We start from the raw sequence: 57,008 nt of genomic DNA, 5'->3' as shown, positions 1-57,008 counted from the left end.
AACAGGGCTAGAAATTCATAACGTTGAAGATAGTAAAGAGGCTGCAAAAGTACTGCATGAATTAGGTGCGAAATATGTACTTATGAAGGGCGGGCATGCTGAATATCAAGGTAATGAAGTAATTGATTTACTCTTTGATGGAGAAGAGTTTATTGAATTTAGAAGTGAGCGAATTCCTTCGAAACAAACACACGGAAGCGGCTGTACATTTGCATCTGCAGTTACAGCAGGACTTGCGAAGGGCTACTCGATTGAAGAGGCAGTTCAAGAAGCAAAACAATTTATTAGTATAGCAATTGAAGAGCCATTGAATATCGGTAGTGGTCATGGACCGACGAATCATTTTGCATATAAAGTGAATAAAATGCGTTTGTAAGAAAGTGAAAAGTCAGTTTTGTAACTGGCTTTTTTTCTATTTACTTTTTCCAATTACAGGAGTAATATATCAGCCAGAATACATTTTTTGTAATACGCTGAGTCCAATTATATGGAGCGGAGGAACCAATTTGTGAAGTGTCACTAGGGGTGAATCTTTCAATTTTGAAAGTAGGGCTACTCTCAAAGTCCGAATCCGACAGCTAACTTCGTAAGCGTCTTGAGAGAGGGCGGTGCCATGATGGATACATCACTTCATCGATCTGATTAGTATAGGGGAATATCAATCTATATTCGAGTTCTTTTATGCTAAGGAGGATGAGGTACATGGAACTAACACTTATTTGTGTTGGAGAAGAAAGCAAGGTAAATAGTTTAAGAGATTTAGTAGCATTTCAACATGAGTTAATTATTTTTACAGCAAATGAAGAGATAGCAGCTGAAGTTAGGGATTGTGGATTTGATTGGACGTATAGTTGTAGTAAGGAGCAGGATTTTACTAGTATTTGTGAGTGTATTAAGAAGGTAATTTTACTAGGGGATGAGCTTCCAATCGTTAGTTTTTTCACAGAACACATTCGCTTTTCTTTTCAGGCACCTATTACTGTTGTTACAAGGAATAAACGATATCCAGCGAGGCTCTATGAAACAATTGGAGCTACATTTGTCGTGTTTACGAATTGTGATAATATTACTTTTTTATTTTTTGAATAGGGCGGGGGAGAAGAAGATGAAAGTGTTGTTATTAGGAGATATAGCGAATCGTTGGGCGGTATCGGTAGAGCGAGTTCAAGAATTGGTCGTACTTGATCCTATTTTTCCAAGGCCCTATATCATATTGCCATCTAAAGATGCTTTATATTTAAAAACAGATGTTATCGAATATGAGCAGCTACATGCAGAATTGTCACAAGTTTATATTCGTGGGAGAAATTTGCGCGCATTTTTGCGTGGAGAATAAATAGTCGATGAAAAAAGAGCGAATGCTGAGTGCAACAAGCTATGCACTTCATGTCATTCGCTCTTTTTATTTCGTATTTAAAAGGTCATTTCTGTGAAAAAGAAAGAAAAGACGAGAAAACAGATGAAAGAATATTAATAACACTTAATGTAAGCGTTTAAATAGATGTATATTTTCTTATTTTAGGTAATTTGCCTCTTTACAAGTTAAATATAGAGGAGTATATTTACTCTCATAAATCATTCATAAAATTTCCAAAAAAACCTAAAATCGCTGAGTTCCAGAAATGGAGCGGGGGAACCAATTTTGTGCATCGTCACTTGGGGTGAATCTTTCAGTTTTGAAAGTAGGGCTACTCTTTAGGCCCGAATCCGACAGCTAACCTCGTAAGCGTTTAGAGAGGAGGTTTACTTTGTGTTGTTCATTTCGAACACTAAGTAGAGCTTAGTGTTCTTTTTTTGATTATTTAATGGTAATTTTTTACAAAAGAGAGGGATAATTATGTTAGATGTTGTAATGATCGGGATTTTTGTTGTATTAGTCGCATCGATGGCAAGTCTTGCAAGTTGGTCAGATAAAGTTGTGAAAGAAGGGAAGCAATCATGATGATTGCCTTATCAATTATTGTTGCAGCAATTACGGTGTACTTAGTGTATGCATTATTAAATCCGGAAAAGTTTTAATTAGGGGGAGTCATTCATTATGATCTGGGTAGCAGTCGTTATTACAATGCTGTTGTTTGTTCTTGTGGCAAAGCCAACGGGAATTTATTTAGAGAAAGCCTTTCAAGGTAGTAAAAAGCTAGATAAAGTATTCGGGCCTTTTGAAAAAATTATTTTTAAAATTACGGGTGTAAAAGAATACAATCAAACGTGGAAACAGTACGCGTTATCATTAGTTTTATTAAATGGATTTATGATTGTTGTCGTATATTTCATTTTCAGACTGCAAGGAGTATTGCCATTAAATCCAGCACACATTGAAGGAATGGAGCCTACGCTCGCTTTTAATACAGCAGTCAGTTTTATGGCTGATACAAACTTACAGCATTATAGCGGTGAAAATGGTTTATCTTATTTATCACAATTGATCGGAATTACATTTTTAATGTTTGCAGCACCGGCAACGACGTTAGCACTTGTAATGGCGTTTATAAGAGGCCTTGCTGGAAAGGAACTTGGTAACTTTTTCGTTGATTTTACGAGAGCTTTAACGAGAGTATTTCTTCCTATCGCTTTTATTACGGCGTTACTCTTTGTTGCATTTGGCGTACCACAAACATTAGACGGTGCAGTTACAGCACAAACGATTGATGGCGCCAAGCAAAGTATTTTACGTGGGCCAGTTGCATCGTTCGTTTCCATTAAGGAACTTGGAAATAACGGCGGTGGATTTTTCGGAGCAAACTCTACACATCCTTTCGAAAATCCAGGACAAATGAGTAATATTTTGCAAATGATGCTTATGATGTTATTGCCAACAGCACTTCCATTTACGTATGGACGAATGGTAGGAAATAAAAAGCAAGGACGTATTCTTTTTGTATCACTATTCATGGTGTTCTTGCTAGGATTTATCACAATTACGACATCTGAATTACATGGAAATCCAGTATTAAACGACATGGGTATCCAGCATGTACAAGGAAGTACAGAAGGAAAAGAAGTAAGGTTCGGAACAGTATTTTCTTCACTATACGCAACAGTAACGACAGCTGCTGAAACTGGAGCGGTGAATACGATGCATGATACGTTAACACCAATTGGTGGGTTAGTACCACTCGTAAATATGATGTTAAATACAGTATACGGCGGCGTTGGAGCAGGCTTTGTGAACATTATTATGTATGCGATTATCGCAGTCTTTATATCTGGATTGATGGTTGGACGGACACCGGAGTTTTTAGGTAAGAAAATTGAAGGTAAGGAAATGAAATTAATTGCGGTAACGATACTATTTCATCCACTGCTTATTTTAGGATTTTCAGCATTAGCTCTTTCCACAAGTGTAGGAACGGATGCTATTTCTCATTCCGGTTTTCACGGTTTAACGCAAGTGGTATATGAATATACATCGTCAGCTGCGAATAACGGATCTGGATTTGAAGGGTTAGCGGATAATACACCGTTTTGGAATATTACAACTGGTTTAGTTATGTTTTTAGGACGCTATTTCAGTTTAATTACGATGCTAGCTGTGGCAGCTTCTTTGAAAGAAAAGACGGTTGTACCAGAAACAGTCGGAACGTTCCGTACGGATAATAGTTTATTTGGCGGCATTTTCATCGGAACAATTGTAATTGTCGGTGCATTAACATTCTTCCCGATGTTAGTACTCGGTCCAATTGCAGAATTTCTTACATTGAAGTAATGGAGGGTAAATGATGAGACCGGTAGTAGTAAAAGAAAAAAGAGTAAATGAGTCACAAATACATGTTGTAGAAGATGAGGTTAGACAAGCGAAAACGATGGATCGTGATATCGTGACACATGCGATGAAACAGTCCTTTGCGAAATTGAATCCGAAAGTCATGATAAAGAATCCGATCATGTTCGTTGTGGAGATTGGATTTATCATTACGTTCATTTTATCGTTCCTTCCAAGTCGTTCTAGTAGTATACCAGGATGGTTCAATATAACAGTTTCTCTCATTCTATTATTTACAGTTTTATTTGCTAACTTTGCAGAAGCGTTAGCGGAAGGGCGGGGGAAAGCGCAAGCCGATTCTTTAAAACAGTCGAAGAAAGATGTGTTTGCCAATGTTGTAAAAGAAAATGGGAACATTGTTCAAGTTTCAGCAACGGATCTGAGAAAAGGTGATGTTGTTATTGTAAAACAAGGAGAAATGATTCCAAGTGATGGGGAAGTCATAAAAGGATTAGCGTCTGTCGATGAATCTGCGATTACGGGGGAATCAGCTCCTGTAATAAAAGAAGCGGGCGGTGATTTTTGTTCCGTGACAGGCGGTACGATGGTTGTAAGTGATGAGATCACGATTGTCATTACGAGTAATCCTGGTGAATCATTTATTGATAAAATGATTTCGTTAGTAGAGGGAGCTGCTCGTCAAAAAACACCGAATGAAATTGCTTTAAATACAGTATTAACGAGTTTAACGCTTATCTTCTTAATCGTTGTTGTGACGCTGCCGATTTTTACAAATTATTTAGGATTTCAAATTGATACAGCTGTACTTGTCGCTTTGTTAGTTTGTTTAATTCCAACGACAATTGGTGGATTATTATCAGCGATTGGTATTGCCGGGATGGACCGCGTGACAAAGTTTAATGTGTTAGCAATGTCGGGTAAAGCAGTAGAAGCTGCGGGCGATATTAATACAATTATTTTAGATAAAACGGGTACGATTACTTTCGGGAACAGAATGGCTCATACATTATTACCTGTAGGAAATGAAACGATTGAGCAAGTAGGGAAATGGGCTGCGATTAGTTCAGTTTTAGATGAGACACCAGAAGGTCGATCTGTTATCGAGTATGTGCAAGCAAAATCTATATCATATAATAGAGAACTTGCAGAACAAGGTGAGTTTGTTCCATTTAAAGCAGAAACGAGAATGAGTGGTGTTGATTTACAGGACGGAACGAAAGTGAGAAAAGGTGCTGTCGGTAGCGTGATTGAATGGGTTCAGTCACAAGGTGGAACAATTCCGAAAGATGTAAATCAAAAAGCAGATTTCATTTCAAAAGAGGGCGGAACACCACTTGTAGTTGCAGTGAATAATCGTATTTACGGTTTAATCTATTTAAAAGATACAGTAAAACCTGGTATGCGTGAACGTTTTGAACAGTTGCGTCAAATGGGGATTAAAACGGTTATGTGTACAGGGGATAATCCATTAACAGCAGCAACCATTGCAAAAGAAGCAGGAGTAGATGAGTTTGTTGCTGAGTGCAAACCAGAAGATAAAATTGCAGTTATTAAAGCAGAGCAAGATAAAGGAAAACTCGTAGCGATGACAGGTGATGGTACAAATGATGCACCGGCATTAGCGCAGGCTGACGTTGGATTAGCGATGAATAGTGGTACAACAGCTGCGAAAGAAGCAGCGAATATGATTGATTTAGATTCGAATCCAACGAAGATTATTGAGGTAGTAGGAATCGGTAAGCAATTGTTAATGACACGCGGTGCGTTAACGACGTTTAGTATTGCAAACGATATTGCAAAATATTTTGCAATCATTCCAGCAATGTTTACACTTGCGATTCCGCAAATGGAAGCATTAAACATTATGAAATTAACATCACCACTGTCAGCGATTTTATCAGCATTAATATTTAATGCAGTTATTATTCCATTACTCATTCCATTGGCGATGAAAGGTATCGCATATAAACCGATGAGTTCGAATGCACTACTTGGCCGAAACCTACTTATTTATGGGCTTGGCGGAGTGATTGTACCGTTCATTGGAATTAAAGTAATTGATATGATTGTCGGCTTGTTCATATAAGGAAGAGGGGAAAGAGATGGCGAAGAAACAAAGTATACTATCACCAATCATCCGTATTACTTTTACATTTTTAGTGTTGTGCGGACTTGTATATCCACTTATTGTTACTGGTATTGCACAAGCAGTAATGAAGGATAACGCGGATGGAAGTTTAATATATAATGATAAAAATGAAGTGATTGGTTCTAAATTAATCGGTCAAAATTTCACAGATCCACGTTATTTTCATGGGCGCGTTTCTAGTATTGAATATAAAGCAGAAGCGTCTGGTTCAAATAACTATGCACCGTCTGATCCAGATTTAGAGAAACGAGTAGAGAAAAGTATTGAAGAGTGGAAGAAACAAAATCCCACTGTACCACTTACAGAAGTGCCAATCGATTTAGTGACAAATTCAGGTTCAGGGCTAGATCCGGATATTAGTCCGCAAGCGGCTTCGGTGCAGGTGGATCGTATCTCGAAATTAACGAATATTCCGAAAGAGAAACTTAATCAATTGATTAAAGATCAAACAGAAGGTGCGGCACTTGGTTTATTTGGAGAAGATCGCGTGAACGTCTTAAAGTTAAATTTAGAATTACAGAAACTAATGAAATAGTAACAGTGCTACCTCAATCTAATGGATTGAGGTAGCGTTGTTTCGAAAGAAAGGTTGTGAATGTTTTGTATGCAGATGACTATAAGCCGACGTTTCAAAGGCGAACACCAGAGGAATATTTAGAATATATTCGTCAGCAAAATCGGGGACAGTTAAAGCTATATGTAGGAGCAGCTCCAGGAGTAGGAAAAAGTTATAAAATGCTACTTGATGCAAGAGAGATGAAAAAGGACGGTACGGATATTGTAATTGGTTTAATTGAAACGCACGGGAGAAAAGAGACGGAAGACGCAATTGCTGATTTAGAAAAGGTTCCTTTAAAAGAAATAGATTATAAAGGGAAATTATTTTATGAACTTAATGTGGAAGGAATTATAAAACGTGCACCGCAAGTCGTTGTTGTGGATGAACTTGCGCATAGCAATATTCCCGGTTCTAAACATAAGAAACGTTATATGGATGTGCAGGAATTGTTAGAGGCTGGTATATCGGTATTATCAGCTTTTAATATTCAACATTTAGAAAGTGTTCATGATATTGTAGCTCAAATTACGAATGTAAAAGTAAGAGAACGCATTCCAGATTTTATTTTACAAAAAGCAAATGAAATTCAGCTTGTCGATGCAACGCCGGAAGTGTTAAGAAAAAGACTAATAGATGGAAAGATATATAAGGAAGAAAAAATACAGCAAAGCTTACAAAATTTCTTTACGCTTAATAATTTAGGAGCACTAAGAGAATTATCGCTTCGTGAAGTCGCTGATGATATGGACGAAAAGATTAGTCAAGCAGTGATAGAACCAATTGGAGTGAAAGAAAAAATTCTCGTTTGTGTACAATATAGTTCAACAGCAGAGAAATTAATAAGACGGGGATGGCGCATGGCTGATCGGTTGAATGCTGAATTGTATGTATTAAATGTTGAAAGAGAAAATATCGACTCTCTTTCAGCTGGTAAAAAGCAAACGATTGAAGAGTGGAGGTCGCTCACGAATCAATTTGATGCGAGTTTTGTGTTAGAAGAGGCGAAAGGGAGAAAGCCAGCGGATGTTATTATTGAAGTTGCAAAAAGATTACAAGTAACGCAAATTTTACTTGGGCAATCAGCGAGAACGCGATGGGAAGAAATTCGAAAAGGTTCGATTGTGAATGAAATTATGAGACAGACGAAGCATATTGATATTCATATTGTTGCGGATCAAAGAGTTTAAAATAGAGACCATCTGTAGGTCTCTATTTTGCTTTTTGTGTGGCAGGGAATCGTAGCATTTTCATCGCATATAAGATTATGAGTAGAAACATAATTGCACCTATGAAGAAAATCCAAAAGTAATTTTGATTAAATAAAAGAAATCCACCTATAAGTGGCCCTGTGCCCATACCAAGATAGCGGATGAAGTTGTACATACCGATAGCAGTTGCGCGTTCTTGTACAAATTCTTCCGTTAATAAAGTAGTGTGAGTTGGCATAGAAAGTCCCATACTAAAACCGTACAATGATGTAACGATAATGATAAATGGGATATTGATGCTATATGTGAAAGAGAATAAAGTGACACATATAATATTGAAGAAACTAGTAATGAATAAAGTTTGCTTTGTTGTGAGGCGCTTTTGCAAAAACTTGTAGCAATAACTTCCTAACATAATAGAAAGGGACATCGGTACAAACATAAGACCAATTTCACTTGCAGTTAAGTGAAATAAATTTGTTGAAATGCTCGGTAAAAAAACGAGGAAGCAAAAGTAAATACAAAATTGAATAAAGCCAATAAGAGTAATAGAAAATCCAGTTTTATTTTTTAAGATAAACCAGTAATTCTTTTTTGATTGCGGTTGCTTACTTACAGTTGGTTTTGTTTCTGGAAGTAGTGAAATGTTTATCATTAATAAGAGAATGCCAAGTATAGATAAAAAGAGAAATACGGATACATGGCCGTTTATACTGCCGAGATAACCACCAATGAGGGGACCAATCGCAGGTGCAAGAGCAAGTAACATTTGATAAAGGCTCATTGCTTCTCCTCGTTCTTTTCTTTCAAACAAATCACCAATAATCGTTGCTGAAACTACAGGTATAGCCGCTATTCCTATAGCTTGAACAGCTCTAAAAAAGAGAAATAAATAAATGTTTGCCGAAAAAGCACATCCGATTGAACCAATTGTACTAATGACTAAACTAGGGATAAGGACAGATTTTCTCCCTTTTGTATCAATTAAAGGTCCATATACGAGCTGCATAATTGCAAGAATGAATGTGAAAAGTGAAACTGTGACATTTACAAGATGAGGAGAAGTATGAAAAGAACCTTGAATCATGGGCAAGATAGGTGTGTAAATATTTTGAGCGAAGGAACCGAGTAAGGCACTAATACAGACAACATATAAAATGAAATGTAGTTTGGATTTTTTCATTATGTTAACCTCCTTCTTTTTAGTTTCCTTGGAAACTAAATTTATTTTAACATGTTTTTCTAACTTGTAAATATGAAAAAATGATTTTAAAATGGTATATAGTTAAATTGTTTCTTTGGAAACTTAGGGGGCGAATAGATTGGATTATACAACGAAACAAATGGAAATACTTTCGGACATTCGTACACTTTTGCATAAAAGAGAAGAACATTTGAAAGGACAAAATGAGAAGTTTCTTCGTGAGACAGGTGTAAGTGGTATGTCTTTATCTGAGTTACATGTAATCGAGTGTATCGGGAAGAATGGTCTGATGAATGTAACGGCAATTACGATAGAAATGGGAATGACGAAGGGCGCAATCTCTAAAGTTTGTACAAAGTTGTTCCAAAAGAAATTCGTTGAGAAGATGCAAATGTTAGACAATCAAAAAGAAATTTTCTTTCGCTTAACGGAAAGCGGAAATGAAATATATAAAGCTCATGATAAATTGCATAAACAAGCTGAAGAAAAGTGGCTGTTACTCTTAGATAGATATACGAAAGAAGAACAAGATTTTATTCAAAGGTTTATAAAGGATGTCTCCGATCATTTGGAAATATAATTGGAAGAAAAAATTCCGTTTTCTCAAGTCTTTTAAATATAATTTCTGAAAGAACTCATATATAATAGAAAAAGATACTTAACATGGTGAATAATTAAAGAGTCAATATATATAGAGGAGAGAGTAACATGCTTGAAAATACAGGGTTAGTATTAGAAGGCGGCGGTATGCGTGGTGTATATACGGGCGGGATATTAGAATACTTTATGGAACAAGATTTATATTTTCCATATGTAATCGGTGTATCAGCTGGTGCTTGTCATGCAGCGTCGTATCTTTCCAGACAAAGAAATAGAAATAAAACAGTAAATATTGATTATGCATCACATCCGAAATATTTATCGTATAAAAACTTATGGAGAAAACGTCAGCTATTTGATATGGATTTTATTTTTCATGAAATTCCAGAAAAGCATGTGCCGTTTGATTTTGAAACATACTTTAATAGCCCCGAGCGTTTTCTTGTAGGAACGACGGATTGTGAAACAGGACAGTCTGTTTATTTTGAAAAAGAGGGAACGAATGATGATGCACTAAATTTATTACAAGCTTCTAGTTCATTACCTTTCATTGCACCAGTAGTAAATTACCGAGGTAAGCAATTATTAGATGGCGGGATTTCGGATCCGATTCCAGTTCGTAAAGCACAGGAAGATGGATTTAAAAAATCAGTCGTAATTTTAACAAGAAATCACGGTTACGCAAAGAAAAAATCAAGATTTGGGTGGGTTGCTGCGAAAGCTTATAAAAAATATCCGAATCTTGTTAACACGATGTTAAATCGCTATGAAGTGTATAATGAAACACTTCACTACATTGAAAAAGAAGAACAAGCGGGTAATTTATTTGTTATTCGTCCAGAAGTACCGCTTCAAGTAGATCGTATGGAAAAAGATACAGCAAAACTACAACATCTATATGAGCAAGGCTATGAAGATGCAAAGAGACAGTTTGCAGATTTGCAGGCGTTCTTGCAAAAATAATAATTAGGCTGTGGAGGTAGAGTTCTCTGCAGTCTTTTTTATTATTGGTTTCAATGCCGAATGTTGGTTATACACGTTTTTAGGTTATGGTATAATATGGATAAAAGGTATGTGGAGAGGTGATACATATGGAAAATGTATATAAAGGACTTAGACATACTGGATTTACTATGATGCTTATTTTTGGTGGGGTATTTTTACTGCGCTGGTTCATTCATGATGAAATGCTATTGGATCAGCTTATTGGGTTGAGTGTAGGGCTGGTAATGGTTATTTCTTCAGTTTTCATTCAGAAGTATAGTAAAGAATTACAGGTAGAAGAGAAATATTAAAATGTTATAAGCTCCTTCATATTTTGGAGGGACCGTTATAGTTTGAATGATTGTTATAAAAGAAAAGTAGAGCATCGAAATCCGATGCTCTACTTTTTTAGTGTGGTAAGAATATCAATTGATAAGCAAATAAAATTCCAAATACATATACAAGTGGGTGAACAGAACGGAATTTACCTTTTGCCACTTTCATAAGTGGGTATGAAATAAATCCAAGAGCGATACCTGTTGCGATACTTGATGTAAGTGGCATGCTTAAGATTACTAAAAATGCTGGGAATGCTTCATCAAATGCGTCCCAATCGATGTGACGAACTGAGCCCATCATAAGACTACCAACAATAATTAATGACGGTGCAGTAATAGCTGATACACCAGAAACAGCACTTACTAATGGTCCGAAGAATGCTGCTAGAGCGAATAGAACAGCTACTGTAACTGTTGTTAAACCAGTACGACCACCAGCTGCAACACCAGCAGAAGATTCAATGTAAGCTGTTGATGGTGTTGTTCCGAACATAGAACCGATTGTTGCTGAGAATGAATCAGATAGAAGAGCTCGTCCTGCTTTTGGAAGCTTTCCGTCTTTCATAAATCCACCTTGTTGAGCAACGCCAAGTAATGTACCTGTTGTATCGAATAAGGTAACAAGGAAGAATGAAAATACAACGCCATACAATCCGTAGTTAATTACATCAGAAACAGCAGTAATTGGATTTGAAACGATAATGCCTTCTGGTAATCCAGGCATTGATGTAACACCGTTTGAGAATGATAATTGTCCCGTGAAGAAAGCGATAATACCAGTTAATAGCATGCCGATAAATAGCGCACCATTTACATTTAAAGACATAAGGACAATTGTAATTCCAAGTCCAGCTAATGCTAGTAGTACTGGAGCAGAGTGAAGATCACCAAGTCCAACTAAGTTTGCATCGTTTTTTGTAACGATACCCGTTAAGCGTAAACCGATAAAGGCAATGAAAAGACCGATACCAGCAGTAATTGCATGCTTTAAGTTTTCAGGAATTGCTTCCATTAATTTTGTACGGAAAGATGTGAATGATAACAAAATTAAAATCATACCTGCTACGAATACAGCAGAGAAGGCAATTGCGAAAGTCATGCCTTCATGAGCTTTTACAACAGAGTAAGAGAAGTAAGCATTTAATCCCATACCTGGTGCAATTGCGATTGGTAAGTTTGTAAAGATCGCCATAAATAATGTTCCGACAACAGCAGCGATAATTGTTGCTGTAAATGCTTGTTCAAATGGAACACCTGCATCTCCAAGGATAACAGGGTTTACGACAATGATATATGCCATTGTTAAGAAGGTAATAATACCTGCCATAATTTCAGTTTTAATAGAAGTTTTATGTTTTGAAAGGTTAAACATATAAACATCCTTTCTGTTTACGAATAATTTTCACAACAGTTATATATAATATTCGTTTTTTATCTATTTTGCAATAGTTTTGCATAAAAAGTTTACAACAATTCATATTTTGTGTCTTAAATTCGAATATTAATCGTAAACCGATGTGTGAATTTCAGTTTTTATTGTGCACATATTATAAGGAAAAGGAGTTGAAAGAAAATATGCCGCAGCAAAAAAACTTTGTAACAATGCCAGCGCAACATCAAAATAAACAACCCGGTATTGAATCATTAATGAATCCTCTACCACAGTTTGAAGATCCAAATTATAAAGGTAGCGAAAAGTTAAAAGGAAAGAATGTATTAATTACAGGGGGAGATAGTGGAATTGGACGAGCTGTTTCTGTCGCTTTTGCGAAAGAGGGTGCAAATATTGCGATTGCGTATTTAGATGAAGATGGAGATGCAAATGAGACGAAGCAACGTGTGGAACAAGAAGGTGTAAAGTGTGTGTTGTTACCAGGTGATTTAAGTGATGAACAGCATTGTAAAGATATTGTAGAAGAGACCGTTCAGCAGCTGGGTGGTTTACAGGTTTTAGTAAATAATGTCGCGCAGCAATATCCGCAGCAAGGACTAGAGTATATTACAGCAGAACAGCTAGAAAAGACTTTTCGTATTAATATTTTTTCTTATTTTCACGTTGCGAAAGCCGCACTTTCTCATTTAAAGCAAGGGGATGTCATTATAAATACCGCGTCTATCGTTGCATACGAAGGAAATGAAACTTTAATTGATTATTCCGCAACGAAAGGGGCAATCGTAGCTTTTACAAGATCACTTTCTCAATCATTAGTGCAAAAAGGGATTCGTGTAAATGGTGTTGCGCCAGGACCAATTTGGACACCACTTATTCCATCAAGCTTTGATGAGAAAAAGGTATCACAGTTTGGGAGCAATGTTCCGATGCAAAGACCTGGCCAACCATATGAATTAGCACCAGCATACGTATATTTAGCGTCTGGCGATTCATCCTATGTTACCGGGCAAATGATACACGTAAATGGGGGCGTTATTGTAAATGGATAGTTTTCATTTATAAGAGCAAAGTAAAGTTAATTCCACTTATTATAGTGGCGCTAGGGGAGGGATATAGATGAAAAAATTATGTTTTGTCATACTATTATTTTTCATCCTACCGGTTAGTGCCTTTGCTAATACAGATCATCTAATATTAGTGAACCTTACGACAAACCAGTTGTCTTTTTTTGAAAATGGAAATTATACGAAAACATTCTCCGTAACAACTGGAAGAGATCGTACACCTACGCCTGAAGGTAACTTTTGTATTATAACTAAATTTAAAAATAAAGAATATCATCGAAAAAAAATAGCTGGTGGTGCACCGAATAACCCTCTTGGTACGAGATGGCTTGGGCTAGATAAGAATGAATATGCGATTCATGGGACAAATCGAGAATGGACGATTGGAAGTAGGGAATCAAATGGCTGTATTCGCATGCATGACAGGGATATACAGTGGTTATACGACCGAGTCCAGTTACAAACAAAAGTAATTATTTCTCGTTTTCATACGAGCCCCGAATATGAAGCGAATAGGCTTGGTTATCGTGTTGTGAGTTGGAATGGTCGTAAAGTAGAAGAAGAGCAAATTGGTATGCTTACGTTAGTAGACCGCGTGGATATATATTGGCAAGAACCGAATGGGCAGTTAACGAAAGTGAAGACGGTACTGCCAAATGAAAGATATGCAGTGTACTCAAAACGAAAAGATGGAATATATTATATAGGAAACAATTTGTATATAGTAGATGAAACAGGAGAAAAAATTCGTTATGAGCAAATTCCTCTTTCGGCTTTAAGTAATATATATAAACGGAAATATAATGTTCCGTAATAGCTACCGTATGATAGACGGTAGCTTATTTCTACTTCGGGTTTAACTGCAACTATTGTATTTGGCTGAATATAATACAGTACAGATAGGGGGCGGTTATATTATGAAAAGTGAATTTGCTTTTAAAGTTTTCTTAGTAACGACCTGTTTATTTATCGTGTATTTGTATGCGTTTCTCGTCTTTTCGTTTTATGTTCCATATGTTGATTTAATATTGTTCTTCGGATTTATTTGGGCGTTTGTTAAGGCGAGAGAAGGGGAGAAGAGTATATATCGGCGTATTACGTTATGCGGGACAGCCGTTCTCGTTATTTTGTACTTTTTTATTATGCATGATTTTTGGAGGGGAATGTAAAAAAGCATACGATTAGTCGTATGCTTTTTATGTTTAATATTTTGGTTTAAATGTATGACAACAAGTTTCTACACTTGTTGTTACAGAACTTTCTAGCGTCTCGTTTGTTAAAACTGCGCTTGTATACGAATCATTTGTATTCGAACCCGTTTCTTCAGCATCTGGTTGCACAATGATTGCACTTGCTTGACAAAAGTTACCTTGTCCCCAAAATGAGCAATTGGAAACAGAACATTTCACTTCTGGCATAAAACCCCCTCCTTATACATTAGTTTGGAATTTTACGTCCATTTCATGTGTAGAAGGAGTTTCCTTTTCTCGTTATTTTTTCGTTTGTTCAAACCATTCTTTAAATTTTTCTTTTGATTGCTCGCCGCTAATACGGCTTACTTCTTTACCATCTTTAAAATGAATAATTGTCGGTGTTCCTTTAATATCGTACTTATCCCAAGGCTCGTTTAAATTTTCAATATCAATTACTTTCATATCAACATTTAAATCTTTCGCTAAAGGGACAACAGTAGGAGAGACTTTTTGACAATGAACACATGAGGTTTGATAAAAGTAAATCGTTTGTTCTTTTTTATCTTCTATATTTTTATTGAGATCTTCAAGAGAAATTTTATTTGAGTAGTAACCTTTTTCATCTGTCGATGCGTTTTTCTTTTCCATTTGCGTTACAGCAAAGATTGCTGCAAATAAGACGATAATAATACCGCCAAATATAAGCATTTTTTTCATTCTTTCATCTCCTTATTTGTTTTTGATGACAATAAAGCTACAAACAGCGATTGTAATAAAGCCGATAAGTGCTAAAAACGGGATCGTCACAAAGCCGAACCAGTTTATGTATTCTCCCGTACATGGTACGCGGCCGCAAGCTGCCCCTGCAGCCGAAAATGCTGCGACTTTTTGAATTGCATAGTGATATAAAGAAATACAAGCACCAATACTTGCGATTGGTAAAGAATAACTTGCGATACGATAGTCTTTTTTTACTACAGCGATACCGAGCCATAAAACGAATGGATACATGAAAATACGTTGATACCAACAAAGGACACAAGGTTCAAATTTCATGATTTCGGAAAAGTATAGACTTCCTAGTGTAGCGATAAAAGAAGCTCCCCACGCGGTAAATAAAGCATATTCTTGCTTTTTTTCTCGTCCCATATTTTATACCTCACTTATAATAGTTACATACTAAATTATAGTATGAAGTGGCACAGAAAAGAAAGAAAAAATATGTTTATCAATAAAAGTTTTATAAGGGGAAACTTTTATTGATATGAACATTTAAAAAAGCGCTATTCTCCAGAAGAGAATAGCGCTATAGTTTACATTTGAATTTGCTCTACTTCTTCTATATGTGACTTTTGGGATGCGTGGTCAATATATTGAAATAGAAGCTGCAATTGTTTATCAACTTCTGGCAGTTCTTTACTGTATTGATAAGCGTGTAAAAAATGCTCAATACGCTTAGAAAATAATTGATCGTTCGTTTGAACCATGAGAACGAGTAATTTATCCCAATTACAGCAATACGTGTAATAGAGAGCTTTATCATAGTCGTTATATGTTTGCACTGTGTACCCTCCTTACCGAGAGTTATATATAGTGTGTGATAAGTAAGGAGAAATACACTTGAAAGAATTTGTTAAGAAAAAAAGTGAATGAAAAAAACGAGGTGTTTCCTCGTTTTTTAAGCTTTTGGCATTGGCGTAGGTGTTGGTTTGCCATAGCCTTCTTTATATTTATTGTCGATATAGTTACGAATTTCAAGCGTTGATTTTCCTTTTTGTTTCATGGAAGCAGATTCAACTGCGATTTCTAGGCAATTGACGCAAGTCGTTGCATGGGAATCCCAAACAACTTCACCATTCTTTTTAATTTCACGAATAAAACAATTTTTATTATTTTTATGTCCTACACTTTCACCGCAACCGCAATAACATGGAATCCAATCTAATAGTTCTGCATTTTGTCCAGCGACAGTGTAGATATCTTTCATTTGTGGATCAAGCTTGTCTAGGAAGGTAGGAAGTGTGTTGACTCCTTTTGTTTTCTCTTGAATGTCAGCTTGCTGAGTGTGCGATGCGTGGTCATGTTCTTCTTTTTTTGATTCAGAAGATTTTTGGTCATTTGTACCAGTACTTCCGCATCCAGCAAGAATTAAGCTTAGTACTGCAAGTAAAGAAAATACATACTTTTTCATTCGCTTGTCCCCTTTACAAATGTATTAATCAAATTGTATCAGAGATTACGGTGTATCGGTTGAAGATTTTTTTGATTGATTTTTGAAGCGCCATCTTAGCGAATGGAATAGAAATAATACCGGGATGTAAGCATATACAATATATAAACCCGCTTGAGATAATACCGTATTTAAAGTGTTGATACTTTCACGGTTTGTAAAAAATAAGGATGAAATAAATATGGCTGCGATAAACAATGGCAGTGTGATTTTAAACGGTATGTGAAAAGATCTTTTACTAATGCAACAAGAAGACCAAATGGTTAAACAAAGATTAGGTAAAATAATAAGATACCATAGAAAAATAATGATGTACTCAAACCTTTGGATAAAAGGAACTTTAATGATTTTTAGCATCGTTAATGTTGGCCAAATAGTATGGTGTAGTTGTCCTTGGCTGTAGTACATAAGGGAAACGATGGCAAGTATTACGTATAGAATCGTTGTAAAAGCAATGCCGCCATGTGCCCATTTATTTAATGATTTTCCTTTTTTAATAAACGGATAAAAAATAAGAATCGCTTCGAATCCAAGAAATTCTAATGCAGATGCTTTCGCTGCAGTTAGAATATCTAAAGGTGAATGAGTGAGAATTGGGAAAATGTTACGGACATGTGCATATTTCATTGGGAAAACTAAGAAAAATAGGACGAAAATCGGTATAATAACGCCCCAAAAACATATTCCTGTTACAGAACGTAAGCCACCTCTAATTATGTAATAAGCTACAAGTAAAAATAGTAAAGTTAATTTCCACGGTTTAATTGTAGGAAAGACCCAAACTTGAATAACTTCAATATATGTACGAAGAACAGTAAGGCAAAATAATAGAAGGTATGCCGCAAAGCATACGGAAAAAAATGTTCCAATCCATTTTCCGAAACATGTCGTATGGATATTCATTAAATCATTATCTTTTTCTAACATTTTCAGCATGCAAAATAATACGATATGAGTTGCAATACCAGCGACAATAAGAGAAATCCAAGAATCATAACCAGCAAATTTCGCAATAATCCTTTGGTATCCTAGTACACCTACTCCAATTTGAAGAGAGTGTAATAAAAGGAATGTGAAATACGGAGAAACTGTATGTGTTTTATCTTGTCCAGTCATGATAGCACCTCACTATTCTCCGATACCAGATTGTACGACATTAATCTTTACGTTGACAGCAACATCTACGTTAGGATACATGTCCTGAATTTGTTTCATGCTCCATTTTCTTGAGTGACTACGAATTTCTTCACGTATACCAATTGGATCGATTTCATTTTCTTGGAATTGTTTTATTAATTCATTTAAATCCTTCTCAAGCAACCTTTCTACATGTCTTTTTACGTAAGTTACATTTTTACTCTTTGATAAATCCAGCCAACTGGGAGCATTTTTTATGAGTCCATTTAATTTTAAGTGTATGTTAACCCTTGGAATATCACCGTTTTGGGAAAGGGAACATACACTTTTTCCGGATAAGTTTTGAGTAGCAATTAACCCTTTATTTTTACCTTTCCGTATCGGAACTTCGTAACGCCCATTTTTCGTTGGATTAATGAGTAATTTAAATAAAAAAGACCTTTTCTTATCTGTATACATAGCCACTTTATCCTTTTTTAAAAAAGCTAATCCTTTAATGGAAGCAGATTTGTCTTCTGATACTTGAATGTAAGGAAGAAATGGATCGCATCCAGATGAATAGAAGTTATATAAAAAAATATGTAAAGCTGTTCGTGGGATTGTCTCGTTTTTTATGTTTTGTTCCAGTAATTCAGATACATATAGCGATCCGTTTGTTTTCACATGTTTAAGTAATTCTTCTGCCGAACCATCCACAAGTGCTAGTTGCACATCTCGGCCAATGTTAGGATCACGTTGTAAGTTGTTAATAACATCTCCAATTCCACGTTCACCAAATACTTTTCCAAATAGGACGGCACGCATTTGACCTACAGCGATCGTATGTGGCGATTTGGAGTTTAGAAGGGAAGAGATCGTTTCAATGGTACCTGCATGAGTTGATTGAGTTTCAGGTTTAGATTGTACTCCTTTTGTGTAATCGGGATATAAAATTGTCCCTCGAAAATTTTTATCTTTCATTATATCGAAACCACCTACGTGAATCATTCGCTGTGTATCGACTATATTTGCTTCTGTACAACCAGATTGGAAAATTAAAATGATAATAAAAAAGCATAATAAAATATTTTTCATTTTTCCTCACCATCTCGTTTTTCTTTCGCCTTGTTTGGATCATAGCGCCATTTCTTTTTCGGTCTTAGAAAAGAAGCACGTCCTGCAGTTTGACTAAATGGAAGACGAAGGAGTCCTTCAGCTGTACCTAACCCGCGAAATGGGTATAAAGGTAATAAATAAGGTGATCCAAGTGATTTTAAGCGAATTAAATGAGCCAGTATAAATACAAATCCGACGATAAGTCCTACGCCTCCAAATGCTCCAGCTAAAATGATGAGAGGGAAGCGCAATATCCGGATAGTAGAGGACATTTTTACTGTCGGTGTTGTAAAAGAAGCTAGTGCAGACAACGCAACAGCAATTAATAAGATGGTGCTCGTTAAAGCGGCCTCAACAGATGCTTGCCCAATTACAATTCCGCCAACAATACCAATCGTTTGGCCGACTTTAGTCGGTAAACGCGCCCCAGCTTCGCGCAGTAATTCGATTGTAATTTCTAAAAAAAGTGCCTCCAAAACAGGTGGAAATGGTACGTTGGCTCTAGAATAAATAATTGGTCCAAGTAAATCTGCTGGAATCATTTGATAGTGATACGTTAGTACAGCTGTATAAATAGCTGATGAAAATAGAGAGAATGCTGCTCCAAAAAAGCGAACTAATCTAAGAAATGATCCTGCCATCCATGGTAAATAATAGTCTTCTGGGGAGACGAAAAAATCGAGTAATGTTGCTGGTCCGGCTAATGCATATGGTGAACCGTCTGTTAAAATGACGACTCCTCCATTTAGTAATGCATAAACGGAGCGATCTAAACGCTCTGTAGGTAGTAAAACAGGAAATGGAGAGTTACTATTATCACTAATAAACTGTTCAATCATAGTTGCATCAAAAGGGTAATCAAAATCAATATCTTGTAGACGTTGTGTTGCAGTGTTAATATGCTGTTCATTTGTAATTCCTTCGATGTAAGCAACTACGATTTTAGTTTTTGACATAGAACCAACGCTAAGTTCTTTAAAAATTAATTGCTCGGTTACGATATTTCGGCGTAATAAATGTATATTTATATCAACATTTTCAACAAAACCAACTTTAGGACCGATAACGCTATATTCATTTTCCGTGTCATTTACTAAACGAGTTCCTAAAACTGTACTTTCAGCGCGTAGGAGTGCATACGCTGCTTGTTCTGAATCTTTTTTTAGCTGTAATAACACATACCCACCTAATAATTTTTCGCGAATATCATCAATGGAAGGGGAGATGATGATGTCTTCAATAGATACAATATTTAAAATATCATCAATATGTTGAATCTCGTCCAATTTATCTTTTATAGGTGCTAAAATGAATCGTTTAATAATAAGTGATTCTACTGTCGATTTATAATAAAACAAACATAATGTGCCATCTTCTATAATGTTATAAGAAGAAAAGTCACTTGATTCTTTCATAGTATGGATAAACTCTGGAATAGAACAGATGGTTTGTTTTTTCTTTTTAGATAATAAACGAAACATTTTCACACCCCCTGACATATATCATTTACTTGTGTTAGTTTTTGGGAAAGACGGGAATTTATACTTGAAAATTGAAAGTTCATAAAGAAAAGGAAGAGTATTGAAAAACTCTTCCTTTTTGGCGTATTAATTTGTTTTCTTTTCCTTAATAGACTTTACTAATTTAATCATTTCTGCTCGTATATCTTCTTTTTTTACATTTAATTTTTCTGCAATTTGTTTAATATCCATTCCGTCTTTTTTCATTTTTAGCACATCATCAAGGGGAGTATTACTTTTTTGAGAGATGATTGTTAATACCGTGAGCTGACGTAATCCGATATTATATTCTTTCATTTTTTGTTTTAGCCCGTCTGGTGTAGATTTTTGCATATTTGCTAATTCTTGCAGTAGTGCCTTTTTCGTTTCTTTATTCATATGATGCTTTTTCAACTTACTTGGATCTACCCCGAAATGCTGGGCTGTTTTCTCCCAAGATTTATTTTGCTTATAGTAAGCTAAAACGTCTTTTATTTCTGTTTTGCTCATTCTTGCAATGTGGGCAGCTTTCCAAATTTCATGTTTGTTATAGCCGAGTTTTTCGAGCGACTGCATTTCTTCTTCTGAAATTGGCTTATGATGATGCAATGTTACTTCTTTTGGCGTAGCGGCGAAAGTAGGGAAGACGGTTGCACCGAATAATAATGTTGCCATAGACATACTTACTGCGATTTTTTTGTACATATAAACTCCTCCTAGATGGATAATGTGGAAAACTTTACACATATCATTTCCATAAAATGTGAAAAACTTGTGAAGAAGCTAAGTTTTTTTATTCACAGTAGAAAAAGAAGTTTTTACAGGTTTTCCAACATAAAACATTGATTAATAGTAAAAAACTAGGTTATAATCGAAATTGAAAATCAATATCAATAATAAACGTATACATATAGATAAAAAATAAGGGAGAGAAAAATATGACTACATATACTTCCATCGCAAATGTGATTAAAGAAAGACGTTCTGTTCGTACATTTACAGATAAAGCAGTAGAAAAAGAGTTATTAATTGAACTATTAAACGACGCAACATGGGCACCGAATCATAAACACCGTGAGCCATGGAATTGTAAATTATACATTGGAGAAGGTCGCAAGAAATTAGTAGACGCAGTATTAAACTCTTTCACAGAAGAAGAAAGAGCGAAACGTGGGAAAATTTTATCTGATCGTTTCTTAAGCACGCCAGCACAAATCGTTGTATATATAAATGAAGACCCACGTCAAATTCAGCGTGACGAAGATTACGCTGCAACGTGTGCATTTATGCAAAACTTCCAACTTCTCGCTTGGGAACGCGGTTTAGGTTGTGTTTGGAAGTCAGGTGGATTAAACTACAATCCATTATTTATAGAAGGACTTGGTTTAACTAGAGGTCAACGCATCGTTGGAATTCTGCACCTTGGCTATTTCGATAAAGCACCAGAAGGAAAAGCGCGAGCGCCGATTACGGAGAAGATGGAGATTATTGAGGATTAATAGATGAGACATTCTCGTTTTTACGGGGGTGTCTTTTTATTATGCAATCAATCCTCATGAAAGCTTGTTCTCAATCATACACTTTCTTAAGGGAAAGTGTAAGGAGGGAAAATAATGAGAGCAAGTGACGATAAAGCACTGCAATATGCGATTGCGGAAATTACGGAAATTGCGACTGGATTTGGGCTTGATTTTTATCCGATGCGTTATGAAATATGTCCAGCGGAAATTATTTATACATTTGGTGCATATGGGATGCCGACGCGGTTTTCACATTGGAGTTTTGGAAAACAGTTTTTCAGAATGAAATTACAATACGATTTAGGACTTAGTAAAATATACGAACTCGTTATTAACTCTGATCCATGTTATGCCTTTTTATTAGATACGAACTCGTTAATTCAAAATAAATTAATTGTAGCGCACGTGTTAGCACACTGTGATTTCTTTAAAAATAATATTCGTTTTTCAAATACGAAGCGGGATATGGTAGAAAGTATGTCAGCAACAGCTGAACGGGTGAAAGCGTATGAGCATAAGTACGGAAAAGAAGAGGTAGAAACATTTTTAGATGCCGTACTTGCTATTCAAGAGCATATTGATCCGTCGCTTATGCGTCCAAAACTTGCGTGGAGTATTGATGATTTAGAAGAGGAAGAAGTAGAAAAGAAAAAGGTATCGCAATACGATGATTTATGGAATTTAGATAATCGAAATAAAAAACAGGAACGCTCCAATGTGCGTAAAAAGAAGAAAATCCCACCACAACCAGAAAAAGATTTACTTCTCTTTATTGAAGAATATAGCCGTGAGCTAGAAGATTGGCAGCGAGACATATTAACGATGATGCGAGAAGAAATGCTGTATTTCTGGCCGCAGCTTGAAACAAAAATCATGAATGAAGGCTGGGCATCATACTGGCATCAACGCATACTTCGCGAAATGGACTTAACATCTGATGAAGCAATTGAATTTGCGAAATTAAATGCAGGGGTTGTACAGCCATCCAAAACAAGTATTAATCCATACTACCTCGGTATTAAAATGTTTGAAGATATTGAAGAACGTTACAACAACCCGACAGAAGAAATGAAGCGACGAGGCGTCAAACCAGGATCTGGTCGAGACAAAATCTTTGAAGTACGCGAAATCGAATGGGACGTATCGTTCTTAAGAAACTACTTAAATAAAGATCTCGTAATGAGAGAAGATATGTACTTATTCCAGCGCCAAGGAAAAGAATATAAAGTAATAGATAAAGAGTGGGAACATGTGCGTGATCAACTCGTAAATATGCGTACAAATGGTGGTTTCCCGTACTTAGTAGTAGAAGATGGAGACTACTTAAAGAACGGAGAATTATACATTAAACATAGTTACGAAGGAATCGAGCTCGATTTAAAATACTTAGAAAAGGTATTACCATATCTTCATCAGCTGTGGGGAAGAACAGTGCATATGGAGTCAATTGTAGAGAGTAAGGGCGTTGTGTTTTCTTATGATGGGAAGATGGTGCATCGGAAGTATGTGTGAAGGAAGAACGGACATAGAATGCTATGTTCGTTCTTTTTTTATTTGGAACAAAGTCAAATATGCTATTCTTGAAAAAAGGGAGTTACATAGAGAAATGGAGCGATTCAAATGAGCAAAGTAGGGGTATGCAAGGTGGATATTACGCCGCCTGTTGGCATTGATTTTGTTGGATACCATAGAGAGACAGGAATAAATAATGTTGAAGAGCGTATTTATGGGACGGTTTTTGTATTTGAAAAAGATGAAATGAAAACTGTGTTTATAAGTATTGATAATATTGGAATGTTAGTAGAAGATACGAATATGATTCGTGAGCGAGTAGCAAGTAGGCTTCATGTTCCATTTGAGCGAATAACAGTTGTTTATACACATACACATTCTGGTCCAGAAACTGTTGGTGAGCAACCTTTAGTAAGGTCGTATAAAACGATTTTAGTAAATAATGTGGTGCAAGGTGCTGTTACTGCGAATAACAACTTGAAGCGATGTGAAGTTGGCTGGGGTGTTACGACAGGTGATATTGGAGTAAACCGAAGAGAGAGAACATCTGATGGAAGAGCGAAGATGGGAACAAATATAGAGGGTGTTGTAGATAAACGAATTGGTATGTTAGCAATAAAAGATGCTGAAACGAAGGAATTAACTGGGATTATAGTATTTTGTACGGCCCATCCGAATGTTTTAAAAGGTGATAGTGATGCATTATCAGCAGACTATCCGGGGATGACAAGAGAGATTCTTGAGAAGATCGTAAACTGTCCTGTTATGATTGTTCAAGGTGCTGCTGGTAATGTGAATGCGAAGTATCGAGGTTCTAAGGAAGCATTAACACAAATGGCTTACACGCTTAGTGGACATGTATTAACGATGTTACCGACAGTTACATATAGCCCAATTGTAAATGTAAGAACGATTTCGAGTATGGTGCAAATGAAGTTGAAGAATATCCCTGAAATTGATGAGATACGAAGCATGGCTTGGTTAGCTGAGAAGCAGTGGGGCGTGAATACGGATGAATGGCTTACTATAGTTTTAGAGAAATATAAGCAAGGTATTCGGCATTTAACTATTGATTTAGAAGTGCAACTGTTTCAAGTGAATGATGGTATGTTTTCAGGTATACCGATGGAACCTTTTTCGGAAACGGCATTAGAAGTGAAAGAGAATCTTCAAAATGAATTGGCTTTCTTTGGTGGATATATGAACGGATATATTGGTTACTTGCCGACAAAGGAAGAAATTTCATATGGTGGTTATGAAGTGGAATTAAGCCCTGTTGTGTATGGGCCGGTTACAAATTTATTGATGCCACCGGAGGAAAATACAGCAGATGTAATCGTACAGAAAGCTATAGAACTATACGTAAAAGAACTTAGAGAGATCTAAGTTCTTTTTTGTTTCAAATTTGTGAAAGAAAGACATATTAATTGAAATTCAATTTTTTATAATTTATCATATACCCATACAGGTATAGGTTTTATATGTATGATATATGAGGGAATTAAATAATAAATAGTATGGAGGTTTGAAATATGTCTAGAAAAATAGTTGTAGTAGGTGGAGTTGCCGGCGGAGCATCAGTAGCTGCAAGACTTCGTCGTTTAAGTGAAGAAGATGAAATTATTATGGTGGAGCGCGGTGAATATATTTCATTTGCAAACTGTGGATTGCCATACTATATTGGCGGCGTAATTATAGAAAGACAAAAATTATTAGTACAAACTGTTGAACAGATGTCTAAGCGTTTTAATTTAGATATACGTGTATTGAGTGAAGTGGTAAAGATTAATAAAGAAGAGAAAACAATTACGATAAAGAATGTAACGACAAATGAAACATATAACGAGGAATATGATGTGTTAATTCTTTCACCAGGGGCGAAACCAATTGTTCCACCTATTCCGGGCATTGAAGAAGCGAAGGCGTTGTTTACGTTACGAAATGTACCTGATACAGATCGTATTAAAGCGTATATTGATGAGAAGAAACCACGTCATGCGACGGTTATTGGTGGCGGATTTATTGGAGTGGAAATGGTTGAGAATTTAAGAGAACGCGGGATTGAGGTTACTCTTGTAGAGATGGCGAATCAAGTGATGCCACCAATCGATTATGAAATGGCAGCATATGTGCATGAACATATGAAAAATCACGATGTTGAGCTTGTTTTTGAAGATGGTGTAGATGCATTAGAAGAGAGCGGGACTGTTGTACGTTTAAAAAGTGGTTCAATTATAGAGACAGATATGATTATTTTAGCAATTGGTGTACAACCAGAGAGTAGTTTAGCGAAGGATGCAGGATTAGCACTAGGAGTTAGAGGGACGATAAAAGTAAATGAGAAATTTCAAACATCGGATCCACATGTATATGCAATTGGTGATGCGATTGAAGTAAAAGATTTTGTTACAGAAACAGAAACGATGATTCCTTTAGCGTGGCCGGCTAATCGTCAAGGTCGCATGTTAGCTGATATTATTCATGGTCATACCGATTCTTTATATAAAGGTACGCTAGGAACTTCTGTAGCTAAAGTTTTCGATTTAACAGTTGCTTCGACGGGAGTAAATGAGAAAATATTAAAACGATTAAATATACCCTATGAGGTAGTTCATGTGCAGGCAAATTCTCATGCTGGATATTATCCGAATGCTACGCCAGTACTAATAAAGTTAATTTTTAATAAAGAAAGCGGAAAAATTTACGGGGCACAGGCGTTAGGGCGTGACGGTGTAGATAAGCGTATGGATGTTATCGCAACGGCAATAAAAGCGAATTTAACTGTAATTGATTTGCCAGATTTAGAATTATCATATGCACCGCCTTATTCTTCTGCAAAAGATCCGGTAAACATGGTAGGGTATGCGGCAAGTAATATAGTGGATGGTTTTGTGGATACAGTACAATGGTATGAAATAGATCGTATTGTTGAAAATGGTGGGTATCTTATTGATGTTCGAGAGCCTAATGAACTAAAACAGGGAATGATTAAAGGTTCTATTAATATTCCTTTAGATGAATTACGTGATCGTTTGGATGAAGTGCCAGTGGATAAAGAAATATATATTACTTGTCAACTTGGTATGAGAGGGTATGTTGCAGCACGCATGTTAATGGAAAAAGGATACAAGGTAAAGAATGTAGATGGTGGTTTTAAATTGTATGGAACGATAGTACCAGAACGTGTTGTATATTGATATTTTTTCATCTTCCACTTCAAAATTTGGTGGAAGATGAAAGCTTATAGATTAAGGTTTCACTTTCTGTTTTGTGAATGTATAAGGTGAAAATTAAAAATAGGGGTTTACAAAATACCCTATAGGGTATAATATATTGTCATAGGTTATAAATAGTGACATAATGGTAATGAGGTGATTATACAATGGAATATAATCAAGACATGAAAAATAGATTAAAGCGTATTGAAGGGCAAGTTCGTGGTGTGCTTCGTATGATGGAAGAAGGAAAAGATTGCCGAGAGGTTATTACACAGTTAACGGCATCTCGTTCTGCACTTGATCGTACAATTGGACTTGTTGTTGGAACGAATTTAGAGCAATGTTTGCGTGAACAGTTTGAAAGTGGTAATGGTTCAAATGAAGAGTTAATTAAAGAAGCTGTTCAATTACTTGTAAAAAGCCGATAATCTGTCAAACGTAATTGTTGACAGATTTTCAAAAACATTTTAACATACCCCTACAGGTATATGTATATGAGTTGTGGAGGAATCGACTATGAGTATAAAAGTGGATATGAGTTTAGATTGTAAAGGGTTAGCTTGTCCGATGCCGATTGTGAAAACGAAGAAGGCGATAGAAGGATTGGCATCAGGACAAGTGATTGAAATTAAGGCAACAGATAAAGGGTCTACAGTAGACATACAAAGCTGGGCGAATAAAGTAGGGCATCAATATATCGGGACGAAACAAGAGGGCGATGTTTTGATGCATTACGTTAGGAAAGCGCATGAGCATGAAGTGAATGAAGTAGCAAAGTATCCTCATACAATTACGAATGCAGAGTTGGAAGAGATATTATTAAGTGATGAAGAGTGTATTGTATTAGATGTTCGAGAAGCGGCGGAATTCGCCTTTGGTCATATTCCATCTGCTATTTCGGTGCCATTAGGTGAACTAGAAAGCGCAAGGTTAGATAAGACGAAGCGAATTTATGTTGTTTGCCGAACTGGTAACCGTAGTGATGTAGCTTGCCAAATGTTGAAAGAGAAAGGTTATACAAATGTGAAAAATGTCATTCCAGGTATGGTAGAGTGGCAAGGAAATAGAGAGAATTAAATTTTTTTAAATAAAAATATACCATAGGGGGTAAAAAGATGAGCGTTAAATCATTACAAGCAAAAGATGTTGCAGAGAAAGTTTTATTCGGAGAGTTGTTTATTTTAGATGTTCGTAATGAGACGGATTATGAAGATTGGAAAATTGAAGGTAAACAAATCTCATCTATAAATAAACCGTATTTTGATTTGCTAGATGGTGTAGATCATATTGTAAGTGAATTACCTAAGGGTAAAGATGTTTTAGTAGTATGTGCAAAAGAAGGATCTTCTATATTTGTGGCAGAGCAATTAACAGAGGCCGGATTAGAAAATATTTATTATTTAGCTGGCGGTATGAAAGCTTGGAGTGAATATGTGAAGCCGCTAAAAGTAGGAGATGTACAGGGCGGAGGAAGTATATATCAATTTAATCGCCTTGGAAAAGGTTGTTTATCTTATATGGTCGTTTCAAATGGTGAAGCAGCAGTTATTGATGCAGTCAGAACAGTTGAAGCATATGAAGAGTTTGCGAAAGAGCATGGCGTTATGATTACGAATGTAATGGATACACATTTACATGCAGACCATATTTCGGGTGGACGTAAGTTAGCTGAAAAAGTAGGTGGTACGTATTGGTTACCGCCAAAAGATGCGGAGGAAGTTGTTTTCTCATATAAGCCGCTCGTTGAAGGATCTATCATTACGGTGGGGGGTACTAAAATTGAAATTGATGCATTATACTCACCGGGGCATACGATTGGAAGTACATCATTTATTGTAGATGATTCCTATTTATTATCAGGTGATATTTTATTTGTTGATTCAATCGGGCGTCCAGATCTTGCTGGAAAGGCTGAAGATTGGGTGAGTGATTTACGAGAAACTCTATATAACCGATATAAAGTACTATCTCAACAATTAATCGTGTTACCAGCTCATTATTCAAAAATAAGTGAAATGGATGAGAATGGTGTTGTGAGCGCAAAGTTAAACGATTTATTTGCGTATAATGCAGGACTCAACATTGAGGATGAGGGAGAGTTTCGTAAAGTTGTAACGGAGAATTTACCACCTCAGCCGAATGCTTACGAAGAAATTCGTCAAACGAATATGGGTAAAATCCATCCGAGTGTGGATGAAGAGCGTGAAATGGAGATTGGTCCCAATCGTTGTGCAGTTCATAATTAATTTGGCTTCAAATGAAATAAAAACAGGAGGTATATAAGATGAAAGTGAAAGAAGTATTAGATGCGAAAGGATTAGCATGTCCAATGCCGATTGTAAGAACGAAGAAGGCAATGGAAGCATTACAATCGGGGGAAGTATTAGAAGTACACGTAACAGATAAAGGTGCGATTAAAGATATTCCAGCATGGTCACAAAAAGGTGGTCATGAAGTGTTAAAGCATACAGAAGAAGATGGCGAATTAAAGTTCTGGATTAAGAAAGCTTAATTATAAAAACAGGAGGTATATGAGATGAATGTAAAGCAAGTATTAGATGTAAAAGGATTAGCGTGTCCAATGCCAATTGTAAAAACAAAGAAGGCAATGGAAGCATTACAATCAGGAGAAGTGCTAGAAGTACACACAACAGATAAAGGTGCGATTAAAGATATTCCAGCATGGTCACAAACAGGCGGTCATGAAGTGTTAAAACACACGGAAGAAGATGGTGAATTAAAGTTCTGGATCAAGAAAGCATAGCATTTCAATAATAGGCGGAGGAGCAAATCATCTGCTTATTATTGAAAGTAAAGAGGATAATCATATATGTTTTATATAGTTATACCCCTAATAGTATTGGCGCTGGGAAGTTTAGTAAAACGTTACATTCCCGTTTTAAATGTTGCATCTATTTCGTTAGAACAAGTAAGGAAAATGGAAAGTGTTATTGTAGATGTACGAAATTATACAGAGAGCGACAGTGATAACAATTCTAGAATTATGTGTATACCATATGCGTATTTAAAACGGTATTATCATGAAATACCAAATAAGCCTTTGCATCTTATTGTTCATAATAAAGTGGATCGGAATTTAAGTATCCGCTTTTTAAGAAAGAAGGGGTTCCATATTCAAAGTTATAGTATATATTTGGATGGGAAAAAAGCACAGAAGGAGTTTAAATAGCTTTATGGATGTAAAGACAATCTTGAATGTAGTCTTAATTGTACTTGTATCGTGGTTTATTATTTCTCGCTTCTTACCAGTTAGAGGAGTAAGAAATATTTCAGGGAAAGAATTAAAACGTATGATGGGGCAAAAGAATAAACAATTTATCGATGTTCGTACAGTAGGTGAATATAGAGGGAATCATATGAAAGAATTTCAAAATATCCCGCTAAATGAGCTAGCTAGCAAGGCGAATCAATTAGATAAGAATAAGGAAGTAATCGTTATTTGTCAGAGCGGGATGAGAAGTAAGCAGGCTGCAAAATTATTAAAAAAATTAGGATTTCAGCACGTTATCAATGTTTCAGGCGGCATGAATGGTTTGTGAGGAGGAAATGTAAAATGAAAGAAATGACAGCAAAAGAATTAGAAGAAAAATTGTTACGTAAAGAAGCAGTAAATATCGTAGACGTACGTGAAGTAGAGGAAGTCGCCGAGGGGAAAATTCCAGAAGCCTGTAACATTCCACTAGGACTGTTAGAATTTCGTATGCATGAGTTAGATAAAAAGAAAGAATATATTATCGTTTGTCGCTCTGGCGGGAGAAGTGCAAGAGCTGTGCAATTTTTAGAAGGTTACGGTTTTCGAGTCATTAATATGGTAGGTGGTATGTTAGCGTGGGAAGGGAAAGTAGAATAGGGCGAAACGATTTTTTATAACAATAAAAATACCCCTATAGGTAATTGGAGGGAGAACAACATGGAACAACAGAAGAAAACAACAATCGTTTTATTTAGCGGAGATTACGATAAAGCGATGGCTGCTTATATTATTGCAAATGGTGCAGCGGCGTATGATCAAGAGGTGACTATTTTTCATACTTTCTGGGGATTAAATGCTTTAAGGAAAGATGAACCTGTGAAGATAAAGAAAACTTTCATAGAAAAAGTATTTGGAAAAATGATGCCCCGCGGTGCTGATAAGATGGGATTATCAAAAATGAATTTTGCTGGTATGGGACCAAAGATGATTAAAGGTATTATGAAAAAACATAATGCGATGCCTTTACCAGATTTAATTGATTTGGCGAAAGAACAGGGGATTAAACTTGTAGCTTGTCAAATGACAGTAGATTTATTAGGGTTAAAAGAGGAAGAGATTATGGAAGGGGTAGAGTTTGCAGGAGTAGGAGCTTATTTAGCAGATGCTTCGGACGGGAATGTGAACTTATTCATTTAAATCACCTTCTTTTTAGAAGGCGGGGGATATAAGGTGAGTTTAGTCGTATTACTTTTTATAATTGGGTTTATAGGATCGTTTATATCAGGAATGGTTGGAATTGGCGGTGCGATTATTAATTATCCGATGATCTTATACATTCCGGTATTGCTAGGATTTACTGGCTATACTGCACATGAAGTAAGTGGTATTACAGCGGTGCAAGTATTCTTTGCAACTTTTGCAGGGGCATGGGCCTATCGGAAAAGTAATGATATGGATAAAACACTAGTTGTGTATATGGGAGCTAGTATATTAATAGGAAGTTTCATAGGGAGTTTTGGTGCTAACGTATTAGCGGAACATACGGTCAATGTTGTTTATGCAGCGTTAGCAACAATTGCTGCTATTATGATGTTCGTACCGAAACGAAATAATGGTGATGAAGTGAAATATAATAAATGGTTAGCAAGCTTGTTAGCATTTATTGTAGGAGGCACATCAGGCATTATAGGTGCTGGAGGTTCGTTCCTTTTAGTTCCGATTATGTTAGTTATTTTAAAGTTACCGATACGTACAACAATAGCGACATCTATCGCTATTACGTTTATTTCCTCAGTAGGGATTACAACTGGAAAAGTAGTAACTGGGCAAGTAGTTGTAATGCCAGCTCTTATTATTGCGATTGCAAGTATCTTTGCTGCGCCGCTTGGAGCGCGAGTTGGGAAAAGGATCAATCAAAAAGCACTACAATATATGTTATCGATTTTGATTGTAGGTACTGCTGTTAAGATGTGGATTGATATGTTATCGAAATAAAAGGATGGTGCTGCTTGCAGCCCATCCTTTTATTTATGCCCAAATCACTTTCATTAAGTTTTTATATTCGTCATTTGCTAATTTATATAGCATTCTCGTATGTTCAAAGACAAGTGCTGGATTGAAATTTGGTTCTGAGAATGCAAGAGATGTTGAAATATCAATTGCATTTTGCTTGTTTAATGTAAATTTTGCAAATCGATAAGATGTGTTTAATTCATTAATAACATGCAAAATATCATTTGTTGCTGTTGCATCAGGTACGTGAGCAACATTGAAGCAGTATATATCTACAGTAGGATGTTCGTTTTGGAAAGCAGCGATCAGTTGAATTTTTGCGCCAGCTTCTGTCTCTAACCCTACTGAAAAATGAACAGAACCATCATTTTCATCTATATTTTCTTCCATGTATATATCGTTTGACTTTAAGTAGTCCTTAAAATCTGAGATGTTATGTTTTACTGCAGCTTTCATATGTATGAGCCCCCTGATAATTGGAATAGATTGCTACTATTTATTATAATTTAAAAATATTAAAAAAGATAGTTAGAAAGTTCTGATTTTTAATTGTGAAGCAATAAAAAGAAGCAGTACTCTACCTCCATAGAGAACTGCTTCTTTTTTATTCATTGTCGTTAGACGATGTTTCTTTGTCTTCATTGCTATTTTTTGATGCATTGTTACTTGATTCGCGTTCACTTGTATTTTCAGACTTAGATTCTTTTGTTTTCTCTGTACTTGTTTTTTTCGAATCAGAGTCTGTTTTTGTATATGCAGGTAATCCAAGATGAGTACGAAGATCGTTTGTAACTTTTGCTAATTCTTTTTTATCTGGATTGTAGTAATACGTTCGGCCGCCACCAGCAGATTGGCTACAAGTATCATCACCTTTTGCCATGTAGCAGTCTTCGCCTTGAATTTGTAATTTTTCTATTTCTGAATCCGATCCGTACTTATAGAATGAAAGCATATCATCGAATGTTAAGTTTGTAACGAATTGTCCGTTAATATCATCAATGATGTTACCAACTTTTGTTACAGATCCAACGCTTGTTAGTTTCTTTAAAATTGCTTCAATAACGAGCTGTTGACGTTGCCCACGCATTGCATCACTATCGATGTGGCGTGTTCTAGCAAGAGCAAGAGCTTCTTCACTATTTAGCTTTTGAACACCTTTCTTCAGGTGAATTGCATCAGCATTATCATTACTATCTTGTTCCGTAAATTCAACTGGTACGTCAACTTCAATGCCGCCTAAATCGTCGACAATTTTCATAAATGATTTGAAGTTAAACTTTACAAAGTAATCAACAGGAACATTTAGTAATTTTTCAACTGCATCAATACTTGCTTGTGGTCCACCATCTTTTCCGTTTTTAGTAGAACCGTATGCATGAGCGTGTGTAATTTTATCTTTTTTCTTTTCCACTGGAATATACGTATATGTATCTCGTGGAATACTTAATAGTTTTACAGTTTTGCTATCTTTATTAAACGTTGCAAGTAATAGTGCATCCGTTCTTATAGCTTCACCATATTCTTTCCCACGGACATCGCTTTCATCAACGCCCATGATTAAGACAGAGACATTGTTTGTAATAGGTTTTACAACTTTATCACGTAAATCAGATTTATCACCGCGTGCTAAATCGTGTGCGGCATTTCGAACAGCAGAAGATGCTTTATTTACTAAAAACCAAGTATAACCGCCACCTACTATTAAAAAGAATAGAATAACGCTTATAATAATTTTTGTTTTTTTCTTACTTTTTTTCGGTTTACTGCGTGTATTTTCTTGCAAAGATGGGTTTTGCTCCATTTCCTGTACTCCTTCATTTGGATTGAAATACGACACTCATATCCACTTATTATAATGAAATTTGACGAAAAAAAACATTACAAAACATTTACATTTCGTAAAAATTCAATTTATTTATAAAAAGTCAGATTTTTTATATTTTATTTTTGAGATGTAGAATAAGTATAAGTTGTTTTAGTGGAAATGAAAATATGTATTGTGAGAAAGTAATAGAGAAGTAAGATTTGTTGAAATATAGCCATGAAGAAATGAGTAGGTTTAATTATTTCTTCTATATAATAAAGAAGAAATTTACGGATAAAGGAGAGGGCATAATGAATCATACATCATTCCGAGCAATCGTTGTGAACGAAGCGGAAAATCATCAGTTTGAAAGAAAAGTTGTTGAAAGAGAAGTAAGTAGTTTACCAGAAGGAGATGTGCTAATAAGGGTTCATTATTCTTCCTTAAATTATAAAGATGCCCTTTCGGCTACTGGAAATAAAGGTGTGACGAGAACATATCCTCATACGCCAGGAATCGATGCCACAGGAGAAGTTGTGAGTAGTGAAGATAACTCTTTTAAGGTAGGAGATCAAGTTATTGTAACGGGATATGACTTAGGTATGAATACCTCTGGTGGTTTCGGAGAATATATTCGCGTGCCATCATCTTGGGTCGTGCCTTTACCAGAAGGACTGTCATTAAAGGAAAGTATGATGTACGGGACGGCAGGTTTTACAGCCGCTTTATCAGTATATAAGCTTATTAGAGCAGGAGTAACGCCTAGTATGGGCGATGTTTTAGTAACGGGTGCTACAGGCGGTGTAGGAAGTGTAGCTGTTAGTATTTTAAGTAAGTTAGGGTTTAGCGTAGTAGGAGCGACAGGAAAAATGGAAGAGGAACAGATGCTACTACGTCTAGGAGCGAAAAAAGTGATGCATCGCGCGGAATTGAATGATGAATCAGGAAGACCAATGTTAAAAGGAATATACGCCGGGGTTATCGATACTGTAGGTGGACATATGTTAGAAACCGCTTTAAAAACGGTAAAGTATGGCGGGTGCGTAACGACATGCGGTAATGTGGCAGGCCAGCAATTACAAACAACGGTATATCCGTTTATTTTACGAGGTATCAGCCTGTTAGGGATAGATTCAGTGCAATGCCCAGTGGATGTGAGAAGAGATGTGTGGACGCTCCTAGCCAATGAATGGGGAAATAAAGAGTTGCGATCTTATACAGAAGAATGTGCATTAGAAGAATTAGATGAGAAGTTTACACTTATATTGCAAGGAAAGTTAAAAGGAAGAACGGTTGTAAATATGAAATGAAAAAAGAGACGCTCACGTTAGCGTCTCTTTTTTATTATAATGATTGTTTTAAATTGACTTTACCTTGTTCACCTAAAACACCATCAGCGATATTTACAGCGTGATCGCCAATACGCTCTAAGTTACTTACCATATCAACGAAGATGATACTTGCATCACCTGAACAGCTACGTTCGTTCAGACGTAATACGTGACGTTTACGAAGAACACGTTCCATTTGATCGATTTTACGTTCTTTTGCAATAACAGTTTGAGCTAGTTCAGTATCGAAGTTTGTTAAAGCTTCAACTGCGTCTTGTAATGTTGAAATCGTTAACTCAAGCATTTCATTTAGTTCAGTTAGTGCCTCGTCTGATAGGGAAACACGGTTTGAAATTTGGAAATCTACAAGTTCTACAAGGTTTTCTACATGATCACCGACACGTTCAATATCTCCAACAACACCTGCTAGAACTGAATGCTTCTCAGAGTCTGTCGGTGAAAGTGGTTTTTCTGATAGTAAAACTAAATACTCGGTAATCTTTTTATCTAAATTGTTAATAGCTCCTTCTAATTGAGTAGCCATGTCAGCGTGTTTTTTATCTTGTGTGTTTAAAAATTGGTTTGCTTCTTTTAATCCATGTAATGAAAACTCAGCCATACGAATAATTTCTTTTTGTGCTTCTGTTAAAGCAATAGCTGGAGATTGTTCAATGAAGATTGGATTTAAATGTTGCGGTTTGAAATCAATAGCAGCATCTTCACCACGAATAATTTTCGTTACAATCCATGCTAATACAGCGATGAATGGGAATTGAACAATAGTGTTCGTTACGTTAAATGTTCCATGTGCAAATGCAATTGTCATTTCTGGATTTAAGTTTAATGACGTTTGGAAATATTGAATTAAATTTGTAAAAGGTATTAATAAAATCGTAAAGATGATTGTACCGACAATATTAAAGATAACGTGAACTAATGCCGCACGTCTTGCAGCAATTGAAGTACCGATTGCTGCTAATACTGCTGTAATTGTTGTACCGATATTATCACCGAATAATACAGGAAGGGCAGCTTGTAAATCGATTGCACCTTGACCGAATAGCTCTTGTAAAATACCGATTGTTGCACTTGAACTTTGTACAATTAAAGTGAAGACTGTACCAACAACAATACCTAAAATTGGATTATCACTCATGCTAACTGTTAATTCCTGGAATGACTCTAAAGAACGAAGAGGCTTCATACCTGTGCTCATTAGTTCTAAACCGAAGAATAACATACCAAAACCGAATATAACTTGACCTAAAGAATGTACTTTTTTATTTTTAAAGAAGAATAGTAAGATAGCTCCAACTGCCATAATTGGAAGAGCATATTCTCCGATTTTAATTCCGATAATAAATGCAGTAACTGTCGTACCGATGTTCGCACCCATAATAACACCGATTGCTTGTCTTAATGTCATAAATCCAGCACTTACGAGTCCGACTGTTAAAGCGGTTGTTCCTGAACTTGATTGGATTAATACAGTAACTAGCATACCTGCTAGTACACCCATCAGTGGGTTTGTTGTAAAGCGATCTAGAATATCGCGAAGACGATCTCCAGCCGCTTGTTGCAGTCCATCGCCCATGTATTTAATCCCGAATAAGAAAATACCTAATCCACCAATGAACTGGAAGATCATATCTTGAACATTATATTCCACGCATTCCACTCCTTAAATTTCATGTACGATGTAATTATTAACTGAACCTTGAGGCACTGTAAACGGTTTATCAGTAAAATTTACACTAAATTTACAAAGGGAAGAAAAGTTTGCAATTCCTTAAAGAAATGGCTGTATTTTATTGGTTTTTATCTTGTATAAATCTTAATTTTGTAAAGAAATCACACTTTTTAGAATGCTATTTTTCGGTTGAATATGAAGGAAAGCGTCTGCGAGTTCATCGTATATTTTTTGATGAAAGTTAATAAAATATGTAGGAAAATGCATGTAGTTTTATAACATCAAAAATACGAAAAAAGCCACTGGAATTATCCAGCCGCTTTTTCTCTGTTTTTATTTCCGTGCTTTTGTTTTCTTACACTTGTGATGTAAATAAACAGGAAAGCAATAAGTAGTAGAGAGGAATAACGATATACAGTTGCATAGTTTGTAAAATGTGCAATGAATCCAAAAATAATCGCGCCAGCACCAATTCCTAGGTCAAATGCTGAGAAGAATGTAGCTGTTGCAACTCCTCGGCGGTGAGGTGCTACTCGGTCGATCATCCATGCTTGTAGAGCAGGTTGAATCGCTCCAAATCCACTTCCGTAGCATGCTGCCGCAATAATTAAACTTGGAATTGTAGTTGTATACGACAATAAAATAATACCTGTAAACGTAATAATAACTCCTGGAATAATAACGAATGTATGACCTTTCGCATCATATAATTTTCCAGAAAACGGCCGAGTGACGGCGATTGCAAGTGCATTAAATAAGAAGAAGAGGCTTATATCAGCAATTCCGACTTCCGTAGCAAATAATGTAATAAAGCTCCCGATTCCTCCGTACATTAATGTAATACATAATATTAATAATGAAGGAAGTAAAGCTTTACGTTCAATAAATCCATCAAGGAAGGTACCAGATGTTTGCTGTGGTGATTGCGGCGATTTTTTGATTTGAAGTAGTTTCGTTAATATTAATGAAACAATTGTACAGGAAAGTGCACATAAAAAAAGAATCGTGAAGTTATATGTTTGCATAAGCCAAAGTCCGATAAGTGGACCGAGCGCCATTGCAATCGTTCCAGAAAGACCGAAATATCCCATGCCTTCACCACGGCGAGCTTGCGGAATTAAATCTGAAACGACAGTTCCATATGTAGTCGTTGTAATACCAAAACCAGCTCCGTGTAAAATTCGAACGGCAAGCAATAGGAAAACAGTTGAAGCGAAAAGGTAACTACCCATAGCGAGTAAACAAATAGCAGTACCAATCATTAAAATGATTTTTTTGCTGAATTTTTGCAAGGCATTTCCAGTTAGCGGTCTAACAAAAAGTGCCGCAACAGTAAACATGCCGACAACGAATCCGATATTGGAACTTGTACCTCCAATTTCTTTCACATAAACGGGTAAAGTAGGAATTAACATTTGAAACCCTAAAAACATACATAAGTTTGCTAGAATTAGCGCGACAAATTCTTTTGTCCATAACGGTTCTCGTTTTACGAGTATTGCTTCTCCCATGTATTCATCCCCTATATAAAAAATTTCTCTTTTCTTTCGAGTATATGTATTGGCCAATGTAACAGTCAAGGAAGGTGCCTTGAAAACGTACAACAATTTTCGAGGTAAAAAACTGACAAATTTGTGTAAAAGCTACACAACTATGAAAAAAAGTTGTAAAGTATAGATGTATAGACTTGTAGTTGTTATGAATGATAGAAATTATTTTTTCTTTAAAGAAAGCGGATTCAAAAAGTAGTGAATGAGAAGGGGATATATACTTTTTCACTACATATATTTGAAAAGGTTTACAAAACAATGAAGAAAGAGGCGTGTACATATGAGACGATTAGGTATTTCTATTTATCCAGAACATTCAACAGTAGAGAAAGATAAGGAATATTTAACATTAGCAAGTAAATACGGATTTACACGTGTATTCACATGCTTATTGTCTGTAGATGGAGAAAAAGAGAAAATTATAGAAGAGTTTAAAGAAACGATCTCTCATGCAAATGCATTAGGGTTCCAAGTATTAGTTGATATTAGTCCAGCTGTTTTTGAACAACTAGGTATTTCGTATAATGATTTATCATTCTTCCATGAACTAGGTGCGTACGGTATTCGTTTAGATGTTGGTTTCTCAGGATTAGAAGAATCAATTATGACTTACAATCCGTATGGCTTAAAAATTGATATTAATATGAGTAACGGTACGAAGTATGTAGATAATATTATGAGCCATAGACCAAATCGTGAAAATTTAATTGGTTGCCATAATTTTTATCCGCATCGTTATTCTGGATTATCATACGATCATTTCATTACATGCTCGAAACAATTTAAAGATTACGGTATGAGAACGGCTGCTTTTATTTCATCATTTGATGCAACATATGGACCTTGGCCCGTAACAGAAGGATTATGTACGTTAGAACAGCATCGTGAACTACCAATGACAACACAGGCGAAGCATTTATTTGCGACAGAATTAATTGATGATGTTATTATTGCGAACGCTTATGCATCAGAAGAAGAATTACAAGCACTAGGTGCATTAAATAAAGAGAAACAAACATTTGATATAGAGTTATATGATACAGCGACAGAACTAGAAAGAATTATTGTATTAGACGAACCCCATTTTTATCGCGGGGATGTATCTGAATATATGATTCGCTCGACACAAAGCCGTGTGAAATATAAAAAAGAAGAGTTTAAACCTCATCATACACGTGAAATTAAGCGCGGCGATCTTTTAATTGATAATGAGCAATATGGCCAATATAAAGGTGAATTGCAAATTGCATTAAAAGATATGGTGAATACAGGAAAAACAAATGTAGTTGGTCGAATTGTAGAAGAAGAGATTTTCTTACTAGACTATTTACAAGCATGGGATAAATTCGGATTTACATTAAAGAAATAGATAAATTTAAAAAAGGAAAAAACTACTGATCTCAGCAGCTTTTTCCTTTTTATATATAAATTGCGAGAGGAAGAGCTATGACAAAGGTGCATCAGCGATTAGTTTCTATTTTAGAGGAGTTTTTAGAAGAGAAATCGATGTTAAATCGAGCTTTTTTAGCGAGCCGTTTACATGTATCAACGAAGACGATTCAAAAAGATATAAAATTATTAAATGATATATTGGAAGAAAACGGAGCGAAAATTGAATCGCAAAGAGGGACTGGATACGAACTAGAAATTATACAAGCGAAGAAGTTTGAAGAGTTTTGCGTGAGTCTATTTCAAAAACAGACAGAAAAAATCCCGACTTCTTATGAAGAAAGGGCAGCGTACATTCTGCAACGTATTTTAACGACAGATGGGTATGTGAAGCTTTCACAGTTAGCAGAGGAGATTTATGTAAGTAAATCGACTGTAAATTTAATTATGAAAGATGTTACAGATATATGTGGTCGCTATAAATTACAAATTGAAAAGAGACCGTATTATGGTATACGTATTGTCGGAGAGGAGTTTCATATTCGTTCTTGTTTATCACAATATGGTTTACCGCGTTATGACCATACTCCGTTTCATGAGCAATTTGAGCAGAATGATACATACTTATCGTTACCTCATATACCGCTTATCCGTTCGGTTATATTAAAGTATATCGAAGGAGGAACGATATATTTATCAGATATAGAAATTGATAATTTAGTCATTCATATTGCAATTGCATTAAAGCGTTGTGAAGATCAACATTATATGAAAGGACTACATGCAGAGCAAGCTGAACTTATAATAAAGAAAGAATATACAATTGCGAAAGAGATTTTAGGGGAGTTAGAGAAAGAGTTGCATCTTTCATTTCCAGAAGAAGAAGTTTTATATGTGACGATGCATTTATTAAGTACTGCTGTTACAGCGAAAGATCGTTATGAAAATGTGGAAGAACTATTAGGAAAAGATCTATATGCATTCATGCAACATATTCTTTTTAAAGTAGCGGAAGAACGGAATCTTATTTTTTATTATGATGAAGAATTATTATTCGGGTTTGGTGTTCATTTAAAAACGTTATTAAATCGTTTGAAGTATAAGTTAAATACGAGAAATCCTCTTTTGGCAGAAGTGAAAAAGAATTATCCGTATGCTTTTGAAATTGCGGTTCTCGTTGGAGATATAATTGGTGAATACACGGGAGAATCGATTCCGGAAAGTGAAATTGGTTATATTGCGATTCACTTCGGCGGAGCGATGAGTCGTTTACAGGAACAGAATCAAAAGAAAAGATGTTTATTAGTTTGTGCCACTGGTCAAGGAAGTGCCCAACTATTGAAATATAAAATTCTATCACAGTTCCGAGATAAATTAGAGATTGTGGGAATTACCGGTTATTATCAATTGAAAGTAGAAGACCTTTATAAAGATAAAATAGATTGTATTATTAGTACGATTCATATACCAAGTGGTTTACCTGTGCCTGTTATAAAAGTAAACTCAATATTTGATGATAAAGAGATTAATTCAATTGGTCAGCAGTTATTTACGCATGTGAATACTAGTGTACAGCAATATATGAAGGAAGATTTAATCTTTTTAAATCACAGTGCTTCTACGAAGGAAGAGGTTATACGATTTTTATGTGAGAAAGCTGCTGAGAAAAACTATGTACCAGAAAACTTTTATGCTTCTGTTATGGAAAGAGAAAATACGTCTCCGACAGCGGTTGGGAATTCAGTTGCAATCCCGCATCCGATGCAGTTATTAAGTGAGGAAACTTTTTTGATGTTTTGCACACTTGAAAAGGCTGTTGATTGGGGAGATAAAAAAGTACAAGTAATTATTTTATTTAGTGTAAAGCGCAATAATAATGAAGATTTGCAAAGGCTGTATGATTTTTTATATGATATTATGTCTAGTCAAACTACGATAGAGAAACTTACTCAGACCGAGGTAATTGAAGATTTTCAAGAGATTTTATTATCATTTTGAAAAAGTATATAAAAACTTCCGTTACATAACGGAAGTTTTTTATGTTTAATTGTATGCGTTTTCATAATAAGATAAAAATATAGAAAACATATAGCTTGGGGGAATTTAAAATGGCTGATATGCAAACTCCATTTGCGTTAATTTTACATGGTGGCAATGCGAGAAGCGCAGCGCTTGAAGCAATTGCTTTTGCAAGACAAGGAGACTTCGGTAATGCCGGTGAAAAGCTGAAACTTGCTAGTGAGGAAATTTCAGCAGCGCATCGTATTCAAACGGATTTAATTCAAGAAGAGGCAAGAGGAAATCATGCAGAAATCAGTTTACTGTTAGTGCACGCACAAGACCATTTAATGAATGCAATTACAGTGAAAGAACTAGCTGAAGAATTTATTACTCTTCATAAACGAGTGGAAGAGAAAGTGACAGTATAAGATGTACATTTTATTATGTTGTGCAGCAGGCATGTCAACGAGTATGGTTGTCAGAAAAATGCAAGAAGAGGCAATGAAACAAGGGAAGGATTATAAAATTAAAGCAGTTGATTCAGAACTTGTGAAACTGGAAATAAAAAATGCTGATGTTGTTTTAATTGGTCCGCAAGTGAAATATTTATTTCCAGCCGTAGAGTTTCTTGCAAATTCATACAATATACCAGTTGCGATTATAGACCAACGAAATTATGGCATGTGTGATGGTTTGAGAGTACTGAAACAAGCAGAACAATTAGTTTTAGCATAATTATATTTTTTAAATATAAACATTATAATGTTATAACTTTATTTCATCCTTTCATAGAAAAGAGAAAGAGGAGGGGTTTTGATGAATGGTTTTATGAGTTTTATGGAACAAAAGATTATGCCAACAACACAAAAGATTGCCGGACAGCGACATTTATTAGCAATTCGAAACGGTGTTATTTCTACATTACCGTTAACGATTGTCGGATCATTTTTTGTTATCTTTTTAAATTTACCAATTGATGCATATATGGAATGGATTGCGCCGTTTCGCCATATTTTAGATATTCCATTCCGATTTACAGTAGGACTAATGGCGTTATATGCAGCGTTTGGTGTAGGGGCTTCGCTCGCGAACTTTTATCAGCTCAATCAGTTAAGTGCAGGGTTATTATCTGTACTCGCCTTTTTACTAGCATCAGTTGAACCAATTCAAATTACGAAAGCCGTACCAGGTGTTATTGATGCAGGTAGATACATTTCAGTAGGAACATTAAGTGCAACATCTTTATTCGGCGCAATTGTTACAGCTTTAATTGCAGTAGAAATTTATCACTTTATGATTAAGCATAATATCTCGATTAAATTACCAGATAGTGTACCACCAGCAGTTTCAAATTCGTTTGCAGCATTAATTCCAACGTTAGCAGTTATTCTTTTATTCTGGGGCATTCGTTACGGTTTGAAATTTGATGTAAATACAACAATCACATACTTAATCGCACCACTGAAATCAGTATTAGTAGGAAATAATTTATTCGGCGGTTTATTAACAGTATTCTTAATCGTATTCTTTTGGTCATTCGGTATACATGGCCCTGCGATTTTAGGACCGATCATTCGTCCAATGTGGGATTCAGCAATTCTTGAAAATATGGAAGTATTCACAGCTACAGGAAATGCACATCAATTACCAAACCTATTTACAGAGCAATTTATTCAATGGTTCGTATGGATCGGTGGATCAGGATCAACGTTAGCTTTAGTTATTATGTTTATGTTCTCTAAATCTAAGTTCCTAAAAGAGTTAGGTAGATTATCATTCGTGCCAGGTTTATTCAATATTAATGAACCAATTATTTTCGGGGCACCAATTGTAATGAACCCAATCTTAATTATTCCGTTCGTTATTACACCGTTAGTGACAACGACAGTATCATATTTCGCAGTTGTTTCAGGTATGATTCCGATGATGATGGCGAAATTGCCATTTACGATGTTAGCGCCAATTGCAGCGGTTATTAGTACGGACTGGACAATTATGGCTGGTGTACTTGTACTTGTTAACTTTGTTATCTCATTCGTTATTTACTATCCGTTCTTCAAAATGTATGAGAAACAACAATTAGCAGGAGAGGAGAAAGAAAAATGCTCGGAGCAATTATCATCTTAATTACATTTGTAGCGGGGCAGTGTATTGCACATTATTCAAAATGGGTACAAAGTAAATCATTATTAGTTTTACTATTAGTATCAATTATATTTATCGGTAGTTCAATGGGTGCCTATGTAATGCTAACCTTACAATCACCGTACGTAATTATTGTACCAACGATTTTATGTGCAACATGTTTATCTGCAAAATATAGATTTACGAGCATGGCATTAATACAACGTGTGAAGGAGATGCAAAAGCATGGAGCGTAAATTAGGAATTTCACTTTATCCAGAGCATTCAACGAAAGAAAAAGATATGGCATACATTTCGGCAGCGGCACGCCACGGTTTTTCAAGAATATTCACATGCCTATTATCTGTGAATCGTCCGAAAGAAGAGATTGTAGCTGAATTTAAAGAAATTATTCATCATGCAAAAGATAACAATATGGAAGTTATTTTAGATGTAGCTCCAGCTGTCTTTGATCAGCTTGGTATTAGTTATAGTGATCTATCATTTTTCGCAGAGTTAGGTGCAGACGGTATTCGATTAGATTTAGGGTTTGACGGATTAACTGAAGCGAAAATGACGAATAACCCGTACGGCTTAAAAATTGAGCTAAACGTAAGTAACGATATTGCGTACTTAGAAAATATTCTTTCGCATCAGGCAAATAAGTCAGCTTTAATTGGTTGTCATAACTTCTATCCGCAAAAATTTACTGGACTTCCATACGAATATTTCATTCGCTGTAGTGAACGCTTTAAAAAACATGGTATTCGCACGGCAGCGTTTATTACGTCACATGCAGCTAACATCGGTCCATGGGATATTAACGACGGATTATGTACATTAGAAGAGCATCGTAACTTACCGATTGAAGTACAAGCGAAACATTTATGGGCGACAGAGCTTATTGATGACGTTATTATCGGAAATGCTTATGCAAGTGAAGAAGAGTTAGAGAAACTAGGAAACTTAAATCGTTACATGTTACAGCTAAAAGTACACTTTGTAGACGAGGCGACTGAAGTAGAGAAGAGAGCCACGCTACAAGAATTACATGTAAGACGCGGCGACATAACAGAATATATGGTACGTTCTACAGAAGTACGTAAAAAATACAAAGACTATGACTTCCCGGTGCGCGAAAGTGTACGACAGGAAAGAGGCCAAGTTGTAATTGGTAACAACTCATTTGGTAAGTATAAAGGCGAATTACAAATCATTCTAAAAGAAATGCCGATAGATGAACGAAAAAATATTGTCGGTACAATTGCAGAAGAAGAGTTATTCTTACTAGATTATGTAGGAGCTTGGACGCAGTTTACTTGTGTGGAATAAGGAAGAGAAGGAGAGGATGCTGTGGCATCCTCTTTTTTCTGTTGAAATAGAATTGGACGGGAGTGAAGAAGAAAAATATGAGAATCATAAAAAAGTCAGCCTCAACAATGAGACTGACTTTTTTATACGAACTAGTTTAATACTTTAACTGTAACTGTTTTACGTCCCCAGCTACTTGATGAACCTTTATCTGGCATTAAAACGTCGATTTTATTTCCTTTAATAGCTCCACCAGTATCACCAGCGATTGCTACTCCGTAACCTTCAACCCATACTTTTGAACCTAATGGAATGACACTTGGATCAACTGCAATAAGTTTCATGTTTGGATTAGCTGTTAAGTTATGACCTAAAGCTGATTTTACTTGGTCGCCTGCTTTATAACCATTTTCAAGTGGATCTGCTGTGTAAGCTGTTGCTACAACACGTAACTCACGAGAAGATGATGGTGCACTTGTTTCAGTTTCTTTTGCAACAGGTTGTTGTGTAGCTGTTTTTTGAGCTTTAGCCGCTTCACGAGCTTTAGCTGCTTCTTGAGCCTTAGCCGCTTCACGAGCTTCAGCTGCTTCTTGAGCCTTAGCCGCTTCACGAGCTTCAGCTGCCTCTTGAGCTTTAGCCGCTTCACGAGCTTTAGCTGCCTCTTGAGCTTTAGCTGCTGCTTGAGCTTCAGCTTCTGCCTGAGCTTTAGCTGCTTCACGAGCTTTAGCCGCTTCCTGAGCTTTAATTGCTGCTTGAGCTTCAGCTTCTTCTTGAGCTTTAGCTTCTGCCTGAGCTTTAGCTGCCTCTTGAGCCTTAGCTGCTTCACGAGCTTTAGCCGCTGCTTGAGCTTCAGCCGCTTCACGAGCTTTAGTTGCTTCCTGAGCCTTAGCTTTTGCTTGCGTTTCAGCTACCTCGCCTGCTTTAACTGCTTCACGAACTTTAGCCGTATCTTGAACTGTAGTTGTTTTTTCAGCTTTAACTACTGGTTGAACTTTAACTGGAGCTTTACCTGTTAAGTAAGGAACGTGAACATAAGCTGTTTTTCCGTTATATTCAAATTGGATCCAACCATTTTCAACTTGGTGTGTTGTTTCAATTACGTCATCTTGTTTCAATTTACCAAGAATCTCTGAGTCTGTGTTTGCACCAGCACGTACGTTTAATACGTTAGCTGTTACGTAGTAAGTGTCTTTTGTGTAGTCAGCGCTAATGAAAGCTTCTTTACCGCTGTTTAATTTCACTTTTGACCATCCGTTTTCTGTATGTAAAACGTTAACTTTATATCCATCTAATAATTTTCCTACAACTTTTGATTCAGTAGTTGGGTTTTCTCGTACATTTAGTACATCAGTCGTTACGATTGTTTCTGCTTTAGCAGATGTTGTGAAAATCCCAAGACCAAAAACCGCTGCTGTTGCTATACCCATAAATTTTTTCATAATAGCCTCCATTGCATTTGTTTTCGTTGACCTCATTATAGCAACCATTATTTTCTTATTTGCGAAAAACATAGAATTACAAAGCTTTCGTAACGGCTCATTAATATTCTGTAATAATTCCAGTAATATCCTAAAAGCGCTTTCTTATAGTTTTTAGGGGAGGTTTGAGCATAAGATGCATAAAAAGGGGAGTATTTCAATTTCTAATAGGTTAATAATATTTCTGTGATGTTACACTATTGTTTCTTGATTATTACAAAAATGGCGTATTTTGCTGTTGAAACAGGTGATTAGTTATGTAAAAACAACTATTTTGGCTGTAGAGGAATATAAATGAGGGGAAATTTAATAAAAAATGGCCATAATTGTTACAAAATAAGTCGAGTTATGGAAAAAATTACGCCTTGATTTTTGCCTGTCACATATTATTTTTGCAATAATAGGATTCTATAATAGCTTTAGTAGGTTAAAATAATTAAAGGTGTTTATAACATGAAACATATATAATAGAAGAAACACGATTTAATAGATAAAGTGAAACTTTAATCAGTGGGGGTTTTCTTCATCCCCCACTGATTATTAGCCCTCACCAATCGGACTTTAATGGGCAGCCCGACCCCCACCTAACTTCTTTGCTTTCACTGAATTTTGAGGTGGGGGTCTTACTGCCCATTAAAGCGGGATAAATAAAAAACGTAGGAGTGTAAACTCCTACGTTTTTTATTTATTCATATCGTAAACATTCAATTGGGTCCAGTTTTGCAGCTTTGTTAGCTGGTAGTAGACCGAATAGTATACCGATTAACATGGATAGGGCAACAGAGATAAGTCCTAGTTTTAGTGAAACGACAAGTGGCCATCCTGCAAACATTGCGACAATCCATGCGAAGAAGATCCCAAGCATAAATCCGACAAAACCACCTAATGCTGTTAAAATACAAGCTTCGATTAAGAATTGCATTAATACTTTACCACGTGTTGCACCTAATGCTTTACGGATACCGATTTCGCGTGTCCGCTCCGTTACAGATACTAGCATAATGTTCATTACACCAATACCACCTACAAGTAAGGAAATAGCAGCAATACCACCGAATACGCTTTTTAGTATACCTGTGAAGCTATCAATTTCTTTTAAGAATTCTTGTGGATCTGGTACTTCAAATTTACCTGAATGCTCTGGTTTTTTTGCTTCATTTAATGATTTTACAACTGCTTCTTGAACAGTTTCCTTGTCTTGACCAGGAGCAATTTTTACTGTTACAGAATCGTAGTTGTTTTTTCCGAATAGTACGGGCCAATTTTCTGCTGAAATGACACCTTCTTTAAATGTCATGCCGCCCATCATTGCTTTTACTGAATATACGCCAACTACTTTGTATGGTGTACCTTTTATATCTATATATAAGTTTGGTTCCCATGAAGAATATAATTTATCAAAAGCATCTGTATTTAATACAATTGTATGTTCAGGTCTGTCTAAATCAGCTGCTGTTAAAAATCTACCGTGCTCAAGTTTGAATTTAGATGTATCTTCAAAATAATCACCTTTTGCACCGGTAATATCTAAATCTAATTCTTTTTTTCCTGCATATACTTTTTCTTTTCCTTTTACATCTGGATAAACTTCTTGTACACCAGAAATTTTTGATATACTTTCATACATGCTTGAGGAAATTTTTCCGTCCATATCTGAGTAATCTTCCGTCTTATAATTTACAGAAAACTGATCTTTTTTTTCGTTCCCGATTTGTTCGCGGAACTTTGCATTTGTTCCATCCCCAATCGAGATAATGGTAATGATGGCACTAACCCCAATAATAATTCCTAGCATCGTTAAGATAGAACGCATTTTATGAGCAAAGATAGAGGAAAGGGCCATGCGTATATTTTCACTCGTGTTCAAAATTAACCTCTCCAATCTTGGACGATATTTCCGTCACGAATTACAATTTGACGTGCTGCAGCTTCCCCGATTTCACGATCATGGGTAATCATAATGATTGTTGAGCCTTGTTTATTTAATTCGTAAAAGAGGTCCATAATTTGTGTACTTGTTTTCGTATCAAGTGCCCCCGTTGGTTCATCGGCTAAAATGAACTTTGGATTATTTACGATTGCACGTGCAACAGCGACACGCTGTTTTTGTCCACCTGATAATTCGTTCGGTAAGTGAGTAGCACGATCAGCTAAACCTACTTTTGTTAAAGCAGCTAATGAGCGCTCACGTCTTTCTTTTTTATCGACTCCAGCGTAAATAAGAGGTAGTTCTACATTTTGAAGCGCTGTAAGTCTCGGTAATAACATGAAGTTTTGGAATACGAATCCGATCTCCTTATTACGAACGCGTGCAAGTTCTGTTTCAGACATGTTTGAAATGTTTTGCCCAGCTAGTTCGTACGTACCTGTCGTCGGTTTATCTAAACAACCGATAATGTTCATTAATGTTGATTTACCAGAACCAGATGGTCCCATAATAGAGGTGAATTCTCCTTGGTTCAATGTTACGTCAATACCGTGTAATATTTGAACGGATTCTGCACCGTTTTGGAAGGATTTCGTGATGCCTTTTAAGTTAATCACTGGGCGACAACCTCCATACCATCTTTTAAGTCTTTTTCCGGTTTAGAGATAATTTCCTCTCCTTTTTTCACTCCAGAAACTTTTGCTTCGCTATCTGTTTCGAATTCAACAGTAACTGCTTGTTCTTTCGCTTTACCGTCTTTTACAACGAAGACAACATTTTTGTCACCTTTTTTCACGATGCTGCTTTTCGGAACAATTGTACCAGTTGCTTCGCCAGATTTACTCATTACATATACATGGAAGCCATTTTGTAATTCTTCACTATTATCTAATGTGACAGTGAATTGATAGTTAGAAACTGTTTTGTTTTCGTCCATACTCTTTAATGGTGTAGAACCGATTTCTGTTACTTTTCCTGTCCAAGTCTTTCCAGCGACAGTTTTTGAAGAAACAGTTACTTCTTGCCCAACTTTCATACTAGCAAGCTCATATTCAGAAAGTTGACCTTTTACTTTAAATGGACCAGCATGACGAAGTGTAATACCGCTCATACCTGTTTTTTCATCAGCGATTTTTACGATATCATCAATTACGCCATCAGCAGGGCTCGTTACAGAAAGATTGTTTACTTTCTCTTTTGCTGCTTTAATCATTTCATCAGCTTTTTCAACTTCAAACTTTTTCATTTCAATTTGTGATTCTACTTGCCCAACTTCGGCTTCTGATGCTTTTAATGCTTCAGCAGGAAGGCCTGCATTTTTATCTTTTTGTAATTTTTGTTTCGCTGCATCAATTTGTTTTTGGAGCAACGTTACTTCTTTTTGTGCGATTTTCTTTTGCATTTCTGCTTCTGTTACACCTTGTTTCGCAGTCGGATCATTGTATTTAAATAGAAGCTGACCCTTTTTCACTTCATCGCCTTTTTTAACAGCTAATTCATATGTTCCTTTTGTTGGATCGAATGAAATTGTTTCAATTCCGTTTGGAATGACTTCACCGCCAAATTTTTGCGCGTTTTGGATTTGTTTTTCGGTTACTTTATATCCGCTATATGCCATTGCTACATCTGAACCGCCCCCAGCAAATGCAAAGTATGATCCAGCTGCAATTCCGATTGCTACTACACTAGTAATTAACACTTTATTTTTCTTTTTCATCTATTTATCACCTTTTCGTTCGTTTTAGTATCTACATTAAGTATAGAAGAGGTGAAGAATCTGACAAATCGTTTTAGCTTACAATAACCTTACAGTTTTGTAAGGTATGAATATGTAAATGTAAGGTAGAGCTTGTCCCAGTGTAAGCAAATGAATTGACTCGTTGTTTCTTTCTTACAATAATATTGTATGAAGGAGAGGAGGAAGGAAGATGGAAGCTTATTTTAGTGCGCATCCATTAAAACCGTTTATTCCCTACTCAAGGCAACATGCCATTATATTATTTATTCTGTTGGTGGGAATCGTTTTTTTATATCAATACCAAGATGTATTACGTCAAAATGAGTGGAATATAACGGTTCGATATGCGATTGCATTTTTATTTATAGGGAGTGAAATTGGACTGCATATGTGGGAGTGGAAAGCAGGGATTTTTGAGCTAGCCACTTCATTACCGTTTGAGTTATGTACGATTAGTTTGTTGTTAGCGTCAATTATGATCATAACGAAAAGTTACCGTATATATGAGATTGTATTTTTTACAGGAATTATTGGTGCATCACAAGCCATTTTAACACCGAACTTGCAGTATGTTTTTCCGCATTTTCGTTTCATTGAATATTTTATCGCGCATATATTGCTCATTTGGGCGCCACTCTTTATGACTTGGGTGGAAGGATATCGTCCGACAGTACAATCTATTAAACGCACAATGATATTTTTAAACATATTGATTCCAATTGTTTCGTTTGTAAATTACAAAACAGGTGGTAATTATATGTTTTTAGCTCATAAGCCAGAAACAGCTTCATTACTTGATATGTTAGGACCACATCCTTACTATATTATTTCATTAGAACTCGCAGCGCTTATTGGATGTTTTATTTTATATATGCCATTTGCGAAAAGAGAAAAACAGTTACGCAAAGAATCGTTAGGGTCATAACCTAGCGATTTTTTATATATTAAATATTTACAATTCAGAAAATTAAGAATAAAATTAAAGGGTAAATTATATAGAGAGAAGGGCGAAAATGGTCAAAAAGGTATTTTTGAATGGAATGGAAGTGACGATTCAATTTCTTATTTCGATTTTGGGTATTATTATTTTAGGTGCACTGCCGAAATTATTTTATGGGTTTGAGCTAAATGTATCAGAATACATAAAAAGTCTAAAAGAAGTATTTGCGAAATTAATGGATATCTCCAATATGCAATATGCAAGTGGTAAATTTGTATTTCCACAGTTGTTTGTCCATTATAAAGAAACAATCGTTATTTTTTTGGCTGCATTTTTCATTTCATTATTTGTAGCATTTTGTATTGTCTATATGATTATGAGTAGTTCGCCGCGTATACAACATCGCATTAAATCATTTCTCATCTTTCTAGAATCCATTCCAGACATTCTTCTTATTTTAGGATCACAAATTTTAGTTATATGGTTTTTTAAACAAACAGGTTTTTTGCCTTTTAAAATTGCGGCAATTGGAGGCGAGTCAATTAGAGGATTGCCGATACTTTGTTTGAGCATCCCGACTACGATTATGTTTGTAAAACTGTTAGTGCTTCGTTTTGAAAATGAATTAGAAAAAGATTATGTATTATTTGCTAAGGCGAAAGGTTTGGGGCGTTTTCATATTTTAAATCGTCATATTTTACGAAATGTGTTGCTTAGTACACTTTTCTTTGCGAAAACGAATATCTTTTTTATGTTATCAAATTTATATATTATAGAATGGATTTTTAATACGAGAGGTATTTTTATGTTTGTGAAATCATATCCGGATATGAAGGTTGAGTTGTTCATTGTTAGTGTGCTACTTATCTACATTCCAACTTTTATTTTATTTAAATCGTTTCATTATCTTGTTCCGGCTGCGATGAAGGAGAGATTATAATATGTGGACGTATATAAAACGTGATAAAAGGTTTTGGATAAGCGTTGGATTTTTTCTCATATTAGTTCTTTTGAGCATCGGAAATACGTTATGGAATGATGGACACATTAGACAAGTTACATTGCAATATGATGCGGATGAAAATCCAGAAGTGCCACCGTTTTCACCTTCATTTCAATTTTTACTTGGGACAGACCGGAATGGATATGACCTTTTACATTTAGTAATTGAGGGAGCAAAGTGGACGATTGGAATATCGTTTTTAATCGCATTACTTAGAATGGTAATGGGGGTGTTTTTCGGTGTTTTGCTCGGAACATATATAAAAAGAGGCTTTTCAAAGATTGAGGCTTTTTTTGACAGTTTTACAGTTATTCCGACAGTTATGATTGCGTATTTCTTTCTTCAATCTGTGAATAGCTTTGGAAGCGGAGAGGAGACATCAACTTTTTTTGAGCGAGCTTCGTTTCAAGTTGTATTACTTGTAATGCTTGCGATGCCGGTTATTGCACTGTATGTCGCGAAGGAAGTTCGTAAATTACAAACGGAAGAATTTGTTGATGCTGCGCGCATATTAGGCGGATCGAGGAGACGTATTGTTATAAAACATCTTTTTCCGCATCTCTATATGACTTTTATAATCGTATTTCTTCAACAGTTTACTCAAACTTTGACTATTTTACTTCATTTAGGGTTACTTGAGGTGTTTTTTGGAGGGACAGTCCAGTTTGGTGGACCGATAGGGATAAAAGAAATAGAATCGTACACACACGAATGGTCAGGGTTAATTGGGGTATACTTTAGATCTTTAACAGTGCATCCATGGATTCCTCTCGTCCCAATTACATTTTTCGGGCTTACTATTTTTTCAGGAAATATGATTGTGAAAAGTATAGAAGAGGCGATGTTGAAAGTAAGATTAGGAGGAGAGATAAAGAAGGACGTAGTAGAAGCGGAACAATCTGCTGTGCAGTCAAAAGAAGAGTTATTTACTTTTAAGCATACGATGTGAAAATAAACAGAAGCAAGCATGTATTTCATGCTTGCTTCTGTTCTTTATTTTGTAGAAACTTCGCCTTCAGCTTCTGTTTGTGGAATAAAGTATCCGATTATACCACCAATTATTGCTGGAACGATCCAGCCGATTCCTAAGTTATAAAAAGGAATCGTGTGTACGATATTCGCGATAAAACTTGGTATCATTCCCACATTATCAAGTGCATGAATACAGCTAATAATAAATGCTGCGATCATTGCCCCGATGTAGACAGAAGGTTTACGTTTCGTATATTTATCGATAAATGATACGAAAATTAAAATGATTGTAATTGGATATAGAATAATTAATACAGGCAAAGTAATTTTGATTAATAAACTTAAACCTAAGTTTGAAATCACGAAGCTAAAGATACAAACGTATAGTACGAGCTTTTTGTAAGAAATGTTCGTTAATACTGTTGCAAAATAGTTGGCGAATGCACTTACAACGCCGATTGCTGTTGTTAAACAAGCGAAGATAATGGCGATACTTAATAAAACATTACCGCTTGTCCCAAAGAAGTGATACATAACAGTCGCTAATAGTTGACCACCGTTCTCGAATTGTCCTAAGTTGCCGTTTGAAGCACCGATATAACCGAGTAAGAAGTACACAATTGTTAAAAATAGAGCGGCAATGCTTCCGCAAATAATTGTATATTTCGCAATTGATTTCTTCTCTTGTATACCGTTTTGGCGAATTGCATTTACAACGATCGTTGATAATACGAGAGCACCGATTGCATCTAACGTTAAAAACCCTTCAAGAAATCCTTTGAAAAATGGAATTTCTTTATAGTCACCAACAGGTTCTGCAAACGTTCCTGGTGAAAGAATTGCTTTTGTTGCCATAATTGCAATAATTCCAAGTAAAATTGGCGTTAATATTTTTCCGATATGATCTACTAATTTTGATGGATTTAATGATAAGAAGTAGACGACTGTAAAGAAAATCGCACTAAAAACTAACATAGAGTACCATTGGTCTGGGAAAAGTGGTGCAATCCCAATTTCGTAAGATACAGATCCAGTTCGTGGAATAACAAATAGTGGGCCGATTGAAAGATAAATAATGATAGCGAATACTGCTGCAAATTTTGGATGAACACGGCTTGCTAACGTGTTAAAACTACCACCGGCAAGGGCTACAGCGACGATAGCAAGTAGAGATAAACCGACGTCTGTAATAATAAATCCTGTAATGGAAATCCACATATTTCCTCCGGAAGAAAGACCGAGAAGGGGCGGGAAAATCATATTACCAGCACCGAAGAAAACTGCGAATAGTAATAAACTAATCGAAAGTATTTGTGCTGGTTTTAAAGTTGTACGCATATAAAGAAAATCCTCCTAATGAGTGTTTTTGTCGAAAATTCAAACAATTTGTCGAGTAACTGTTATTATTTTAAAGGTCTGATGACTAGAAAGCAATAGGGAATTTTGAAAAAATTAAAAAATAATGCATTAAATCGAATAAATATACTATTTATATGTTTAATAGGAAGGATTTAACTTATAACGTAAAAAAACACATATCACTAGGATACGTGTTTTAAAAAAATATTTTTTTATCGCGTTCTTCTTTTAAAATTTCAACGGCTTCTCGGAAACGTTGTGAATGGACAATTTCTCGTTCACGTAAGAAGCGTAGGCTGTCATTTATGTCGGGATCGTCTGATTGATTAATGAGCCATTGATATGTGGCACGTGCTTTTTCTTCAGCGGCAATATCTTCGTATAGGTCGGCAATGGGATCACCTTTAGCTTGTATATAGGTTGCAGTAAATGGAACACCAGCTGCGTTATGATAATGAAGTGCGCTGTCATGATCGACGTAATGAGGATCGAGACCAGCTGCCTTCATCTGTTCAGGAGTCGCATCTTTTGTTAGTTTATAAACCATCGTAGCAATCATTTCAAGATGTGCAAATTCTTCTGTACCAATATCGGTAAGGAGGCCAATGACTTTATCAGGAATTGTATAACGCTGATTTAAGTAACGTAGTGCAGCAGCTAACTCTCCATCTGCGCCGCCATATTGCTCAATTAATAATTTTGCAAGTGCTGGATTGCAAGTTCCTACTTTAACTGGGTATTGTAATTTCTTCTCATAAATCCACATAGTTTCTCTCCTTTATATTTGCCATGGCCAAGGACCTTTGCTCCATTCCCAAGGGGCATTAGAATAGCTATTTCCATACTGTTGAAGTGGCCCATATTTTTCTTCCATCTGTTGTTTTAATACTCTCCGTTTATAGGAAAAGTCATTAAATTGATTAATAGCTGCCGTATCATCTGGGTGGGTGTCTAAGTAAAGAGTTAGTTCAACTAGTACAAAGTCTAGTTCTTGGAGATTCTCTAAAAGTCGATAGTATTCTTCTGGTAGTGGCTGGTTCACGTCAGTAGTCACCGCCCTTTTTTATAAGGATTTTCATAATAGTCATAAAAAACAGGCCATAAGGTTCCTTTTTGTAGCGCTTCTTTCGGTGAGAATTGTGGTAAATTTGGCGGTTGAAAACCTAAAAATAAATTAGGAGGAGTAGAGTAATATTTTTTTCCGATAGGAGGGCAAGGATCTTGAGGACTATGATAGGGCACGAATGATCTCATATATTTATTCACGAATAAACCTCCTTACATGTTCATTACTACGTATTGTATTCAGACATAATGAGCATTTATGACACATATAAAAAAGTAATAGGTACGGGGGGAATGAATGTGGAGACTGTGAAACAATTCATTGTATTGGAAGTGAAAAACTTAAAGGAAACGTTGTATTTTTACGAAGGGATTTTAGGAATTAAACCTAGTTTAGAAAGACCGCAATTAGATGTAACGGGGGTTTGGTATGATGCTGATTCAACGAGAATTAGTTTTGTCATGAATCGCATGTTAGGTGGGCGGGAAAAAAGTGTTATAGATTCATGTGAGGCTTTAACATTTACGATTTCTAACATAGAGAAATTGAAAAAGAAGCTAGCGTTTTATGAAATTTTATATACAGAAAATGAATGTGCAAAGAGTATTGTAGTACAAGACCCAGATGGATATAAACTTCAAGTGGTAGAGAAGGATGAATAGACGGAGGGGATTTAGTGGAGAGAAATTATGAAGAAAGTGCATTGTTTGAGCATCAATTTTGGCTAAAGGTACTTACTGATCATGCGCAGTTTTTACTTGATGCGTTAGCGCCGAAGGAAACAGAGGATATAAAGAAAGCTACTTACTTTGTTGAAACATTTACGAATCTGTTAAATAAAGTTCGGAATGTAAATCTGATGGCATTCTCAAAAGAGGCTGAACAAGCTGCTAAGGAAATTCGGGCATTTAAATTAAATATTATACAGAAGCAGTTGGAAGGGAAAATTACGATTCATTTTACGCCAACTTTTATTAATCATATGGTAAACGAAGTGGAAGAGTATATAACAGTTTTAGAGTTTTTGAAGAAAGGGGAAGTTCCGCCTGTTTTTCATGAACTGCACTATCATCTCGTTTGGTTAACGGATGCGGCTGGTCATGCGGGTTCTATTTCTGGTGGGCTAGATCTTGTTGAAAAAAGATTAAAAGAGAAAAGCGAAGAATTTACGAAGCATTTTGAACAATTTTACTTAAAGGCGGTTGAGATGACTGGATATTTACGAACGGAGCTTCATCATTTTCCAGCATTGAAGAAGTTTACAAAAGATGTTTCACTTGAATTGAAATTATTTTCACATTTTTTACGTGAAGTTGAAGAATTGGAGTTATCAAATGAAGTATTAAGTACATTATCAGCTAGAATGGCAGACCATATGGCAAGAGAGGAATGTTATTACTTATTAAAATTAGCTCAATCGTCTGGACTTGAAATGCCAAAATGTAATCCGCTTTAAAGAAAAAGAGGTCAA

General features: G+C 35.8%; 65 protein-coding genes and 2 riboswitches (1 of these 67 only partly in view). Of the genes, 42 read left to right on the top strand and 23 right to left on the bottom strand.

From position 1 onward, the window contains the following. The 9 genes from thiD to kdpDN all read left to right on the top strand — a co-directional run. A protein-coding gene (thiD, locus tag AC0NJG_RS25410) for a bifunctional hydroxymethylpyrimidine kinase/phosphomethylpyrimidine kinase (RefSeq protein WP_140168808.1) crosses the window boundary here: on the top strand, positions 1-376 show its end. Its footprint begins 446 nt before the window's first position; the window shows 376 of its 822 coding nt (coding positions 447-822); its start codon lies beyond the left edge, outside the window; the stop codon is at positions 374-376. An 85-nt stretch (positions 377-461) separates the two neighbouring features. Continuing rightward, positions 462-609, top strand: a riboswitch (cyclic di-AMP (ydaO/yuaA leader). A gap of 93 nt (positions 610-702) precedes the next feature. Beyond that, positions 703-1,089, top strand: a complete 387-nt coding sequence (locus AC0NJG_RS25405; protein ID WP_087951404.1) for a hypothetical protein — start codon at positions 703-705, stop codon at positions 1,087-1,089. A 16-nt stretch (positions 1,090-1,105) separates the two neighbouring features. After that, a complete protein-coding gene (locus tag AC0NJG_RS25400) occupies positions 1,106-1,336 on the top strand; it encodes a hypothetical protein (RefSeq protein WP_000866315.1) in 231 nt (76 codons plus the stop codon). Between the two features lie 261 nt (positions 1,337-1,597). Beyond that, positions 1,598-1,743: riboswitch (cyclic di-AMP (ydaO/yuaA leader) on the top strand. Between the two features lie 94 nt (positions 1,744-1,837). Further along, the gene (locus AC0NJG_RS25395) at positions 1,838-1,942 is read left to right on the top strand and encodes a SipW-dependent-type signal peptide-containing protein (RefSeq protein WP_000887889.1); all 105 of its coding nucleotides are present in this window, start codon (positions 1,838-1,840) and stop codon (positions 1,940-1,942) included. After that, positions 1,939-2,019 carry a K(+)-transporting ATPase subunit F gene (gene kdpF / locus AC0NJG_RS25390; RefSeq protein ID WP_000972376.1) on the top strand — a complete coding sequence of 27 codons (81 nt, stop codon included), beginning with the start codon at positions 1,939-1,941 and terminating at the stop codon, positions 2,017-2,019. The genes AC0NJG_RS25395 and kdpF overlap by 4 nt, the downstream gene beginning before the upstream one ends. Before the next feature lie 19 nt (positions 2,020-2,038). Next, on the top strand, positions 2,039-3,706 hold the full coding sequence (gene kdpA / locus AC0NJG_RS25385; RefSeq protein WP_474063583.1) for a potassium-transporting ATPase subunit KdpA: 1,668 nt from the start codon (positions 2,039-2,041) through the stop codon (positions 3,704-3,706). Positions 3,707-3,719: 13 nt separating this feature from the next. Beyond that, a complete protein-coding gene (kdpB, locus tag AC0NJG_RS25380) occupies positions 3,720-5,810 on the top strand; it encodes a potassium-transporting ATPase subunit KdpB (protein ID WP_140168807.1) in 2,091 nt (696 codons plus the stop codon). A 16-nt stretch (positions 5,811-5,826) separates the two neighbouring features. Beyond that, positions 5,827-6,408 carry a K(+)-transporting ATPase subunit C gene (gene kdpC / locus AC0NJG_RS25375; protein ID WP_087951408.1) on the top strand — a complete coding sequence of 194 codons (582 nt, stop codon included), beginning with the start codon at positions 5,827-5,829 and terminating at the stop codon, positions 6,406-6,408. Between the two features lie 56 nt (positions 6,409-6,464). Next, positions 6,465-7,619, top strand: a complete 1,155-nt coding sequence (gene kdpDN, locus AC0NJG_RS25370; RefSeq protein ID WP_087951409.1) for a KdpD-like non-kinase potassium sensor — start codon at positions 6,465-6,467, stop codon at positions 7,617-7,619. 22 nt (positions 7,620-7,641) lie between these two features. Here kdpDN and AC0NJG_RS25365 read toward each other — a convergent pair whose 3' ends face one another. Beyond that, complete coding sequence (locus tag AC0NJG_RS25365) at positions 7,642-8,823, bottom strand: MFS transporter (RefSeq protein ID WP_088327439.1); 1,182 nt, start codon at positions 8,821-8,823, stop codon at positions 7,642-7,644. 139 nt (positions 8,824-8,962) lie between these two features. On the opposite strand from AC0NJG_RS25365, the gene AC0NJG_RS25360 reads away from it, so the two are divergent. The 3 genes from AC0NJG_RS25360 to AC0NJG_RS25350 all read left to right on the top strand — a co-directional run bounded on the left by AC0NJG_RS25360 (position 8,963) and on the right by AC0NJG_RS25350 (position 10,739). Then, a complete protein-coding gene (locus AC0NJG_RS25360) occupies positions 8,963-9,424 on the top strand; it encodes a MarR family transcriptional regulator (protein ID WP_087951411.1) in 462 nt (153 codons plus the stop codon). Between the two features lie 128 nt (positions 9,425-9,552). Beyond that, positions 9,553-10,407: a patatin-like phospholipase family protein gene (locus tag AC0NJG_RS25355; RefSeq protein WP_087951412.1), complete on the top strand. Its 855-nt coding sequence runs from the start codon at positions 9,553-9,555 to the stop codon at positions 10,405-10,407. 128 nt (positions 10,408-10,535) lie between these two features. Beyond that, the gene (locus AC0NJG_RS25350) at positions 10,536-10,739 is read left to right on the top strand and encodes a hypothetical protein (protein WP_087995270.1); all 204 of its coding nucleotides are present in this window, start codon (positions 10,536-10,538) and stop codon (positions 10,737-10,739) included. A gap of 97 nt (positions 10,740-10,836) precedes the next feature. Here the strand turns inward: AC0NJG_RS25350 and AC0NJG_RS25345 are convergent, their stop codons facing one another. Beyond that, on the bottom strand, positions 10,837-12,138 hold the full coding sequence (locus AC0NJG_RS25345) for an NCS2 family permease (protein ID WP_087951414.1): 1,302 nt from the start codon (positions 12,136-12,138) through the stop codon (positions 10,837-10,839). Positions 12,139-12,341: 203 nt separating this feature from the next. Here AC0NJG_RS25345 and AC0NJG_RS25340 point away from each other — a divergent pair, with 203 nt between their 5' ends. The 3 genes from AC0NJG_RS25340 to AC0NJG_RS25330 all read left to right on the top strand — a co-directional run bounded on the left by AC0NJG_RS25340 (position 12,342) and on the right by AC0NJG_RS25330 (position 14,392). Then, positions 12,342-13,208, top strand: a complete 867-nt coding sequence (locus AC0NJG_RS25340) for an SDR family oxidoreductase (protein WP_143880806.1) — start codon at positions 12,342-12,344, stop codon at positions 13,206-13,208. Positions 13,209-13,275: 67 nt separating this feature from the next. Then, entirely contained in the window at positions 13,276-14,037 is a 762-nt protein-coding gene (locus tag AC0NJG_RS25335) for a L,D-transpeptidase (protein ID WP_087951416.1), read from the top strand. A 103-nt stretch (positions 14,038-14,140) separates the two neighbouring features. Next, positions 14,141-14,392 (top strand): hypothetical protein, encoded by a 252-nt coding sequence (locus tag AC0NJG_RS25330; RefSeq protein WP_000834195.1) that lies wholly within the window; start codon positions 14,141-14,143, stop codon positions 14,390-14,392. Positions 14,393-14,425: 33 nt separating this feature from the next. Here the strand turns inward: AC0NJG_RS25330 and AC0NJG_RS25325 are convergent, their stop codons facing one another. From AC0NJG_RS25325 to AC0NJG_RS25285, 9 genes are all read right to left on the bottom strand, one after another. Next, positions 14,426-14,641: a DUF1540 domain-containing protein gene (locus AC0NJG_RS25325; RefSeq protein WP_001115394.1), complete on the bottom strand. Its 216-nt coding sequence runs from the start codon at positions 14,639-14,641 to the stop codon at positions 14,426-14,428. A gap of 72 nt (positions 14,642-14,713) precedes the next feature. Then, the gene (locus tag AC0NJG_RS25320; protein ID WP_087951417.1) at positions 14,714-15,133 is read right to left on the bottom strand and encodes a thioredoxin family protein; all 420 of its coding nucleotides are present in this window, start codon (positions 15,131-15,133) and stop codon (positions 14,714-14,716) included. A gap of 12 nt (positions 15,134-15,145) precedes the next feature. After that, on the bottom strand, positions 15,146-15,565 hold the full coding sequence (locus tag AC0NJG_RS25315; protein ID WP_000532258.1) for a disulfide formation protein C: 420 nt from the start codon (positions 15,563-15,565) through the stop codon (positions 15,146-15,148). A 164-nt stretch (positions 15,566-15,729) separates the two neighbouring features. After that, positions 15,730-15,978 (bottom strand): YhdB family protein, encoded by a 249-nt coding sequence (locus tag AC0NJG_RS25310; RefSeq protein ID WP_001195458.1) that lies wholly within the window; start codon positions 15,976-15,978, stop codon positions 15,730-15,732. Positions 15,979-16,094: 116 nt separating this feature from the next. After that, positions 16,095-16,607: a PCYCGC domain-containing protein gene (locus AC0NJG_RS25305; RefSeq protein ID WP_087951418.1), complete on the bottom strand. Its 513-nt coding sequence runs from the start codon at positions 16,605-16,607 to the stop codon at positions 16,095-16,097. Between the two features lie 45 nt (positions 16,608-16,652). Next, a complete protein-coding gene (locus AC0NJG_RS25300) occupies positions 16,653-17,762 on the bottom strand; it encodes a GerAB/ArcD/ProY family transporter (protein WP_087951419.1) in 1,110 nt (369 codons plus the stop codon). Positions 17,763-17,774: 12 nt separating this feature from the next. Further along, a complete protein-coding gene (gene gerYC, locus AC0NJG_RS25295; RefSeq protein ID WP_087995268.1) occupies positions 17,775-18,857 on the bottom strand; it encodes a spore germination protein GerYC in 1,083 nt (360 codons plus the stop codon). Then, positions 18,854-20,359, bottom strand: a complete 1,506-nt coding sequence (gerYA, locus tag AC0NJG_RS25290; protein ID WP_474063582.1) for a spore germination protein GerYA — start codon at positions 20,357-20,359, stop codon at positions 18,854-18,856. Before gerYA ends, gerYC begins: the two co-directional genes overlap by 4 nt. 126 nt (positions 20,360-20,485) lie before the next feature. Next, the gene (locus tag AC0NJG_RS25285) at positions 20,486-21,082 is read right to left on the bottom strand and encodes a hypothetical protein (RefSeq protein ID WP_474063581.1); all 597 of its coding nucleotides are present in this window, start codon (positions 21,080-21,082) and stop codon (positions 20,486-20,488) included. Positions 21,083-21,315: 233 nt separating this feature from the next. On the opposite strand from AC0NJG_RS25285, the gene AC0NJG_RS25280 reads away from it, so the two are divergent. From AC0NJG_RS25280 to AC0NJG_RS25215, 14 genes are all read left to right on the top strand, one after another. Then, positions 21,316-21,876 carry a nitroreductase family protein gene (locus AC0NJG_RS25280; RefSeq protein ID WP_048554289.1) on the top strand — a complete coding sequence of 187 codons (561 nt, stop codon included), beginning with the start codon at positions 21,316-21,318 and terminating at the stop codon, positions 21,874-21,876. 114 nt (positions 21,877-21,990) lie between these two features. After that, positions 21,991-23,409 (top strand): stage V sporulation protein SpoVR, encoded by a 1,419-nt coding sequence (spoVR, locus tag AC0NJG_RS25275; protein ID WP_048554287.1) that lies wholly within the window; start codon positions 21,991-21,993, stop codon positions 23,407-23,409. A gap of 108 nt (positions 23,410-23,517) precedes the next feature. Then, complete coding sequence (locus AC0NJG_RS25270; RefSeq protein ID WP_087951423.1) at positions 23,518-24,795, top strand: neutral/alkaline non-lysosomal ceramidase N-terminal domain-containing protein; 1,278 nt, start codon at positions 23,518-23,520, stop codon at positions 24,793-24,795. Positions 24,796-24,941: 146 nt separating this feature from the next. Continuing rightward, entirely contained in the window at positions 24,942-26,606 is a 1,665-nt protein-coding gene (gene cdr / locus AC0NJG_RS25265; protein ID WP_474063580.1) for a CoA-disulfide reductase, read from the top strand. Positions 26,607-26,791: 185 nt separating this feature from the next. Then, a complete protein-coding gene (locus AC0NJG_RS25260) occupies positions 26,792-27,055 on the top strand; it encodes a metal-sensitive transcriptional regulator (RefSeq protein WP_000456206.1) in 264 nt (87 codons plus the stop codon). A gap of 88 nt (positions 27,056-27,143) precedes the next feature. Further along, entirely contained in the window at positions 27,144-27,704 is a 561-nt protein-coding gene (locus tag AC0NJG_RS25255) for a sulfurtransferase TusA family protein (protein WP_474063579.1), read from the top strand. Between the two features lie 38 nt (positions 27,705-27,742). Next, positions 27,743-28,873 carry an MBL fold metallo-hydrolase gene (locus AC0NJG_RS25250; protein WP_474063578.1) on the top strand — a complete coding sequence of 377 codons (1,131 nt, stop codon included), beginning with the start codon at positions 27,743-27,745 and terminating at the stop codon, positions 28,871-28,873. A 38-nt stretch (positions 28,874-28,911) separates the two neighbouring features. Beyond that, positions 28,912-29,139 (top strand): sulfurtransferase TusA family protein, encoded by a 228-nt coding sequence (locus tag AC0NJG_RS25245; RefSeq protein WP_074602655.1) that lies wholly within the window; start codon positions 28,912-28,914, stop codon positions 29,137-29,139. A 24-nt stretch (positions 29,140-29,163) separates the two neighbouring features. Continuing rightward, complete coding sequence (locus AC0NJG_RS25240; protein ID WP_001101368.1) at positions 29,164-29,391, top strand: sulfurtransferase TusA family protein; 228 nt, start codon at positions 29,164-29,166, stop codon at positions 29,389-29,391. Between the two features lie 66 nt (positions 29,392-29,457). After that, positions 29,458-29,817 (top strand): sulfurtransferase, encoded by a 360-nt coding sequence (locus AC0NJG_RS25235; RefSeq protein ID WP_474063577.1) that lies wholly within the window; start codon positions 29,458-29,460, stop codon positions 29,815-29,817. A gap of 4 nt (positions 29,818-29,821) precedes the next feature. Beyond that, on the top strand, positions 29,822-30,187 hold the full coding sequence (locus AC0NJG_RS25230) for a rhodanese-like domain-containing protein (protein ID WP_474063576.1): 366 nt from the start codon (positions 29,822-29,824) through the stop codon (positions 30,185-30,187). Positions 30,188-30,201: 14 nt separating this feature from the next. Beyond that, entirely contained in the window at positions 30,202-30,498 is a 297-nt protein-coding gene (locus AC0NJG_RS25225) for a rhodanese-like domain-containing protein (RefSeq protein ID WP_000661795.1), read from the top strand. Positions 30,499-30,558: 60 nt separating this feature from the next. After that, positions 30,559-31,038 carry a DsrE/DsrF/DrsH-like family protein gene (locus AC0NJG_RS25220; protein ID WP_087951430.1) on the top strand — a complete coding sequence of 160 codons (480 nt, stop codon included), beginning with the start codon at positions 30,559-30,561 and terminating at the stop codon, positions 31,036-31,038. 33 nt (positions 31,039-31,071) lie between these two features. Further along, positions 31,072-31,836 carry a sulfite exporter TauE/SafE family protein gene (locus AC0NJG_RS25215; protein ID WP_308902202.1) on the top strand — a complete coding sequence of 255 codons (765 nt, stop codon included), beginning with the start codon at positions 31,072-31,074 and terminating at the stop codon, positions 31,834-31,836. Positions 31,837-31,869: 33 nt separating this feature from the next. Here AC0NJG_RS25215 and AC0NJG_RS25210 read toward each other — a convergent pair whose 3' ends face one another. Beyond that, entirely contained in the window at positions 31,870-32,310 is a 441-nt protein-coding gene (locus AC0NJG_RS25210) for a hypothetical protein (protein ID WP_000642359.1), read from the bottom strand. 148 nt (positions 32,311-32,458) lie between these two features. Further along, positions 32,459-33,655, bottom strand: coding sequence for an LCP family protein (locus AC0NJG_RS25205; RefSeq protein ID WP_087951432.1), 1,197 nt, complete (start codon positions 33,653-33,655; stop codon positions 32,459-32,461). 314 nt (positions 33,656-33,969) lie between these two features. On the opposite strand from AC0NJG_RS25205, the gene AC0NJG_RS25200 reads away from it, so the two are divergent. Next, positions 33,970-34,968 carry a YhdH/YhfP family quinone oxidoreductase gene (locus AC0NJG_RS25200; protein WP_372514562.1) on the top strand — a complete coding sequence of 333 codons (999 nt, stop codon included), beginning with the start codon at positions 33,970-33,972 and terminating at the stop codon, positions 34,966-34,968. Between the two features lie 34 nt (positions 34,969-35,002). On the opposite strand, the gene AC0NJG_RS25195 is transcribed toward AC0NJG_RS25200, so the two are convergent. Continuing rightward, the gene (locus tag AC0NJG_RS25195; RefSeq protein WP_087951434.1) at positions 35,003-36,658 is read right to left on the bottom strand and encodes a Na/Pi cotransporter family protein; all 1,656 of its coding nucleotides are present in this window, start codon (positions 36,656-36,658) and stop codon (positions 35,003-35,005) included. A gap of 329 nt (positions 36,659-36,987) precedes the next feature. After that, positions 36,988-38,190: an MFS transporter gene (locus tag AC0NJG_RS25190; protein ID WP_087951435.1), complete on the bottom strand. Its 1,203-nt coding sequence runs from the start codon at positions 38,188-38,190 to the stop codon at positions 36,988-36,990. Between the two features lie 319 nt (positions 38,191-38,509). Here AC0NJG_RS25190 and AC0NJG_RS25185 point away from each other — a divergent pair, with 319 nt between their 5' ends. From AC0NJG_RS25185 to AC0NJG_RS25155, 7 genes are all read left to right on the top strand, one after another. Next, positions 38,510-39,598: a DUF871 domain-containing protein gene (locus AC0NJG_RS25185; protein ID WP_474063575.1), complete on the top strand. Its 1,089-nt coding sequence runs from the start codon at positions 38,510-38,512 to the stop codon at positions 39,596-39,598. A 77-nt stretch (positions 39,599-39,675) separates the two neighbouring features. After that, entirely contained in the window at positions 39,676-41,616 is a 1,941-nt protein-coding gene (locus AC0NJG_RS25180) for a BglG family transcription antiterminator (RefSeq protein WP_474063574.1), read from the top strand. A 110-nt stretch (positions 41,617-41,726) separates the two neighbouring features. Beyond that, complete coding sequence (locus AC0NJG_RS25175; protein ID WP_087951438.1) at positions 41,727-42,047, top strand: PTS lactose/cellobiose transporter subunit IIA; 321 nt, start codon at positions 41,727-41,729, stop codon at positions 42,045-42,047. A gap of 1 nt (position 42,048) precedes the next feature. Beyond that, the gene (locus AC0NJG_RS25170) at positions 42,049-42,354 is read left to right on the top strand and encodes a PTS sugar transporter subunit IIB (protein ID WP_474063573.1); all 306 of its coding nucleotides are present in this window, start codon (positions 42,049-42,051) and stop codon (positions 42,352-42,354) included. A gap of 81 nt (positions 42,355-42,435) precedes the next feature. After that, entirely contained in the window at positions 42,436-43,746 is a 1,311-nt protein-coding gene (locus AC0NJG_RS25165; RefSeq protein WP_001013055.1) for a PTS sugar transporter subunit IIC, read from the top strand. Beyond that, positions 43,722-44,000, top strand: a complete 279-nt coding sequence (locus AC0NJG_RS25160; RefSeq protein ID WP_087951440.1) for a hypothetical protein — start codon at positions 43,722-43,724, stop codon at positions 43,998-44,000. The genes AC0NJG_RS25165 and AC0NJG_RS25160 overlap by 25 nt, the downstream gene beginning before the upstream one ends. Beyond that, positions 43,990-45,075 carry a DUF871 domain-containing protein gene (locus tag AC0NJG_RS25155; RefSeq protein ID WP_474063572.1) on the top strand — a complete coding sequence of 362 codons (1,086 nt, stop codon included), beginning with the start codon at positions 43,990-43,992 and terminating at the stop codon, positions 45,073-45,075. The genes AC0NJG_RS25160 and AC0NJG_RS25155 overlap by 11 nt, the downstream gene beginning before the upstream one ends. A gap of 131 nt (positions 45,076-45,206) precedes the next feature. On the opposite strand, the gene entC is transcribed toward AC0NJG_RS25155, so the two are convergent. The 4 genes from entC to AC0NJG_RS25135 all read right to left on the bottom strand — a co-directional run bounded on the left by entC (position 45,207) and on the right by AC0NJG_RS25135 (position 50,176). Continuing rightward, positions 45,207-46,616, bottom strand: coding sequence for a cell wall-binding protein EntC (entC, locus tag AC0NJG_RS25150; RefSeq protein WP_474063586.1), 1,410 nt, complete (start codon positions 46,614-46,616; stop codon positions 45,207-45,209). A gap of 601 nt (positions 46,617-47,217) precedes the next feature. Next, positions 47,218-48,375, bottom strand: coding sequence for an ABC transporter permease (locus tag AC0NJG_RS25145; protein WP_411469470.1), 1,158 nt, complete (start codon positions 48,373-48,375; stop codon positions 47,218-47,220). A gap of 26 nt (positions 48,376-48,401) precedes the next feature. Next, positions 48,402-49,076 carry an ABC transporter ATP-binding protein gene (locus AC0NJG_RS25140; protein WP_000609103.1) on the bottom strand — a complete coding sequence of 225 codons (675 nt, stop codon included), beginning with the start codon at positions 49,074-49,076 and terminating at the stop codon, positions 48,402-48,404. Next, positions 49,073-50,176 (bottom strand): efflux RND transporter periplasmic adaptor subunit, encoded by a 1,104-nt coding sequence (locus AC0NJG_RS25135; protein WP_087951443.1) that lies wholly within the window; start codon positions 50,174-50,176, stop codon positions 49,073-49,075. Before AC0NJG_RS25135 ends, AC0NJG_RS25140 begins: the two co-directional genes overlap by 4 nt. A 211-nt stretch (positions 50,177-50,387) precedes the next feature. Between AC0NJG_RS25135 and AC0NJG_RS25130 the strand changes: the two genes are divergently transcribed. The 3 genes from AC0NJG_RS25130 (at position 50,388) to AC0NJG_RS25120 (ending at position 53,089) form a co-directional block, all read left to right on the top strand. Beyond that, positions 50,388-51,122 carry a YwaF family protein gene (locus tag AC0NJG_RS25130; RefSeq protein ID WP_474063571.1) on the top strand — a complete coding sequence of 245 codons (735 nt, stop codon included), beginning with the start codon at positions 50,388-50,390 and terminating at the stop codon, positions 51,120-51,122. Between the two features lie 88 nt (positions 51,123-51,210). Beyond that, on the top strand, positions 51,211-52,077 hold the full coding sequence (locus AC0NJG_RS25125) for an ABC transporter permease subunit (protein ID WP_087951445.1): 867 nt from the start codon (positions 51,211-51,213) through the stop codon (positions 52,075-52,077). 1 nt (position 52,078) lies between these two features. Further along, the gene (locus AC0NJG_RS25120) at positions 52,079-53,089 is read left to right on the top strand and encodes an ABC transporter permease (protein WP_087951446.1); all 1,011 of its coding nucleotides are present in this window, start codon (positions 52,079-52,081) and stop codon (positions 53,087-53,089) included. Positions 53,090-53,133: 44 nt separating this feature from the next. Here AC0NJG_RS25120 and brnQ2 read toward each other — a convergent pair whose 3' ends face one another. The 4 genes from brnQ2 to AC0NJG_RS25100 form a co-directional block, all read right to left on the bottom strand. After that, positions 53,134-54,450, bottom strand: coding sequence for a branched-chain amino acid transport system II carrier protein BrnQ2 (brnQ2, locus tag AC0NJG_RS25115; RefSeq protein ID WP_173602244.1), 1,317 nt, complete (start codon positions 54,448-54,450; stop codon positions 53,134-53,136). A gap of 217 nt (positions 54,451-54,667) precedes the next feature. Continuing rightward, positions 54,668-55,237 carry a spore coat protein CotJC gene (cotJC, locus tag AC0NJG_RS25110; protein WP_000265276.1) on the bottom strand — a complete coding sequence of 190 codons (570 nt, stop codon included), beginning with the start codon at positions 55,235-55,237 and terminating at the stop codon, positions 54,668-54,670. 12 nt (positions 55,238-55,249) lie between these two features. Further along, on the bottom strand, positions 55,250-55,513 hold the full coding sequence (gene cotJB / locus AC0NJG_RS25105; protein WP_001075543.1) for a spore coat protein CotJB: 264 nt from the start codon (positions 55,511-55,513) through the stop codon (positions 55,250-55,252). Between the two features lie 8 nt (positions 55,514-55,521). Beyond that, positions 55,522-55,737, bottom strand: a complete 216-nt coding sequence (locus AC0NJG_RS25100; protein ID WP_087951448.1) for a spore coat associated protein CotJA — start codon at positions 55,735-55,737, stop codon at positions 55,522-55,524. Positions 55,738-55,770: 33 nt separating this feature from the next. On the opposite strand from AC0NJG_RS25100, the gene AC0NJG_RS25095 reads away from it, so the two are divergent. After that, positions 55,771-56,199: a VOC family protein gene (locus AC0NJG_RS25095; protein WP_173602243.1), complete on the top strand. Its 429-nt coding sequence runs from the start codon at positions 55,771-55,773 to the stop codon at positions 56,197-56,199. A 14-nt stretch (positions 56,200-56,213) separates the two neighbouring features. Beyond that, positions 56,214-56,993, top strand: coding sequence for a DUF2935 domain-containing protein (locus tag AC0NJG_RS25090; RefSeq protein WP_087994037.1), 780 nt, complete (start codon positions 56,214-56,216; stop codon positions 56,991-56,993). Positions 56,994-57,008 lie beyond the last annotated feature (15 nt).

The sequence above is a fragment of the Bacillus sp. SSR7 genome (assembly GCF_055902415.1).
Note: the sequence above shows the minus strand (reverse complement) of the source record. Positions and strands in the feature narration are given on the sequence as shown.

Excerpts from the sequence above, each read along its gene's own strand:
- cotJC (WP_000265276.1), bottom strand. The coding sequence starts at position 55,237 with ATGTGGATTTATGAGAAGAAATTACAATACCCAGTTAAAGTAGGAACT.
- AC0NJG_RS25205 (WP_087951432.1), bottom strand. The coding sequence starts at position 33,655 with ATGGAGCAAAACCCATCTTTGCAAGAAAATACACGCAGTAAACCGAAA.
- AC0NJG_RS25330 (WP_000834195.1), top strand. The coding sequence starts at position 14,141 with ATGAAAAGTGAATTTGCTTTTAAAGTTTTCTTAGTAACGACCTGTTTA.
- AC0NJG_RS25160 (WP_087951440.1), top strand. The coding sequence starts at position 43,722 with ATGCTCGGAGCAATTATCATCTTAATTACATTTGTAGCGGGGCAGTGT.
- kdpF (WP_000972376.1), top strand. The coding sequence starts at position 1,939 with ATGATGATTGCCTTATCAATTATTGTTGCAGCAATTACGGTGTACTTA.
- AC0NJG_RS25280 (WP_048554289.1), top strand. The coding sequence starts at position 21,316 with ATGACTACATATACTTCCATCGCAAATGTGATTAAAGAAAGACGTTCT.
- AC0NJG_RS25365 (WP_088327439.1), bottom strand. The coding sequence starts at position 8,823 with ATGAAAAAATCCAAACTACATTTCATTTTATATGTTGTCTGTATTAGT.
- AC0NJG_RS25320 (WP_087951417.1), bottom strand. The coding sequence starts at position 15,133 with ATGAAAAAAATGCTTATATTTGGCGGTATTATTATCGTCTTATTTGCA.
- AC0NJG_RS25145 (WP_411469470.1), bottom strand. The coding sequence starts at position 48,375 with ATGGCCCTTTCCTCTATCTTTGCTCATAAAATGCGTTCTATCTTAACG.
- AC0NJG_RS25240 (WP_001101368.1), top strand. The coding sequence starts at position 29,164 with ATGAATGTAAAGCAAGTATTAGATGTAAAAGGATTAGCGTGTCCAATG.
- AC0NJG_RS25405 (WP_087951404.1), top strand. The coding sequence starts at position 703 with ATGGAACTAACACTTATTTGTGTTGGAGAAGAAAGCAAGGTAAATAGT.
- AC0NJG_RS25190 (WP_087951435.1), bottom strand. The coding sequence starts at position 38,190 with ATGGGAGAAGCAATACTCGTAAAACGAGAACCGTTATGGACAAAAGAA.
- brnQ2 (WP_173602244.1), bottom strand. The coding sequence starts at position 54,450 with ATGCGTACAACTTTAAAACCAGCACAAATACTTTCGATTAGTTTATTA.
- gerYC (WP_087995268.1), bottom strand. The coding sequence starts at position 18,857 with ATGAAAAATATTTTATTATGCTTTTTTATTATCATTTTAATTTTCCAA.
- AC0NJG_RS25300 (WP_087951419.1), bottom strand. The coding sequence starts at position 17,762 with ATGACTGGACAAGATAAAACACATACAGTTTCTCCGTATTTCACATTC.
- AC0NJG_RS25250 (WP_474063578.1), top strand. The coding sequence starts at position 27,743 with ATGAGCGTTAAATCATTACAAGCAAAAGATGTTGCAGAGAAAGTTTTA.
- AC0NJG_RS25125 (WP_087951445.1), top strand. The coding sequence starts at position 51,211 with ATGGTCAAAAAGGTATTTTTGAATGGAATGGAAGTGACGATTCAATTT.
- AC0NJG_RS25235 (WP_474063577.1), top strand. The coding sequence starts at position 29,458 with ATGTTTTATATAGTTATACCCCTAATAGTATTGGCGCTGGGAAGTTTA.
- AC0NJG_RS25230 (WP_474063576.1), top strand. The coding sequence starts at position 29,822 with ATGGATGTAAAGACAATCTTGAATGTAGTCTTAATTGTACTTGTATCG.
- AC0NJG_RS25155 (WP_474063572.1), top strand. The coding sequence starts at position 43,990 with ATGGAGCGTAAATTAGGAATTTCACTTTATCCAGAGCATTCAACGAAA.
- AC0NJG_RS25315 (WP_000532258.1), bottom strand. The coding sequence starts at position 15,565 with ATGGGACGAGAAAAAAAGCAAGAATATGCTTTATTTACCGCGTGGGGA.
- AC0NJG_RS25220 (WP_087951430.1), top strand. The coding sequence starts at position 30,559 with ATGGAACAACAGAAGAAAACAACAATCGTTTTATTTAGCGGAGATTAC.
- AC0NJG_RS25270 (WP_087951423.1), top strand. The coding sequence starts at position 23,518 with ATGAGCAAAGTAGGGGTATGCAAGGTGGATATTACGCCGCCTGTTGGC.
- AC0NJG_RS25355 (WP_087951412.1), top strand. The coding sequence starts at position 9,553 with ATGCTTGAAAATACAGGGTTAGTATTAGAAGGCGGCGGTATGCGTGGT.
- AC0NJG_RS25340 (WP_143880806.1), top strand. The coding sequence starts at position 12,342 with ATGCCGCAGCAAAAAAACTTTGTAACAATGCCAGCGCAACATCAAAAT.
- AC0NJG_RS25400 (WP_000866315.1), top strand. The coding sequence starts at position 1,106 with ATGAAAGTGTTGTTATTAGGAGATATAGCGAATCGTTGGGCGGTATCG.
- AC0NJG_RS25130 (WP_474063571.1), top strand. The coding sequence starts at position 50,388 with ATGGAAGCTTATTTTAGTGCGCATCCATTAAAACCGTTTATTCCCTAC.
- AC0NJG_RS25245 (WP_074602655.1), top strand. The coding sequence starts at position 28,912 with ATGAAAGTGAAAGAAGTATTAGATGCGAAAGGATTAGCATGTCCAATG.
- AC0NJG_RS25285 (WP_474063581.1), bottom strand. The coding sequence starts at position 21,082 with ATGTACAAAAAAATCGCAGTAAGTATGTCTATGGCAACATTATTATTC.
- AC0NJG_RS25335 (WP_087951416.1), top strand. The coding sequence starts at position 13,276 with ATGAAAAAATTATGTTTTGTCATACTATTATTTTTCATCCTACCGGTT.
- kdpC (WP_087951408.1), top strand. The coding sequence starts at position 5,827 with ATGGCGAAGAAACAAAGTATACTATCACCAATCATCCGTATTACTTTT.
- AC0NJG_RS25260 (WP_000456206.1), top strand. The coding sequence starts at position 26,792 with ATGGAATATAATCAAGACATGAAAAATAGATTAAAGCGTATTGAAGGG.
- AC0NJG_RS25345 (WP_087951414.1), bottom strand. The coding sequence starts at position 12,138 with ATGTTTAACCTTTCAAAACATAAAACTTCTATTAAAACTGAAATTATG.
- AC0NJG_RS25135 (WP_087951443.1), bottom strand. The coding sequence starts at position 50,176 with ATGAAAAAGAAAAATAAAGTGTTAATTACTAGTGTAGTAGCAATCGGA.
- AC0NJG_RS25120 (WP_087951446.1), top strand. The coding sequence starts at position 52,079 with ATGTGGACGTATATAAAACGTGATAAAAGGTTTTGGATAAGCGTTGGA.
- AC0NJG_RS25325 (WP_001115394.1), bottom strand. The coding sequence starts at position 14,641 with ATGCCAGAAGTGAAATGTTCTGTTTCCAATTGCTCATTTTGGGGACAA.
- AC0NJG_RS25305 (WP_087951418.1), bottom strand. The coding sequence starts at position 16,607 with ATGAAAAAGTATGTATTTTCTTTACTTGCAGTACTAAGCTTAATTCTT.
- AC0NJG_RS25200 (WP_372514562.1), top strand. The coding sequence starts at position 33,970 with ATGAATCATACATCATTCCGAGCAATCGTTGTGAACGAAGCGGAAAAT.
- AC0NJG_RS25185 (WP_474063575.1), top strand. The coding sequence starts at position 38,510 with ATGAGACGATTAGGTATTTCTATTTATCCAGAACATTCAACAGTAGAG.
- AC0NJG_RS25175 (WP_087951438.1), top strand. The coding sequence starts at position 41,727 with ATGGCTGATATGCAAACTCCATTTGCGTTAATTTTACATGGTGGCAAT.
- cdr (WP_474063580.1), top strand. The coding sequence starts at position 24,942 with ATGTCTAGAAAAATAGTTGTAGTAGGTGGAGTTGCCGGCGGAGCATCA.
- AC0NJG_RS25225 (WP_000661795.1), top strand. The coding sequence starts at position 30,202 with ATGAAAGAAATGACAGCAAAAGAATTAGAAGAAAAATTGTTACGTAAA.
- spoVR (WP_048554287.1), top strand. The coding sequence starts at position 21,991 with ATGAGAGCAAGTGACGATAAAGCACTGCAATATGCGATTGCGGAAATT.
- kdpB (WP_140168807.1), top strand. The coding sequence starts at position 3,720 with ATGAGACCGGTAGTAGTAAAAGAAAAAAGAGTAAATGAGTCACAAATA.
- AC0NJG_RS25210 (WP_000642359.1), bottom strand. The coding sequence starts at position 32,310 with ATGAAAGCTGCAGTAAAACATAACATCTCAGATTTTAAGGACTACTTA.
- AC0NJG_RS25350 (WP_087995270.1), top strand. The coding sequence starts at position 10,536 with ATGGAAAATGTATATAAAGGACTTAGACATACTGGATTTACTATGATG.
- AC0NJG_RS25180 (WP_474063574.1), top strand. The coding sequence starts at position 39,676 with ATGACAAAGGTGCATCAGCGATTAGTTTCTATTTTAGAGGAGTTTTTA.
- AC0NJG_RS25165 (WP_001013055.1), top strand. The coding sequence starts at position 42,436 with ATGAATGGTTTTATGAGTTTTATGGAACAAAAGATTATGCCAACAACA.
- AC0NJG_RS25255 (WP_474063579.1), top strand. The coding sequence starts at position 27,144 with ATGAGTATAAAAGTGGATATGAGTTTAGATTGTAAAGGGTTAGCTTGT.
- AC0NJG_RS25170 (WP_474063573.1), top strand. The coding sequence starts at position 42,049 with ATGTACATTTTATTATGTTGTGCAGCAGGCATGTCAACGAGTATGGTT.
- kdpA (WP_474063583.1), top strand. The coding sequence starts at position 2,039 with ATGATCTGGGTAGCAGTCGTTATTACAATGCTGTTGTTTGTTCTTGTG.
- gerYA (WP_474063582.1), bottom strand. The coding sequence starts at position 20,359 with ATGTTTCGTTTATTATCTAAAAAGAAAAAACAAACCATCTGTTCTATT.
- AC0NJG_RS25395 (WP_000887889.1), top strand. The coding sequence starts at position 1,838 with ATGTTAGATGTTGTAATGATCGGGATTTTTGTTGTATTAGTCGCATCG.